The organism is Flavobacterium sp. (genome assembly GCF_035456085.1).
Classification (GTDB): domain Bacteria; phylum Bacteroidota; class Bacteroidia; order Flavobacteriales; family Flavobacteriaceae; genus Flavobacterium.
In genome coordinates this window covers 1-41,459 of record NZ_DATIDY010000008.1, presented here as the reverse complement: position 1 = coordinate 41,459, position 41,459 = coordinate 1, and the positions used below count along the sequence as shown (strand labels likewise).

Below are 41,459 nucleotides of genomic sequence, written 5' to 3'. Positions count from 1 at the left end.
AGCGTGCAATCTAGTAAAATTAAATGCAATATCGCTTTTCATCCAGATTCAGTTGACGAACATCTAAAACTTCAAAAAGTTATCAAATTTAAAATTCTTGAAAAAAACAGCTATAGTATAAATTATAAAATTGAATTAGTTGGTGATGTAATTGAAGAAAAAATTAACTGGAGATTAAGTACTGATGACGATTGGAAAGATTTGAATTAAAAAATCACTAAAATACCATCACTAGCCCCGATTGCTTCGCCAGTTCGCTTCGCTCGTGTGAAACAAAAATCCTTATAAGCCGGTGTTCGGCTTATAAGATTGTAGTGAAAAGCGGGACTGTACTTCCTGAAAAAGACGAAATCCTGTGCTCCTGAATAATAGACTGAGAATCATGTCTGTTTTGTTTTGCAGTTTCGGAAAAAAGAATTAATTTTGCACACCTTTTGACGGATAAGAGTTTCCTTTAGGTATCAAATAATTAAAGTAAAACAACTTCTGTATTTTTCTTTCGCATGGAGGAACTCAAGAAAAAACAGAATACAAATTTTTTATCAGCATGTCTGAACAATTAAAATCACAAGAAGAGTTTTTAGCAAATTTCAACTGGCATAACTTTGAAGAAGGTATCGATGCAGTAGATGAGAAAAACTTGTTGGAATTCGAAGAACTAGTATCAAAAACTTTTATCGCTACTGACCAAGAAGAAGTAGTAGAAGGAGTAGTTGTGAGAATTACAGATAGAGACGTTATCGTTGATATCAACGCAAAATCGGAAGGTGTTATTTCATTAAACGAATTCCGTTATAACCCAAACTTAAAAGTAGGTGACAAAGTTGAAGTATTAATTGACATCCGTGAGGACAAAACAGGTCAACTAGTATTATCACACAGAAAAGCACGTACTATCAAATCATGGGATAGAGTTATTGCTGCAAACGAAACAGGTGAAATCGTTAATGGTTTTGTAAAATGCAGAACTAAAGGTGGTATGATCGTTGACGTTTTCGGAATCGAGGCTTTCTTGCCAGGATCTCAAATTGATGTTAAGCCAATTAGAGATTACGATGTTTACGTAAACAAAATGATGGAATTCAAAGTTGTGAAAATCAACCACGAATTCAAAAACGTTGTTGTATCTCACAAAGCTCTTATCGAGGCTGACATTGAAGTACAGAAAAAAGAAATCATCGGTCAATTACAAAAAGGACAAGTATTAGAAGGTGTTGTTAAAAACATTACTTCTTATGGTGTGTTCATTGACTTAGGTGGTGTTGATGGATTAATTCACATTACTGACCTTTCTTGGAGTAGAATCAACCACCCAAGTGAAGTTCTTGAATTAGACCAAAAATTAAATGTTGTAATCCTTGATTTCGATGATGAGAAAACAAGAATTCAATTAGGATTGAAACAATTAAACGCTCACCCATGGGATGCTCTTAATGCTGATTTAGCAATTGGAGACAAAGTACAAGGTAAAGTAGTTGTAATCGCTGATTACGGTGCATTTATCGAAGTTGCTGAAGGTGTTGAAGGTTTAATCCACGTTTCTGAAATGTCATGGTCAACTCACTTACGTTCTGCTCAGGATTTCGTAAAAGTTGGAGATGTTGTTGAGGCTGTTATCTTAACTTTAGATAGAGATGACCGTAAAATGTCATTAGGTATCAAACAATTGACTCAAGATCCATGGACTGATATCACTTCTAAATACCCAGTAGGTTCTAAACACACAGGTATCGTTAGAAACTTTACAAACTTTGGTATTTTCGTAGAATTAGAAGAAGGAATTGATGGATTAATCTACATTTCTGACCTTTCTTGGACTAAGAAAATTAAACACCCATCTGAATTTGTAAATGTTGGTGAAAAACTTGAAGTAGTTGTATTAGAATTAGATGTTGAAGGACGTAAATTATCTTTAGGTCACAAACAAACTACTTCTAATCCTTGGGATCAATATGAAGATTCATTCGCAGTTGGAACTATCCACTCAGGTGAAATCTCTGAAATCGTTGACAAAGGAGCTACTGTAGAATTCGGTGAAGATATCGTTGCTTTCATTCCAACTCGTCACCTTGAAAAAGAAGACGGTAAAAAATTGAAAAAAGGAGATACTGCTGATTTCAAAGTAATTGAATTCAACAAAGAATTCAAAAGAGTAGTTGCTTCTCACACTGCAATCTTCCGTGAAGAAGAAGAGAAAAACGTGAAAGCTGCTGCTGAAACTACTGCGTCTGCATCTACTACTAACGCACCAGCTGCTACTTTAGGAGATAATAATGATGTATTAGCTGCTTTAAAAGCTAAAATGGAAAAATCAGAGAAAAAATAATTCTTAGATTTTTTAAATATAGGAAGCCCCGCAAATTGCGGGGCTTTTTTATGCCATCTTGTATATATTTAATAAGAAAAATTGTTTATTAAATTCAAAGACTTAGATTTACTGCTTAAATATTTACTTATGAAAAAATCTACTTTTTTTTTGGTCTTTGTTTTTATAATTGTTTAAGAGCGAAGGTTATTAATTTTCCGGATGCTAATTTTTTTAATATAGAAAGCCCGACGTATTGGGGTTTTATATGCAAAAAATTTTGTGAATTCAGACAATTGTCTGTTTTAACAATTTATTTGTAATAAAAATACATATTTGTTGGAAAATGATTACTTTTGAATAATTTCAAACATAGTTTATGGTTCAAAAATTACATTTTCCTACTTATTTTGTATTGGCGATTCTTTTTTTCTGCTCGATTGATAGTAATGCTCAGTGTGCAGGTAATGACAATACAGTTCCTGATGTCTGTAATATTTCGGCGACATCTAGCCAATCAATTAATTTAGCTTCATTTTTAGGTCCTCATACTGCAGGAGGTACATGGAATGATGATAACTCTTCGGGTGGTTTAGATACTGCAAGCGGTATTTTGAATGCACAAAAAATCAGACAAAGCGGTACATATCATTATACCTATTCCTTAAATAATATAAATGGATGCACCGATAGTGCAACAATAACAATTACTATAGGAGGATATACTGGTATTCCACAGGCCGCTAATGCATGTAGTGATGATACACAATTCAGTTTATTTCAAGCATTTAATGGAGCATTTGTTCTTCCTCAAAAAGGTGGTCTTTGGCACGATGATACTCCCTCTGGAGGAGTAGATATATATAACGGAATTCTTAATGCTACAATTCCGCCGACTGGTATTAATTATTCTTACACTTATACTGTTGATGCAATAGGAACTTGTCCACAAGTTTCTTCAACAATTCGAGTACTTATAGTGCCTTACCCTAAATCTGGAAGTCCCACAGATTTAAATGTTTGTTCAAACAATTTAATTGGGTATACTAATTTTAATTTAAATAATTTATTATCTAATGAAGACCCAGGAGGCAAATGGACAGAATTGAGTGGCACTTCAGAAATTACATCACCTTTGGATAATGCTGTAAATGTTCAAAACATATATAATACTAAAGGAGCAGGAAGTTATAGTTTCAGGTATACAGTTATTCCTGAATATGAAATCTGCTTACCGGAAGCTACTACTATAGTTACGATTAAAATTGAGGAGTTGCTTGACTTAACTGGAGCAACTCTTGCAATAAGCCCTAATACTATTTGTGAAGATGTAATGCCTATAACCACTTATACTGCCACATTTACAAAAGGTTCTCAAAACATACCTGATGGCAGTTATGAAATTACCTATACAATTAATGGTGCTGGATTACCAAAGCAAGCTATTGTAAATTGCACTAATGGGAAATTAACGGGATTTACTATCCCTCCAAGCAATTTTCAAACTGCAGGTAATTATACTATTTCGATTGTAAATTTTAGAATAGCATCAAGCTCTGGTGCTTGTTCTAATATTATGAGTACAACAGCCAACGCTGTTTTGTCCATTGATCCAATTCCTAAAATCAATAATGCGACACTTAGTGTAGAAGATCCAATTTGCCAATCCAATGATGCAATGGTTTCTTTTTCAGGGATATCAAATCTGACTGATGGAGATTATGATATTCTTTATAATATAAGAGGGAGTAATAGAGCAACTTCAGTGCCAGCTGTTCTAAGTATTGCTGGGGGGCAAGGTAATTTTTCAATTCCAAAGACTTTAATTCCAAATGTAGGGCCAACCACAATTGCGATAACAAGAATTACTAATTCTAATTCTGGTTGTACCAATGCATCAACACTTAGCGCATCTTTTACAATAAATCCGTTACTTGATGTGTCCAATTTGAAAGTTGACATAAAACAAGTATGTCAAGGTCAGCCAGCAACGGTTAAATTAACTGGATTAGGTACTTTAAGCTCTATTGAAATAACTTACAATATTTCGGGACTTAATAATAGGCCATCTCAAACAATTCCATTGGCAGTAGTTTCAGGTGCAGTAAGTTTTGATATTCTCGCGACTGATATTCCTAATTTGGGACTGACGATATTTACTATTACGAATGTCACCAATCTTTTGACAGGCTGTTCTATTGCAACTAATAAAATAGCCAACTTTACAGTAAACCCAATACCAAATATTCCTGTTGCTATAGATCAATCTTTTTGTACAGCTGATAATGCAGCAGTTGCTAATTTATTGCCACAAGGAAATCAGTATCAATGGTTTGATTCAGCTATCAGTACAGTGCCATTAGTTAGCACAACTCCTTTACAATCGGCTTCTTATTATGTAAAAGAAGTAAATCATAATACAGGCTGTGGATCAGGGCTAAAAATGGTAAATGTTACCATTAATCCAACGCCTCAAATAAATAGTGCGAGTTTAGCAATTACTTCAGGTTGTCAATCTAATACTGTCACTGTTTCATTGGATAATTCAAACCTTACCGATGGAAATTATAATATTCTTTATAATTTGAGTGGTGCTAATACTGGTATAGCAATCGTAGCAGTAGTTGCTGTTAACAATGGAGTGGGGTTATTTTCAATTCCAGGAAATCTAATTTTAAATGCAGGTTCAACTACAGTCACAATTACTAATATTACAAATCCAGTGACCAACTGTTCGAATACGGTAAATCTAAGTACAGCTTTTATAACAAAGCCTTTGCCAGATATTTCTAATTTAGCAATTACAATTAATAATGTTTGTCAAGGTCAGGATGCAACTGTTCAATTATCAGGATTAGGAACTTTGACAACAATTAACATCAATTTTGGATTAACTGGAGCAAATGCTGTTCCTTCTAAAACCATTTCATTAATTGCTAATAGTGGAAAAGCTAGTTTTACCATTCCTGCAAGTGACATGCCAAATTCCGGACTAACGACTTTTACTATGATAGATATAACAAATACTGTTAATGGTTGTCCGTTGCCTATGAATAAAAATGTTGATTTTACAATAAATTCTCCTCCAAATGCTACAGCAATGACACTTAGTATCAATGACAGTTGCCCAAAGCAACCTTTAAATGTTACTGTTTCTGGGCTAGGAACTTTAACAAATATATCGCTAAGTTACGCTGTATCTGGAGCAAACACGGTTACATCACAAACTGTTTCATTGGTTGTAATAGGGGGAAGTACAAGTTTTGTAATACCAGGTTCTGAGCTTGCTATTACAGGTTCAAATACAATATTTATAACAAATTTGACTAACTCAATAACGAGTTGTTCTACAGTTGTAAATTCTGTTTCTAAAAACTTTTCAATACTACCAATTCCAAATAATCCAATTGCAAATAATCAGGAGTTTTGTGTAGAAAACTTAGCAACTGTAGCTAATCTGATTCCAAATGGATCACAATATAAATGGTATGATTCAGCTAATAGTACAACGGCATTACCAGCAAATACAATCTTAGTTACAGGAAATTATTACCTTAGAGAAACGAATCTTACTACAGGTTGTGAATCAAATGCAACAACTGTTTCGATAGTAATTAATAGTGTTCCAACACCATCATTAAAATCAAACGGACAAGATTTTTGTGGAGCAGATAAACCAACAATACAAAATTTATCAAGCAACACGAATTATACTGGAAATTTAACTTGGTATAATTCACCTACTAATGGAACAGCACTTGTCAATACCGATTTCCTTACTGAAGGAACATCTTATTACGGAATTGATTATAATCCTATAACAAAATGTATTTCGCCTCCATTAGAAGCAACCGTAACCTTAACAACTTGTAATGTAACCCCTGATGGATTATTTATTCCTGATGCTTTTTCTCCAAATGGTGATGGGGTGAATGATACTTTTAAAATTAATGATATCGAGTTTTTATTTCCAAACTTTAGTTTAGAAATATTTAATAGATATGGGAATATTTTGTTCAAAGGAAATATTAACAAACCTGATTGGGATGGGAAAAATTCCAATTCTAATTTCATCAATGGTGATGCACCTTCAGGAGTGTATTTTTATATTATCAATTACAATAAAGACAATTTCAAACCAAGACAAGGACAGCTTTATTTAAATCGATAATCATTTTTTACTTCTAAATTAATTCTAATGAAAAAATCAATACTTTTTGTGTTTTTTTTCCTTTCCATACTAAAGGCAACCGCTCAGCAAGAGCCACATTTTACACAGTACATGAGCAATATGAGTGTAATAAACCCAGCTTATGCAACAGGTACACCAACAATTTTAAACTTAGGAAGTTTGTATCGCTACCAATGGGCTGGAATTAAAGGTGCACCAAAAACAATGACATTATTCGCGCATACACCTATTAATGACAAGATAGAAACAGGAATTTCGTTGGTTTCCGATGATATTGGTGATGGTGCCAAAAAAGAAACAAACGTTTTTGCTGACTTTGCATATATTCTTCAATTGAATGAAACACAAAAACTTTCATTTGGTCTGAAAGCTGGATTTTCAAATATAAGTACAAATTTCAATGGCTTTCAATTAAATAGTGGCGATGTGTCTACAGATTTAGCATTTTCCGAAAATGTCAATGAAACTGTTCCAAATATTGGAGTAGGAGCATATTATTTTACCGATAATTATTATGTTGGAATGTCAGTTCCAAACTTACTTAAATCAGAACATTCTGGTGCATCCGGAAGTGGAATAAATGCTTTTGGTAAACGAACTGTTCACGGTTATTTAACTGGAGGTTATGTGTTTGATGTTAATCAATCATTCAAAATTAAACCTGCTGCTATGGCAATATTTGTTGAAGGGGCTCCAGTTTCAGTGGATTTAACTGCAAATGTATTGTACAATGAAAAGTTCGAATTAGGAGCTGCTTACCGATTTGGTGATGCTATTAGTGTACTTATGAATATAAACGTAACCACAGGTTTAAGAATTGGCTATTCATATGATTATACTATTTCTAATCTAAGCCAATTTAATTCGGGTTCACACGAAATTGTACTATTGTATAATTTGAATTTATTGGGCAAAGGATATGATAAATCACCTAGATTCTTCTAAAAAAGTAAAAATGAAAAGAATATATATACTCCTACTTGTATTTACAATTCAGTTTGCACAAGCTCAACAACAACCACAGGATTTGCAAAGAGCAAATCGTTTGTTTGCTAAGACATATTATAGTGAAGCTATTCCTTTGTATGAAAAAATTAGTTTAAAAAATCAAAACATAGATATAATTAAAAATTTGGGAGATTGTTATTATTATACCAATCAATATGATAAAGCCCAGGCACAATATTCTCTTTTAATCCAAAATAAAAACGCAGCACTTGATGAAGATTTTTATTTTAGATATGCACAAACACTGAAAGCTAAAGAAAAATATACTGAAGCCAATACGGTTTTACGAAATTATTATCAGGCTTCCAATAATAGTGTAGCAATAGAAAAATTAGACAAAGACATTAAAATTTTGAACAATGTTACTGCTGTAGGTGAAAGATTTGATATCAAAAACTTGACTTTGAATACACCAAATTCTGAGTTTGGAGGTGTTGTTCTTAATGATGCTCTGATATTTGCAGCTGTTAAAAAGAAACCAAATCTGTTTGATAAAACTTATAAATGGAACAATGAAAGCTACCTAAATTTAGTTAGTATTCCATTAAAAAATGTAAATGCAAAAGATTCTGTTATTTCCTATTTTTCAAAAGATTTGAAATCCCCAATGCATGAGTCGAATGCTATTTTTACAAAAGATGGCAAAACAATGTATTTTACACGAAATAATTCTACAAATGGAAGGAGAGGTAAAAATGCAGACAAGATTTCAAATATTCAGATTTTTAAAGCTGAATTGGTAGACAATAAATGGACAAATATTGTTTCATTACCTTTTAACAGTCCCGATTATTCTGTAGAACATCCTGCATTAAGTCCAGATGAAAAAACATTATATTTTGCTTCTGATATGCCTGGAACTTTGGGTTCATTGGACATTTTCAGTGTTACTATTGATGGCTCAACTTATGGAGTTCCTACCAATTTGGGCGAAAATATTAATACTCAAAAAAGAGAACAATTCCCGTTTATTTCTGAAGATAACAAATTATATTTTTCTTCTAATGGAAGAGAAGGTTTCGGCGCTTTGGACATTTTTGTTTCCAATATTCAAAATAACGCCTTTTCAAAAGCTTCAAATGTTGGACTTCCTGTAAATTCAGGCTATGATGATTTTGCATTTTATATAAACTCTAACAGCAAAGAAGGTTTTTTCTCTTCAGACAGACCCGGAGGAAAAGGAAAAGATGATATTTATTCATTCAAAGAAACCAAAGATTTAATCATTGAAGATTGCAAACAATATATCGCAGGTGTTATTTCTGATGTTGATTCACATCTTGCTTTAGAAAATGCGATCGTTATTTTAAAAGATAGCGGTAATCAAGAACTCGAAAAAGTAACAACTACAGCTGAAGGAAAATTCAGTTTTACAATTGAATGTGAATCCAAATATTCCTTATTCGTAACTAAAGAAAATTATACTGAGAATTCAAAATCATTAACTATTTCTGGAGAAAGAAATAAAATCAATGATGGTTCAATGGAAATCAGATCTCAAGATATAATTAAAAAAGAAGAACAATTAGCTGCTGAAAAACTAAAAGCTGCCGAATTAGTTGCTCTTGAACAAAAAAGAAAAGCTGATGCTATTGCTTTGAAAGAACAAAAAATTGCCGAAGCTAATGCTCTTAAGCAAAAGAAAAAAGACGATGCAATTGCTCTTGAAGCCAAAAAATTGGCAGAAATTGCAGCCATACAGCAAATGAAAAAAGATAAATTGGAAGCTGATAAAAAGCAAAAAGAATTTGCCGCTGCTAAGAAAAAAGAAAGAACTGCTGCTATTATTGCTGCCGAAAAAGATGTAATAAGAGACAAAGACCGATTAATCATTAAAACGGATCCTATTTACTTTGATTACAACATGTGGTATATTCGAAAAGAATCCAAAAAAATACTAAATCGTGTGGTCGAGTTAATGAATAAGTATCCGGAAATGGTAGTTGAGATCGGCTCTCATACTGATAATCGTGGTAATTTAAAATTTAATTTGAATCTTTCTCAAAATAGAGCTGATGCTACACGGGATTATATTTTAGAACAAGGAATTTCTAAAAATAGAATCATTGCTAAAGGATATGGAGAATCAGTTCCAATAATAAAATGTATCCCAGAAGATTCTTGTGATGAAGAACAACACGAATTAAATAGAAGAAGTGAATTTGTGATTAAAGATTTATAAAAAATAATTAAACGCCATATTACATATTACAGGGTTTTGACTTTAAAAGTCAAAACCCTTTTTTTTTACTATTAAAATCGTGTAACAATTTCGGAAATTTATGTAATGTATTTAATTACAGAATTATACAACTTTGTAAACATTCAATAAAGAATGAACACATAAAAACTAACACGATGGACACAGAAAGAGATGAATATCAAAACCTAAAAAGTGATGTTGAGGAAGCACAAAATAATTCTCAAGATCAACCTAAAAATACTCCTGAATTGGATTCTGAAATTGAACACACAGATAGTAATTATACTGATGATCAAAACAATTCAAATACTGGCTATACTGAAAAATTATTAGAAAAAGAATTTCAGCATGAGCAAAACAAAAATGAAGAGGAAAATGACATAGAGGACGATCCAATTGTTAAAAACGGAAATGTCGTTATTGATGAACTTACCCAAAAAGATAATAACGAGTATGAAAATCAATCCGATCAGAATGATGAATTCTAAAAATAATAGTTATAAAATAATTTACTTAATGTCAAAATAACTTATATCATGGAAGCAAGAACACAATCATCAAATTTTTTAAATATAAAAAATAATGTTTCAACGCTGGAACGATTATTAATGGTTACAAGTGGAGCCTATTTTTTATATAAAGGATTAACCCAAAAAGATAAAAGCATTACTCAAAGTGGGCTTGGTGGAGCAATGCTCGTAAGAGGAATTACCGGCTATTGTCCTGTTTATGATGCGGTAGATCACCTCAAAAATGATAAAGCACAGAATGTAAATATTCGAATTAACAGCGTTATCAATAAACCAATTGGTGAGGTTTATGCATTTTGGAGAAATCTGGAAAATCTACCAAAATTCATGAATCATTTACAATCTGTTAAAACTATTAATCAAACAACATCAGAATGGACTGCTAAAGGACTATCAGGAATTGGAAGATTATCATGGAAAGCAGAAATTATTAAAGATGAAAAAGAAAAATTGCTAAGCTGGCGTTCTTTACCAGATGCACAAATTGAAAACGCCGGTAAAGTTATCTTTAGTCAAAAAGGAAAAGCAACAGAACTGGATATAACAATATCTTACCGCGCACCTCTAGGAATAGCTGGTGAAAGCGCTGCAAAACTTCTTAATCCTTTCTTCCAAAAAATGGTTAAAGATGACATTCTAAATCTAAAAGAATATCTTGAATCTGGTCATCAATAATATGATTGTATAAATCAAAGCCTGCTAAAATTAAAACTTAGCAGGCTTTTTTGATTAAAAATAGCATTGATTTTTTTTTAGCTGTTAAATCTTTTTCAGATTATATAATGGATCATTTTCGTCAAGATCTTGTTGAAAATCCTCATCACTATTTAGATTAGTTGGCTCACGATCATTTATATCATAATCATTTTCATTGTATTTTTCGATTAGATCATCATCAAAATCGTCTTCTGTATCATCATCATAATCCAAATCATCATCATGATATTGATCACTGTCACTATTCAAAAAATCATCGTCTTCCCCTTTATTGACAATAGTTTCATCATTGCCTTTTGCAGGATCATGTTCTGGATCGTTGCTGTTTTCGGCTTTTTCATTTAGATATTCATTAACATAACTTGAATCATCATCCTGGCTGTTATAGAATGGATTATTGTCGTTTTGTTCGATACCAGACATTTCGGTTAGCTGAAGATTTTGATCTTCGTGATCAAAATTTTCGTTAGTTATTGTTCCCATAATGATTGAATTTTTATTAAACAATTAAAATCTTTTTACCTAACAAAACTTAAATCTATTGGTTATATAAATAGTTAAAGCATTGAAGTAATTTTCAAAGTTATAACCACTTATAACAATTTGATTATAGGATTTAAATATTAGCTTACAAAATTATCAGCCGATTTTATCATATTCAAACTTTCTTGATTAAATAATTATTATTTCTCCTGCTTAATTTCATTGATTTCTTTCTTTAATTCTAAAAACATCCCTTTAATAGTTTCTGAATCTAATGTCATTGGTGTACTATCGTCTCTTCCAATGTGGCAAACATATTCCCATATTTCTATTATATCTGAAAGCTTTACTTCGTATGGACTATAAATCATATTATCCGAAACTACCGTCAGCGAATCATCAGTCTTATTACCTAATCTTTTATACGTAATTCCTTCATTTGAAGTAATTAATATATATGTTTTATTCATTTTTATCTCTCCTAGATTTTCTACATATTTTCCAACTATAAAAGATTGATTAGTATGTGGTGGCATAGAGTCTCCATTAATAGGGAAAGCTCTCATTTTACCCGAGCCCAAAAATGGCAAAGCTATTTGCTGCAAGTTTTCAATATATTCAGCATCGGAATAACCACTCAGATAGCCAGCCTGAGCCTTGTGTGGAATAATTTCAATCAGATTATTTCCTTTTTGATCAACAGTTATAGGCAAAATAATTCGGTTGTCTTCCAACCGTATTAAATTGTCTATTGATGTTTTCCTTAAATCAACAGTCAGAAGCAAATCAATACTAATATGATAATAGCGTGAAATAACTACTAGCGTTTCTGCTGGCGGTGTGTTTTTGCCATACTCATATTTTTTGTAACGGTCTACAGGTAAAGCCATACCATCAGCGACTTCTTGCTGAGATAAATTCTGTTTACTTCGAAGCCATTTTAGATTGTCAGAAATATACAACATACGTTAAAGGGATTTTAAATCACTACAAATATAAACCATAAAGTGATTATACGTCCTAAATTTGTAAAATATTTAATCACTAAATCAAATATAATTAGGCTATTAGCAGAATAGTAACAATGTTCACGTTATACACCAATGAAAAAGCAGGAATACGCCATAGTAGATATAGAAACCACAGGTGGAAATGCCAGAGGAAGCCGAATAACTGAAATAGCTATTATAATTCATGACGGAACCAAAGTAATTGACCGGTGGGAAACACTTGTTAATCCACAAAAGGAAATACCTATACCCATTTTTGCACTTACAGGTATTGATAATGACATGGTGCGACATGCTCCCATATTTGATGATGTTGCCGAAAAAATTTTGGAGATGCTTACAGACCGTATTTTTGTTGCACATAATGTCAATTTTGATTATTCATTTGTTCGACATCAATTGGAAGAATCTGGCTTTAAATGGACGGCGAGAAAACTTTGCACTGTTCGTGCTACAAGAAAGATTAAACCCGGATTAAGTTCTTACAGCCTGGGAAATCTCTGCAATTCTTTAGATATAAATATAGAAAACAGACATCGTGCAGGTGGCGATGCTGATGCTACAACTATATTATTCTCCAAATTGTTAGAATGGGATAGGGAAGGAGAGTTGAATAAAATGATTAAAAAAACTTCACAAGATCAGCGCTTGCCTCCTAATTTACCACCTCAGGATTTTGAACAATTACCTGAAAAAATAGGGGTCTATTATTTTTATAATCAAGTAAAAAAAGTAATCTATGTTGGTAAAGCAGTCAATATTAAAAAACGTGTGGCTTCTCATTTTAGCGGTCATAATGTAAATGCGCAAAGACAGAATTTCTTAAAAGACATTTATGGAATTTCTTTTGAAGTTTGCGCTACAGAACTAATGGCTCTTTTATTAGAATGCGATCAAATTAAAAGACTTTGGCCCATGTATAATCGGGCACTAAAACGCTTCGAAGCTAAATTTGGATTGTATGAATATGAAGCGCGAAACGGTTATAAATATTTGGCAATTGGAAAACTATCTAAGTTTCAAAAATGTATTCAGGAATTCAATAGTCAATATGATGGTATAATAGTGCTACAAAATCTTGCTCAGCAGTTTAAAATTGATCAAAGGTTTTGTCAATATGGAATGTCAGTTGTTGGAGAGTTTTTTCAAAAGAATGATGTTACAAATTTACCTGAAGCTGATTATCACAACCAGCAAATAGAAAATGCTATTGACTTTCTATTAAGCAACCGACCAAGTTTTGCTATTATAGATAAAGGAATATCTATCGAAGAAAGCAGTTGTATTTGGGTTGAAAACGGTCATTTTTATGGAATGGGCTACATTCCATCAGATGTTGGATTTGCTGACCTCTCGGAAATTAAAGATTATGTAACCCCTTTTCGAAGTAATCAATACATGATGCATCTCATTTATGCTTATGCAGAAAAATATCCTGGAAAAGTAAAACGATTTGTAAATAAAAATAAAACTCAAGATTATGATTCTCTTCAATGACACCGAAATGTTTTCATCAGGAACAGCTGGCAGAAAAGTGTTTGAAGTGCCAGATGCTGATCTTCTATTAATTGATAGTTTTTTTAATAAAGAAGAGTCCGATCGTTATTATAATATTTTGTTGAACAATACAGTCTGGCGCGAATACGATATGCCTATGTACGATAAAATTGTTACAGCTCCGCGAATGGTTGCATGGTATGATGATAGCGACTTTATTTTGGGTAAATCAAATTGGCCTAAAGAATTAAGAACGATTAAAAGCAAAGTCGAAAATGAAACCAAAATATATTTTAATGCTGTTTTGCTAAATCTGTACAGAAATGGAAATGATGGCGTGGCTTGGCATAGCGATAAAACAAAAAGCCTTAATAAAGATATGAATATTGCATCGGTCACATTTGGCGAAACCAGAATGTTCCGATTGCGTCATAAATTTTTAAAACAACTACCGCATTTGGAAATTCCTTTACATCACGGCTCTTTTTTATTAATGGCAGGAAAAACAAATAGTTTTTGGGAACATCAGGTTCCTAAAACATCCAAAGAAGTACTTCCGAGAATTAATTTAACTTTTAGGCAAGTTAAAATGTAGTATAAAAAAAACAGCAGTAAACCAGTGCTTACTACTGTTTTAAATTGGTAATCTGAATTATTCTAAGAAAAAAGCATTAGAATTTATATCCTAAAGATGCCGAAAAAACTGAATTTTTTACATTATAATCATCATCGACATCATAAATGTTTGACAAACCAATATTATATCTTAAACCAGCAGATAAATTTTCAGTAAAATCATATCCGGCACCGAAATTAAGCCCAAAATTCACAGAATTTGTTATGTCTTTAATGTCCTCAGATTCTGATGCAGAAAATGATGCACCACTAAAACTTTCAGTAACATCATAATTTTGTTTTGCTGATAATAAGAAACCGATTTGAGGACCTACCTCTAAACTAAAAGATTTGGCAACATAAAACTTAGCCATTAAAGGAATATTTAAATATCCTAATTTTGTTGTTGTTTCATCAGTATGTGTAATACCCGAAAAACTTTCAGTATATGACTCTTTACCACCTTGAGCAGAATACATTAATTCTGGCTGAAATGAAAAGTTATCAGAAATTTTAAATTCTGCAAAACCTCCAATTTGAAAACCAATCAAAGAAGAAGCATCATTGACATCTCCAGAAATTGATGAAATGTTTAAAGCAGCTTTCGCTCCAAATTTTACTTCTTGTGCATTTGTAAATCCAAACGCGAATACAGCAAGAGCTGACAAAATAATTTTTTTCATTGTAATTATATATTGTTAAAAGGCAGCAAATATATTGTAAAATTCATACAAACAACATGGTCAAAACATTTCTTAAAGTTTTTTTTAAACAAAAAAACAATAATCACTTAGTAGTTAAATAATTACAATAAGTAAAAAAAGCAAACTCTTATCACAAAAAAAATCCTAAGTAATGGTTTGGAATTCCATCAACTTAGGATTTTTTTGTTTTAATATTAGCTTACCACATTTGGCTTACCTCATTTTTAATATATCCCAAAGCAGCATTGCTAGGGGTTTGTCTTTCCAATAAATCATTCAGCAAAGCTTCTCTCAATTGATCAGCGTTACCTACAGTTTCACTAATCGCAGCTTTACGAATCATCTGAATTGTAGCGTTTTTAGCTGTTGTTATGATTGTCCAACATTCATCGGTCATGTAAATTTGTTGGGCCAAATTATGTTCAAATTCCTGATCTATTTGAGCAATAACAAAATTTGCATAATCATTTTTATTTGTAGAAATCGGTGATATTCTAGTCAATAAATTAGAAAGACTAATACGCTCCAAAAACAAAGTCATTCTTTCGTAAGCCTGTAAACGCAAAGGCATAGCGTTTTTCTGAGCTTCTTTGCTTAATAAATATCGGCGTCTTCCTTCTTCGTTTTTTGTATGTAAATTAAAAAAGTAATAAGCAACCATTCCTGTAATAATTGCTGGCAAAGTATAACTTAATAATTCTAGCATTTTTGATAAATCCATTTTTGTTTAATTTTTTAAGAACGCAAAAATAATCTTTTTAAAACTAAAACAAAGGCAAAATTATCCCAATAATAAAAAGCTGAACACTATTTTTGTCGTTCAGAATAAAATTTAAATATAACCCACAAATGGAAACCTACATCATCATTTTATTATGTTTAGCGGCTTTCTTCGCAGGATTTATAGATGCGATCGTAGGCGGTGGCGGTCTCATTCAAACCCCAATGGGATTGATATTATTACCCAATCTTCCTGTATCGACCGTAATAGGATCACTAAAAATCCCTGCCTTTAGCGGAACTTCATTTGCAGGCTATCAATACATGAAAAAAGTAGATATTAATTGGAAAATCTTAAGTGTCATGATGCTTGTTGCTTGTCCTTCAGCTTTTTTGGGATCTACGCTATTAACACATGTAAGCAACGATTTTATGAAACCATTGTTATTAGTTGTATTGTCATCATTGGCAATTTACACTTATGCTAAAAAAAATTTCGGTCAACATCAGGAAAGAAATATAGCACCCAAAACTCAAATTCTCAACGCAATAGGAATCAGTTTTATAGTCGGCCTTTATGATGGATTCATAGGTCCAGGCACTGGAAGCTTTCTTGTTGTTGCCTTCATAGCCATAATGGGATTTGACTTTTTACACGCTTCTGCCAATGCCAAAATGGTAAACCTTGCTACCAATTTTGGTTCTATTTGCTTATTTATGTTCAAAGGAAAAATCATTTGGGCAATCGCTTTACCCATGGCAGCCAGTAACGCAGCAGGCGGCTGGATTGGAGCAAAACTTGCAATAAACAAAGGGAATAACTTCATTCGAATCTTCTTTTTAATCGTTGTAATCGGCACCTTAATACGTTTCGCCTATGATGTTCTTTTAAGATAATCAGCGTCATTTGGGCGTAACCCCCACTAGAAAAAGGGCTGAATTTTGCAACTGCTTATACGCCCTTTTCCTAGTGGCGGTCGGGCTATCCATGCTACTTCGGTAGCTTATTCCTATCCCTTACGCAGTACATAGAACATTTTCAGCTTTTAAAACTTTATTAAATAATAACATTTTCAGATTTATTTTTTTTTTAAATAACTTTACAATATCCACTATCTTAAAGTGTTACATTAATTTAAATTATAAATAACTTTAATTGTAAATAATAAATTATGAATTATAAAACAAAATCAATTCGACCATTTATAGGATCCAAAGATTTCAATTTATCAAGAAACTTTTATCGTGATTTAGGTTTTGAAGAAATCATTTTGGGTCACAATATGTCAGTATTTCAAAAGGAAGGACTTTCCTTTTATTTACAAGACTATTATCTAAAGGATTGGATTGATAATTCAATGATTTTCTTGGAAGTCGATGATGTTAATAGTTTTTGGAAAGAACTTTCAGAGTTACAACTTCCCACAAAATACAAAGAAGTTAAAATTCTTCCTATCAAAACATTAGATTGGGGCAAAGAGTGTTTTATTATTGATCCATCAGGTATTTTATGGCATGTAGGGGAATTTAATAAATAAAAGTATTATTCGTTGATAAGATTCTTATTTCATTGATAATCAGCTATATTTAAAATTATACAAAACTTTGTCTTATCTTTGAGTATCAAGATTTTATAACAACTTTAATATATTTTATTATGAAAAAATTAAATATCATATCAATAATGTTGATTGTTTGTATTGCAAATACAATAACAGTATTTGCTCAGTCTGATTCTAAAAAAGATAAAATTGTTGCTGATAGTAAAACTGCCAAAGATGAATTCATTAAAGCAGATCACCTAATGAGTGGGATTTTTGATAAAGCTTACGGCTATGTTATTTTTCCAAATGTTGGTAAAGGCGGGATTGGAGTAGGGGGAGCAGCTGGTAACGGAGCTGTCTATGAAAATAATACGTTGATAGGTTTGGCAAAATTATCACAATTGAGTATTGGATTTCAGGCCGGTGGACAAGCATATCGTGAAATTATATTCTTTGAGTCCAAAAAAGCAATGGATCATTTTAAGGCTAGTAAATTTGAATTTTCTGCTCAAGTCTCGGCAGTTGCGGTAACGGCAGGCGCTTCTGGAAACGCAAAATATACTGACGGAGTTATGGTATTCACTATGCAAAAAGGCGGACTTATGTACGAAGCCTCAGTTGGTGGTCAGAAATTTAAATTTAACAAATTATAACATAGATATTAAGTTACTTTTATTGTATTCAAGTCTTTTTGAAGAACGAAATAATCTAGAATATTTGCATTTAAGTTGCTATCTGTGATTACTTCGTTCTTCTAAAGGATTTTTTTATTTTGCAACGCATTCTATAGTTGAAAATTTATATTTAACAGTTTTAAAATTGAGAGGTTTGCCTTTTGTGAAATAAGACTTTCCTAAATAAGTAATTATTTCGCCACTGCCTAAAACAAGTGAGTCATTACGTTTCAAAAAAGCCATTGGATTTTTAAAAACTCTGTCTTTATTTGTTCCTTGAATAAAAGAATAATCAGCAAATAAGGTATCTCCGCGAAATTCTCCCTCAATTGTTCCAACTTTTTCTGGTTTGTTTTCGATTTTCATTACCATGTCTCCGGCTATTTTTCCGTTTTTCAAAGTATTGATTTTCAAATCTATTGTGTCGTTTTCATACAATGCTTTGTAACAAGCTGTACTTACAGGCTGTTGAGCTTCAGCTTTGACGGTTTCAATTTCTTTTTGTTCTTTTTTACAACTTCCCAAAACAATGAAAGCCAATAGCAAACAAAAAATACTTAATTTTTTCATAGATAGATATTTTAAATTAATAATTACAGTAATCATTGCTAATTTACAAATAAACCACTTTATTAAATAGTTTGTTTTTAACAAAAAATAATTTGATATAAGCAATTCTTTAGGGCAATTTTGATAATTAATATTTTATTTTAAGATTTTTCAATTTCATTTTAACAACCAAAATACTGACAACCAAATATTTTGCGTAACTTTATGTAAAAACACAAAAAGATGCGTAACCTAAAAATAATGCTAGTTTTGATTATTCTTTTTAGCACTATTTCATGCAAAAAAGAATCGGATTCAAAATCGATTGTTACCGAAAAAGATACAACCTGGTATAAATTTAATTCAGAGAATGAATTCCTTGGATTAGGAAAACCAGAATTTGGAGATTTAGATAGTATGGTTGCTCGCCGAAGAATTCGCGCTTTGGTTCCTTACACTCATCTTTATTACACCATTAATCTAAATAAAAGGAGCGGTGTAGCATTTGAAGCTTTAACTCTTTTTGAAAATGACATCAACAAACAATTACATTTGAAGCCCCACCAGGTTAGGATTATTTTTATACCAGTAAATCGGAGTCAGATTATACCGCTTTTGCAAAAAGGCTATGCAGATTTGGGTTATGCCGGTTTAACAATAACGGAGGAACGAAAAAAATTGGTTGATTTTTCTATTCCTTCAATTACTGGACTTAAGGAAATTATTATCGGAGGTTCCAAGTCTCCAAAACTAAATTCTCTTGCAGACCTTTCGGGCAAAGAAATTTATCTTCGGGAAGGCAGTAGCTATGAATCTGCAGTTTTAAAATTAAATGATTCATTCAAAAAAATAAACCGAAAACCAATTATTATTAAACCTTTAGATCCATATTTAGAATCTGAGGATATTCTTGAAATGATCAATTCTGATGTCATTCCGTTTACTGCAATGGTGGAAGATGTTGCCAAATTGTGGGCCAACGTAATGCCAAATTTAATTTTATATGAAAAAATTCCAATAGCCAGAAACATATCTTATGGTGTGGTACTGAGAAAAAACTCTCCAAAATTGAAAGCTGCATTAAATATTTTTTTAGAAAAAAATGCAAAAGGCACATTGTTCGGAAATATGCTTTATAATAAATATGTGAAAAATGCAGATCTTCTACCAGATATTTACACAAAAAAAACGTTTTCCCAAGTAAATGTCCTTAAAGCACCATTTCTTAAGTATGCTGATCGCTATCAACTGGATTGGCTGCTTCTAATTGCTCAAGGATATCAGGAATCTGGATTGAATCAAAAACTGGTGAGTCATAAAGGAGCTGTTGGAGTAATGCAAGTTTTACCTAAAACCGCAGCTGGCAAACCATTTTATATCAGAAATATTTATAAAATAGATAACAATGTTCATGCTGGAGTTCAATATATGAGATACTTAATTGATAGGTATTTTACAGATCCTAAGATAGACAAATTAAATCGTCATTTATTTGCTTTAGCAGCCTACAATGCTGGTCCTAGACGTGTACAGGAATTGCGGGATAAAGCCAAAGCCACTGGACTAAATCCAAATATTTGGTTTGATAATGTTGAACTGATTGCTGCCAACGAAATTGGTCAGGAAACTATACAATATGTAAGTAATATTTATAAATTTTACGCTTCCTATAGAGCATTGAGTTACTATGCAGAACAACGTGGCAAAAAAATAAGATCTTAATTTGATAGTGTCATAATTTCTTCAATCTGATTATGATTATGAAACATATATTCATTCTAAAATTCTTATTTTTGCGTCAAACAGAATTTTTCAATGCAAAAATATATAGAACAACTTAACGAAGCTCAACGCGAACCAGTATTGCAAAAAGATGGTCCAATGATTATCATTGCAGGTGCAGGCTCTGGGAAAACTCGTGTGCTTACCATCAGGATTGCTTATCTGATGCATCAGGGAGTAGATGCTTTCAATATTTTGTCGCTTACATTTACCAACAAAGCGGCAAGAGAAATGAAAAAACGTATCTCGGATATTGTCGGGCCAAGTGAGGCTAAGAATCTATGGATGGGAACTTTTCACTCTGTATTTGCTCGAATTTTACGTTCTGAAGCGCACCATTTAGGGTATCCTTCTAACTTTACGATTTATGATTCTCAAGATTCATTACGCGCTATTTCTGGAATTATCAAAGAAATGCAATTGGATCGTGATATATATAAGCCAAAACAAGTTTTGGGCAGGATTTCGAACTTTAAAAATAGTTTAATTACTGTAAAAGCCTATTTCAATGATCCAGATTTACAGGAAGCAGATGCGATGAGTAAAAAGCCTAGGATGGGTGAAATTTATCAGAATTATGTTGATCGTTGCTTTAAATCGGGTGCAATGGATTTTGACGATTTGTTATTAAAAACCAACGAATTACTTACTCGTTTCCCTGAAGTTTTAGCAAAATATCAAAATCGTTTTAGATATTTATTGGTAGATGAGTACCAAGATACGAATCATTCACAATATTTAATTGTCCGAGCTTTATCAGATAAATTTCAAAATATTTGCGTGGTAGGGGATGACGCTCAGAGTATTTATGCGTTTCGTGGGGCAAATATCAACAATATCTTGAATTTTCAAAAAGATTATGAAGGTGTAAAAACTTTTAGATTAGAGCAAAATTACCGCTCAACCAAAAATATTGTTGAAGCTGCTAATACCATTATTGATAAAAATAAAGTAAAACTCGATAAAGTAGTTTGGACAGCCAATGATTTTGGTCCTAAAATAAAAGTGCATCGCAGTATTACTGATAATGAAGAAGGACGCTTTGTTGCCGGCACGATTTGGGAACAAAAAATGAATAACCATCTGAACAATAGTGCTTTTGCAATTCTATATCGTACCAATGCACAGTCCAAAGCGATGGAGGATGCATTACGAAAAAGAGATATTCCGTATCGAATTTATGGTGGTTTATCTTTTTACCAAAGAAAAGAGGTCAAAGATGCGCTCTGTTATCTGCGATTAGTCCTCAATCCAAAAGATGAAGAAGCTCTAATCCGTGTAATCAATTATCCGGCACGAGGAATTGGAAATACTACGATCGAAAAACTAACAATAGCGGCCAATCATTACAAGCGTTCGATTTTTGAAGTCATGCAAAATATTGAACGAATCGATTTGAAACTCAATTCTGGAACAAAGCAAAAACTATTGGATTTTGTTACTATGATTCAGAGTTTTCAAGTTATTAATGAGAATCATGATGCTTTTTATGTTGTTGAACATGTAGCCAAAAAAACAGGCTTGATTCAGGAATTAAAAAAAGATGCTACTCCAGAAGGAATGGCTCGTATCGAAAATATTGAACAATTATTAAATGGGGTTAAGGATTTCATCGAAGGTCAAAAAGAAGTTGATGGCGCAACAGGATCTTTATCCGAATTTATGGAAGATGTCGCTCTGGCAACCGACTTAGACAATGACACCAGCGATGAAGATCGTGTAGCTTTGATGACAATACACTTGGCCAAGGGACTTGAATTCCCACATGTTTTTATTGTTGGAATGGAAGAAGATTTATTCCCGAGTGCTATGAGTATGAGCACAAGAAGTGAATTGGAAGAAGAACGCCGTTTGTTTTATGTAGCTTTGACTCGTGCTGAACATCAGGCATATTTAACGTATGCGCAATCACGTTACCGTTGGGGCAAATTGACCGATAGCGAACCTTCTCGTTTTATTGAAGAAATCGATGGACAATTCTTGGAATATTTAACGCCTGCAGAAAGTAATTATCGTTATAAATCATCCATTGATGCAGATATTTTTGGAGATGTTGATAAATCCAAATTGAGATTGGCAAAACCAGTAGGAGCAACACCCCCAAAACATGTTACTGATAATCAACCCAAACCAGAAGTGAATATTAGAAAATTGAAACCAATGGCAGGAAGCAATGCTCCTTCCGGAAGTGCAAATCTTTTTGATAATAAATTGGCAGCTGGAAATGTAGTGATGCATGAACGTTTTGGCAAAGGACAAGTCATCAATTTGGAAGGTGTTGGAGCTGATAAAAAAGCCGAAATCAAATTTGAAGTTGGAGGAATTAAAAAATTATTATTACGATTTGCAAAATTAGATATCATAGGCTAAAAATGTTTAAGCTTAAATGGTTGGAATCTCAGCAACTTTAAATTCAAAAAAATGGCTCAATTCATCAAAATATACGAAACTAATCCAAATGAGGCGGCAATAGACAAAGTGGTAAAAGTGCTACGTGACGGAGGTCTGGTTATATATCCAACTGACACCGTTTACGGATTAGGTTGTGATATTACCAATTCACGTGCGCTTGAACGAATTGCCAAAATTAAAGGCGTAAAACTTGAAAAAGCTAACTTTTCATTTGTTTGTCATGATTTGAGCAATTTATCTGATTATGTAAAACAAATTGATACTTCAACTTTTAAAATTTTAAAAAGAGCCTTACCTGGACCTTACACATTTATTCTTCCAGGAAATAATAATTTACCAAAAGAATTTAAAAAGAAAACAACTGTCGGAATCCGTATTCCTGATAATTCTATTGCTCTTGAAATAGTACGTCAATTAGGAAATCCAATAGTTTCTACTTCGATTCATGATGATGACGAAGTTATTGAATACACAACAGATCCTGAGCTTATTTTTGAAAAATGGCAAAATTTGGTAGATGTTGTTATTGATGGAGGTTACGGAGCTAATATTGGTTCCACTATAATTGATTTGTCTGGAGATGAACCAATTGTAGTGAGAGAAGGAAAGGGAAATGTTGATATTATTTAAAAAAACAGTAATCTTTTTAATTAATTTTAAAATTTCACTTGAAATAAATTGGAAACTTAGTATTAAAACCTTTATTTAGTAAAATAATATTTGAAAATTTGCGTTCTAATATATAAGATATGTAATCTTTAATTTATATTTAATTGGTTGTTAAAAAAGAATTGAGATTGCATTAAAAACAGGACTTATGTCCTGTTTTTTTTGTTTATAGCTGTAAATAAAAAAGTTACTTCAAGTGTGATTCCTAATTTAATTTATTCCCAACTTTTTTTTCAATTTTAAAAATAAAAGTCCAATAGTATATGCGTCTTCAGCAGGGGAATTGCGATAACTTTTGGGGAGTTTGAAAATTTCGGAAAGTTCTTCTAGTGAAAATTGTTTGTCATTGATATCGACAAGTTTTCGATACATAACATCTATATCTAAAGCTTCATTTTTCAATCGGCCGCAACCTAATTTTGCCAAAGCGATATTAATCATATCTACATCAAAATCAACATGATGACCAATCAAAACAGCATTTCCGATATAATCAATAAATGCCTGAATTGCATCAGGTTCACTCAGTTTTTTCATTTTACTCTCCAAAATAAATTCATTTGATAGACCATTATCATGAAAATATTTATATTGAAGCAAAATAGATTCAAAATTATCTCCGATTTGAATTGCGTTATTAGTTATGGCAAAAGAACCGATTGATAAAATAACATCTTTTTCAGGATTTAAACCAGTAGTTTCGGTTGTAAATACGACAAATCGTTTTGATTTTTTATCAAACTTAGCTAGATAATTTTTCCAAAATTCAGGATATTCTTTGTTTATATTTTTTAGCCAATCAAGCATTATTTATGAAAATTGTGTTAGTTTAAAATTACTTTTTATTAATTCTTCTAAATCTCTCATTGGGGCTAGGGCATTCTTTAGTTTTTCTCTATCTAATTTATTCAGTTCACTGATATTGATATATTGACCAGAATTTTCATTTTTCAAGCCTTCGTTCACTCTAAATTTTGATAAAATCAAAAATGCTTCAGCGCAATTAAGATAAATATCCGCATTTTTCGAATCAATAATAGCTAATTGCTTGAATCTTAAATAGGTATTATTTAGTCCTTTAATTTTAAAATGCAACGCAAATAATCTTGCCCCATCAATTAGTGGCATTAACGCTCTTGTTTTGATATCAAATTTATCTTTATGAGGTTCGTCTTCTTCTAAGGCAAATTTCTTAAAGAATGTAAGAGGCGAATTTTTTCTTAAAGCATCATTACCTAAGAAATCAAAAAACAAAGAGTTGTGTTCTAAGTCTTTCTCTATTACATTTTCTATTGCTTCAAATATTTTTTTCTCACCAAAAACAAGTTCCAAATCAAAGAAAATACTACTTAGATCATTACTATTTTCACCTGGAGTATTCATCCAACTATTGTATTGTTTTGTCCAGTCTGTCAACGATTTACACCATAACATATTACTTGCCATATGACCATTGGGACACAATTCATAACCAACTTTTTCGAGTGTTGCAGTTGTTTTTTTGCCTAATCTCAAAAAATAATCCCTTACATCTCTGTATTTATCAGGAGCAACATCTTCAAAAATTAACATGCTATCTTGATCTGTTAGTAGTAATTGTTCTTTTCTTCCTTGGCTTCCAATGCTTAACCATACAAATCGAGCAGGAGGTGAGCCTAAATCTAAAATTGACAATTCGACTGCGCGTTTTAAAAGAGCAGAATTTATCTCACTTGCAATATTATTAATATTAGAAAGCGGTATGTTTTTATTAATTGAATTTTGAATTAATTCTGTCAAACGTTCTCTAAGATTTTTTAAGTCTTTGGCACTTGATGAACGTTTAATTTCTTTGATTAAAACACCAGGATTATTTGCTTGTGCAATAATTAAATCGTGCTCAGAAATGACTCCTTTTACTGGAGATTTATCTGTCCCATCTGAAGTCACACATAAATGAGTTACATTATTTTTTAACATCATCAATTGCGCTTCTGCTAATGAAATATTTTCAACAACTGTAACTACTGGTGAAGACATAATCGCTTTCATAGTAACAGTCAATGGGAATTGCCCAGTAGCAATTTTGGAGCACATATCGGTATGTGTAACAATCCCAATTGGCAAATGATTATCACAAATAACAACACTTGACGAAACATTTTCGGTCATTAAATACGCAACATCCTTTGCAGTTTGATTAATAGTTGCAATAAGGGGCGATCTATTGTAAGTTAATGATTGAAAATATTGCATTTCAGACTTTTGGCCGATATAAAAGACATTGTCACTAGCTAATTTTCCTCTTAAGTTTTCTTTTTCTTTTGGATTCCAAGTGTTTGTAGCAAAACTTTCCAATAAAAAGTTTAAAACATCTGGATTATTAGCTACAAAAGGTCTAAAAGTTGCGATGGGAATTGCGTAAATTATACTCTCGTCACGTGATTTTGCGGTCATCATATAGTTATTTTTGGCAAAGAAAGGTCTCAAACCAAAAACATCACCAGCATGACATTTATTCAAAAGCGTTTCCTCAGCATCTGCAATAACAGACAGATGAATTGTTCCAGAAGCTACAACATAAAAGGAATCATGCAATTTATCGTCTATCTGAAATAAAGTTTCGTTTTTATCTAAGTTTAAAACTCGAATATTTGTAGCAATTACTGCTAATTCTTGAAAGGTTAAATTGTCAAAGGGCGGGTATTCTTTTAAAAAATCAGCTATATTTTCAGCAATTGTATTCATAGTTAGTTTGTAAAGTAAAATGCACGTAAAAATAATAAAAAATAGAAGGAATATTGGCGGGTTAAATTTTAAATTTGATTTATTATCAGATAGTTAAATTTTTCATAAATAATAGCAGTGCCGCATAGTATTAACTGTAAATCTTTAATTTTAGTATTAAATAAATAATTAAACTATGAAAATTTTAAAAATCACATTTTTAGTATTGTTTTCAGTATTTGCAGTATCATTTGCAAATGCACAAGAAAAACCGAAGAGTCCTGCTGAAAGCGTAACAGGAAAAATTAATGGGGCTACAATCCAAATAAATTATGGTAGTCCATCTGTAAGAGATAGAAAAATCTGGGGAGAATTAGTTCCTTTTGACCAAGTTTGGCGTGCAGGTGCGAATGAAGCAACAACTTTTGAAACAGACAAAGATCTTACAATTGAAGGTTCCAAATTACCAGCTGGTAAATATTCATTTTTTATTATTCCAAATAAAACTGAATCAGTTATAATTTTTAATAAAGAAGCTAAACAATGGGGAGCTTATAAATACCAGGAAAAAGAAGATCAATTACGTGTAAAAGTTAAGCCACAAACTGGAAAGGCTAAAGTTGAAAAATTAGTTTACACAATCAATGCAAATAATGTAACCTTGAGCTGGGATGATTGGAATATCAGCTTCAAAGTGAAATAATCCACAATATTTTTGTGAGTTTAAATCATTGTCAAATGGCAATGATTTTTTTTTGATATAAATTCAGAATAAATTACTTGTATCAAAATCAAAATGAAAGTGCAAGTTAAAATAAAGTTTAAATCATTTTAAGGATAGAAGTAAATTCAATAAATTCTATTTTACATAATATAAATTATAGTTCAAAAACTATATCTTTAATTTTAGCGTGAAAGCATTATCGTAACCTTTGTGTTTATCATCATTTTTCCATTATCACATTCTACTGGATTTATTTGTCTTTAAAAAAAAATATAGAACCAAATTTTAAAAGTTACTTTTGCAAATAAATAATTAACGATTCTTAATATGACAAAGGCAAAATATTTTCAATTAATTATAATTTTAGGATTCATGACGGCTCTTGGGCCATTTTCAATTGATATGTATTTGCCAGGATTCTCAGGAATTGCAAAAGATTTGCACACATCAGTGACAAATGTTTCTATGTCATTGTCTAGTTATTTTATTGGAATTTCATTTGGACAATTATTATACGGACCGTTATTAGATCGTTATGGACGAAAAAAACCTTTGTTTTTAGGACTTTTAATTTATATTTTGGCTTCTTTAGGATGTGTTTTCGTTCGTGATATTGATACATTTATTGGATTGCGATTCGTACAAGCTGTTGGAAGTTGTGCCGCTACAGTAGCTTCGGTCGCAATGGTCCGTGATTTATTTCCAGTAAAGGAAATACCAAATGTGTTATCAAAATTAATGTTAGTTTTAGGGCTTTCGCCAATGCTCGCACCAACTATTGGCGGTTATATTACTACCAATTTTGGCTGGCACACGGTGTTTTTTATCCTAATGATGTTGGGTATTTTTGTCCTGGTTAGTTCGCAATTGGGTTTACCAACAACTCGACTACCCGATGAAACAATTTCTTTGAAACCCAAACCAATACTAAATAATTTTATTTCAATCATAAAAGTACCGCAGTTTAATACATATACATTGACTGGAGCTATATCATTTTCTGGGTTGTTTACTTATGTAGCAGCTTCTCCGATTTTGTTTATGAGTATTTTAAAAGTTGATGCGCAGACATATGGATGGATTTTTGCTTTTATGTCAGTGAGTTTTATTGGTTCGAGTCAATTGAATTCTCTTTTCCTAAAAAGATTTTCTAGTGAACAGATGATTTTTGCTTCGCTAATTACTCAAATAATTATCAGTTGTATCTTTTTGGTTCTGGCATTTAATGGTCTTCTGGGATTATATAGTACCATCGTTATGTTGTTTTTGTTTTTGGGATGTTTAGGGATTTCAAATCCCAATACCGCTGCATTAACTCTTGCGCCTTTTCCTAACAATGCAGGAAGTGCTTCGGCGTTAATGGGCGCTAGTCAGTTGGGACTTGGGGGTTTGGCTTCTTTTGCAGTTGGTATTTTTGTAAAAGATTCAATTGTTCCAATGGTGGCTATTATGACTTGCACAACGATTATTGCCTTTTTCATTTTGATTATAGGCAAGAAAAAAATCAAAAAAACCATTGTAAATTCAGATGGTGAAATTACAATGGCACATTAAGAGTTAATTTGTTGTTTAAAATTAAAATTTTTTCAATAATACAGATTCGCCGTTTATCATTACTTCGAACTGTCCTAATTTCTCATTAAAAGTAGTCCTGATGTAATTGCCTTTGAAAACTGTGACATCTCCATAAATTTTCGCATTATCATCTGTTACAAAATCAAATAAAACCTTTTTATTATCCGAATCTATACCAAGTTTGTAGCTTTTAAATTTTGTATCCTGTATTGAAAATTCTTGTTTAGTGTCAATTATTTTATCATTAATATAAAAATTGACAACCTTTTCGCTTAAGCTAATATCTGGATAATATTGATTAACTTTTTTTAGTAGATCATATTGTGCCACATTTGCATTTTCACTTTTCGATGTAATATTTTGTGCAAATGAGACTAAGGTGAACATACAACAAAACATTAAAATATACTTTTTCATAATTTTTTTTTTAATTTTAAACAAATCAGTTAAATAGATTTAGAAATTTACGACTAAAAAAAATATAAACAACTATAAAACAAGTAATTATGTAATAAATTCTGATAATTTTATAAAATATTTACCTAGCTTTTCTTATCTGGTCTAATAATCATCCTTAATGATTGATCTTTGGAAAAATAAGCAATCATCCACTGATAAAAAGTATTAAGCCGGTTACGATACGTAATTAATGACATGAGGTGTACAAATAACCAAAGCAGCCACGCAAAAAAGCCTTTGAAATGCATTTTAGGTTTTGGTAAATCAACTACCGCTTTGTTTTTTCCTATGATTGCCATTGAGCCTTTATCTTTATATTTAAAAGGTTTTAATGGTTTATTTTGAAGTAATAATTTGAAATTTTCTGCTAAATTTATCCCTTGCTGAATTGCTACTTGTGCCAATTGTGGATGACCTTCAGGAAAATCAGCGTCGGCAAATTGGATAGATGTATCACCAATTGCATAGATATTTTCGGTACCTTTTACTTTTTGAAAACCATCTGTGATCATTCGCTTACCTCGTCCATAACTTTCGGCAGGAATCCCTTCAAAATCGCGGGCTGAAACTCCAGCTGCCCAAATCAGGTTCTTTGTCTGAATAGTGTTTCCATCAGCAAAAAAAACAGTATCATCTTTGTAATCGATCACACGAGTGTTTAATTTAACAACAACTCCGAGCTTTGTCACAGCATCAAGAGTTTCTTTTTGAGATTCAACACTCATTGGTGATAATAACGCATCTCCTCCATCAACTAAATAAATATTACTTGCTGATGTTTCAAGTTCTGGATATTCTTTTAGCAAGATATTTTTACGCATTTCTGCGAACATTCCAGATACTTCTACGCCAGTTGGTCCGCCACCTGCAATCACAATGGTTAATAATTTTCTGCGTTTACGGATGTCTTTGCAGATAGCAGCTTTTTCAAGATTTTTTAATAAAGTATTACGCATTTCAATGGCATCATTGAGCGTTTTCATCGGAATAGCATTTTTTTTGACATTTTCCATGCCAAAGAAATTAGTTTCTGCGCCTGTTGCAAATACTAAATGATCGTAATGCAAGTCGCCATTATTAAGAATAACTTTGTTTTCGGATGGAATTACTTTTTGTACTTCGCCCAAACGGAATTGTAGATTTTTTTTACCGGCAAAAAACTTTCTGAAAGGATAACTGATACTGGCTGGTTCCAAAAAAGCCGTAGCCACTTGGTAAATAAGTGGCGGAAAAAAATTGTAATTGTTCTTGTCAACAAGTACTACTTCTATCCCTTTTTTGTCAGTTAGTTCTTTGGCAAGATTTATACCAGCAAATCCTCCGCCTATTATTACTATTTGCATATCGTACGTTTTATAAAGTGTTTATTTATAAAAATACAATATAAATAAGAAGAAAAAATTTAGTTTTTGAATTTTTTAACAGGCTTTTCCGTAGTTTGTGTTTTGTTTTGAAGTATATGATTTGCTAACAATTTTTCTATTAATTCGTCTTTAGTAAGATGATGAAAAATGGTTTTGATCTTTGTTTTCAATTCAGGATCTACATCATGATTTGGTTTTGTTTTGAAGATTTGCTTTGCCCACAAAAGCGTATTATTTTCTTCAATACTTGCTACTGATGGTTTTTTGTATTTAGTGAATTGGATTCCTAATTCTCTTTCGAAGTCGGCAATTTCAGCAACTTCTTCAGGTTGTAATACTGTTAGAGAAAGTCCTTTTGCTCCTGCCCTCGCCGTTCTACCGCTACGGTGAACATAGACTTCATACACATTCGGCAAATGATAATTCACTACATAAGAAATTTCTTTTACATCAATTCCTCTTGCTGCCAGGTCGGTGGCAACTAAAATATTAATATGTCCTTCACGGAATTGATCCATAATTCGGTCACGAATTCCTTGAGATAAACTTCCGTGCAACGCTCCAGAAGAAAATTTATTGATTGCAAGATTTTTGGCTAATTTATTAACTGCAGCTTTGGTTTTACAGAAAATAATACCGCGTTCCCCTTCTTTAGAATTTAGAAAATGCATTAAAACATCCAGTTTTTCTATCGGTTCAACTACAATGTAATTATGGTCAATTTCTTGATTACCGACAGTTTCCATACTGGCACTCACCTGAACAACGTTTTTATTCAAATAATTCTGAATCAATTGTTTGATAGTTCCTGGCATAGTTGCCGAAAACAAAAATGTTTTATAGTTTTTTGGCAATTCAGTGATGATTTCATCTAAACTTTCCTTTAGAATAGAAACCATTTCATCAGCTTCATCTAGTACTAAGAATTTAGTATCTTTTAGGATAATGGCTTTGCGTTGCAACAAATCGATTAAGCGGCCCGGAGTTGCAACAACAATATGAGTTGGAGTTTTTAATCTTTCAATTTGTGGTTTGATTGGAATTCCACCGCAAACCGCTGCTATCGAAATTTCGGAACTGTATTTTGCGAAATTTTCAAGATTAGTAAAAATTTGTTGACCTAATTCTCTAGTTGGAACCAAAATCACAGCCTGGACAGCCGTTGACTTTGAATCTATTAATTGTAATAAAGGCAATCCAAAAGCAGCCGTTTTTCCCGTTCCGGTTTTAGCAAGTCCCACTATATCTGTGGTATTTGATAAAAGCAGCGGAATCGTTCTTTGCTGAATTTCTGTTGGATTTACAATTCCCATTTCGGTAATCGCTTTTAGTATATCTGCTGAAATTCCTAAATCTGAAAATTGTTTTGACATGCTTTTAAAATTTAAATGTAAAAAAGCAGAGACGTAATATAGTACGTCTCTACGCGAATATTATTTGTTTTTTAGTCGGCCTCGTTCATGATTTTTTCACGATATTTCTTTCCGATTAATAAAAGCATTTTTTGTTTATAATCATCCAATAACCATTCTCTGTAGTTTTTACTACATTGGCTAAGGCATTTTGAAAAACGTTTTACCCTATCTTCAATATCGGCATCCAATTCTTTAGATAATGCTTTAGCTTCTTGTAATTCTTCGGTATTATCGACACACATTGCGGCATGCTGATCGATAGATTTATCCAAAACAACTTTAGACCTTAAGTTCTGAGCTATAGCAAGTTTGTGTTCTTCATCTACATCAAAAGTTACATCTGCAGTTTTACTAAATTTAGCACGTAACTCTGGAGGCATCGTGTATTTGAAATGCAATTCGATTTCGCTATCATCTCTTAAATTCTCCAAATAAAACTCAGGAGATTTAAAAATATGTTGCCAATTTACTGGATCACTCCAAAGACCAAAACGAGCTGCATTATTCCCTAAATCAATCACAGTAAATTCATCTTTTCCAGGTAACTTTCTCGAACCACGACCAATCATTTGGAAATATAATGTCAACGATTTGGTGGCTCTGTTCAAGATAATTGTTTCAACTGTCGGTTCATCAAAACCCGTTGTAAGGATTCCGACTGAAGTTAAAATAGCGTCTGGTGTGTGTTTGAACCAATGAAGAATTTCTTTTCGCTCCTCGTTACTGCTGGTGTTATCCAAGTGACGAATCCCGTATCCAGCCTCTCTAAACGTTTCATAAACATATAAAGAAGTGTTGATACCATTGTTGAAAATCAAAGTTTTTTTGCCTAAAGATTTCTCGGTGTAAGCATGCAATAATTTCTCTTGCATTGCCATATTGGTATACAAATCATCAGATGACTTTACAGTATAATCTCCGTTGATACCAACTTTTAATGATGTTAATCCCACATCATAACTATAAGTAATTGCTTTTGCCAGGAAACCATTATCTATTAATGAGCTAATAGTGTCTCCCACAATTAGTTCATCATAGCTTTGGTGCATCGGTAATTTTATATTTGAACTCAATGGTGTTGCAGTAACTCCAAGGATGAATGCGTTTTTGAAAGATTTTAATAATTTTCTAAATGAATTGTAATGTGCCTCATCTATAATTACTAAACCAATATTGTCTAAGTGTAGTTTTTCGTCATTGATACGGTTTTTCAAAGTTTCGACCATAGCCACAAAACAGGAATAATCGTTTTGATCAGGAAGTTCTTTGACTTTGCTGTTGATAATTTTGTTTTTTACATCAAATCCTTTTAGCATTTTTGATGTTTGCTTACACAATTCGATACGGTGTGTGAGCACCACAACTTTTTTGTTATGTTGAGATAAATAACGGCGTACAATTTCAGAAAAAATTACAGTTTTTCCTCCACCAGTTGGCAATTGATATAATAAATGATGTTGAGGAGGTGCATTGTCTATACGCTCAAAAATGGCGTCAATGTCTCCTTTTTGGTAAGCGTAAAGTTCTTTCCGGGTCTCGTTTTCAATTTCTAAACTTTCTTGATGCATTGTCTATTTTTCGATTTTTGCAAAAATACGCCTAAAAAACAGTTATCGAGCCATTTTTTTTAAAAATTATCCAACGAATTAAATAAAAAAATGGTTTATACATTTTAGCCTATTTGATCTTCTAAAATTTCGATACTTGCTTCGAAATCAGAACGGTTCTTCCATTTTTGTCTTGAAGCTTCTGCAGCAATAGCCAACAATCGAGTCTTGAATTCGCTGATAATTCCATTAGAAATAATAAATTTTACAGCTTGTTCAAAGGAATTAAACATGCTTTTGTAAAATAATTCTTGTTTTATAAAGTTTCCAGAAGCAAATGTTTGAGCAATTTCTATGTTATAAAGCATCACATCAGCAATGACAAATGGGTCAACACCTAATAGAATAAAGTGTTTAATGTATTTTTGCGCAACGGATCGTCTCATTTTTGGTTTTTTCCTCTTCCCTTTTGTTTGCAATGGAAAATACTCGTGAGAAATCTTAAATTTACATTCCTGCAATAATTTGTCTTCCTTAGGATTGAATACAAAATCATAGTAGACTTTCACAGGACTAAACTTTTCATACAACTCAATAATTTGCTCTTCTAATTGCTCTTTAGTGAGTTCATTCAGATATTTTTTTAAATCGCGCTTGCTCATTATTAAAGTTTAAGAATACAAAAGTAATTTCTTTAGCATTCAATACTGTAATTAACATTGTTATTACTTAATTTTGTTGATTAAATTTAGTTTTTGTAAGGAATTATCTCTTTACTTCGACTTCAACCATTTTAATTTTTAATTTTCCCTATGCTCAAATTATTTAAGATTGTCGCGATTTTGGAAGGAATCTCATATTTAGTTTTATTTTCGAATATGCTTTTCATTAAACCAAACCATTTAGAACTTTACAAAACGCTTTTATATCCAATTGGAATGAGCCACGGAGTACTATTTATCGGGTATGTTTTATTGGCTTTTTTACTAAAAAAATCCCAAAAATGGGACTTGAAAACCTTTGGACTTATATTAATTGCTTCGTTAGTACCGTTTGGAACTTTTTATATCGAGAAAAAATATTTGTAACAAATGAATAAAATCATTCAATCCATTTTTGATTTCCTCTACCCTGTACTTAGGCATTGGGGAATGAGCAGGAACATGTCTACCTATGTAAGCTTGTTTTTTAATACTATTTTGCTTTGCATTTTGGCGTATGGATTGTATGTTGTTTTCCGATATTTATTGGTAAAAATAATGATTATTGTTGCCAGAAGAACGCACACCAAATTTGACGATTTATTAGTAAGCAATAAAACAGCCAAATATGTTGCTTATTTGGTTCCGTTATTTTTTGTTTATAAATCAGTTCCTGTCATTCTTGATAAATTTGAATATTGGGAGAGTATTTTTGGCAAAATTGTTGGTGTTTATATCATTTTACTGATTTTATGGATTGTCCGAAGTGTTTTTAATACGCTTCGCGATTATTTAAAATTAATTCCACGATACAGTGACAAACCAATTGATAGCTTCATTCAAGTTATCATGATCGTGCTTTGGATGTTCGGAATTATATTTATTATTTCCAAATTATTTGAGATTGATCAAAAAGAATTATTAACTATTCTTGGAGCAGTTTCAGCAGTAATTATTCTTGTTTTCAGAGATACCATTTTAGGATTTGTGGCAAGCGTTCAGGTCGCTATAAACGACATGGTTCGAATTGGAGACTGGATTACAATGGACCGTTACGGTGCCGATGGAGATGTTATCGAAATCAATTTGGCTACGGTAAAAGTTCGAAATTTTGACAACACCACGACTACTATTCCGACCTATAGTTTGAGTTCAGATTCTTTTCAAAACTGGCGCGGAATGCTAAATTCCAATGGAAGAAGGATTAAAAGACATATCATAATTAAAGCCAGTAGTATTCGTTTCTTGGAAGAAGAAGAATTAATCAATTTCAAAAAAATAGAACTTTTGAGTACTTATATTGATACCCGAAAAAACGAAATTGACCATTACAATATCAGTCATAATATTGATAAAAGCTTAGCCATAAATGGAAGAAACCTAACGAATATGGGATTGTTCCGAAAATATATTAGTCAATATCTTCATCAAAATCCAAGTTTAAACAAAGATATGACAATGCTCTGCAGACAATTACAGCCAACTCCATATGGCATACCGCTCGAAGTTTACGCTTTCTCCAAAGACAAACGTTTTGAAAATTACGAATACATTATGTCTGATATATTCGATCATATTATCGCGTCAGTTTCTTATTTTGATCTGGAAATTTTTGTAATGCCTACCGAAAATAATATTAAATCATAATATCTGTCGGTTAATCATCCTTATTTGGGCAAGACCCCATTTTGGGAAAGGGGCAAAATTTCTTTGCGCTTATTCGCCCCTTTCCCAAAATGCGGTCGGGCTATCCATGCTACTTCGGTAGCTTATTTCTATCCCTCTTGCGACTTATAGGTTTCAAAAAAGATCATTTGTTTAAAAAGTACTTCAACAAAATGCTATTATAAACGGTCTTTTACATATTCAATTTCAGTCTTTCCGTGAGCTTTTGGTTTGCCTTTTTCGTCAACGTTTACCATGACTGTTTCATCAATTGTAATAATTGTTTCGCGGGTCATCATATTTCGAGCTTCACATTTTAGAGTTAGTGAAGTATTTCCAAATTTGACTACATCAATTCCTATTTCTACAATATCGCCTTGTCTCGCCGAGCTTCTAAAATTGATTTCCGACATGTGTTTGGTTACAATTCGGGGATTTTCTAATTGTATAATCGTATATAAAGCTAGCTCTTCGTCAATCCAAGCCAATAATTTTCCTCCAAACAAAGTTCCGTTAGGATTTAAATCTTCTGGTTTTACCCATTTTCTAGTATGAAATCTCATAATTTATTTATTTAATTAATGCTAAAATAAGATTTTGCTAACAGTAAATTTTATATTTTTAATAGAAAAAAAAGATGGACCAGAGAGATAAATTAATCAAAGAAATTCGCGGAGAATCATTGGGTGATACAAATGTACAATCTTCTTCAGATGAATTGTTTCAAAACCAAGTACTTAGACCTATTTTACAATTGCAAAATGATTTGTTTATCGCCTCTTTTTTAAATTATATCAATAAATACAAAAGAGATTTTTATACCAAATCGGTTGAAAATAAGCTAGCTATCATCGAAAATGCAATTCAGAAAGACATTAAATTCCGAAACGCTTTAAAAGGAATGATCATCGGTTTATTTACCAATGATGAATATGCACTTTATATCCAAAATTCGTCCAGCTTAAATAAAAGAATGATGAATTTATTAATCGAAAGATTGAAAAGTCAAGTTCAATTGTTTGAAAAAGAATAAATCTTTTAAAACAAAACAAAAGACAGCCTTTCAATCTATTTTGAAAGGCTGTCTTTTTGTTATTTATTCAGTTTTATTATTGTGTGATCTGTTTACTCAAAACATAAAAGTTTTTATCAACTTCTACTTTTTCAATTGCAAAAGGACTGTCTAGTTCTGTCCAATCTGATTTTGGATTTAAAGTAACTTCAGAACCATTTATCAATACTTTTATAGGCATATCAAAACCAGGAATAGTATTTGTCCATCGATATTTTAAAGTACTTTCTGTAAATGAATATTCTAATGTAGGAACCTGTGTAGTTCTCAAATACTGATTAAAAAATGGTTTTAAATCAATGCCAACTTGTTGACTCAAATAATCTTCAATCTGTTTGGTAGTCACCGTTTGATGATAAAAAGTGCTATTTAAACCTCTCAAAATAGTTCTCCATTTTTGGTCATTATCAACAATCTGGCGCAAGGTGTGTAATACATTTGCACCTTTAAAATACATATCTCCAGATCCTTCATTATTTACATCATATTGACCGATAATAGGTTTGTCATTTCGAATGTTTCTGCGAATTCCACGAACATATTCGGCACCAGCATCTTTTCCATAATAATATTCTATAAAAAGTGCTTCAGAATAATCGGTGAAACTTTCATGAATCCACATATCAGCAATGTCTTTGTAAGTAATATTATTTGCAAACCATTCGTGCCCCGACTCATGAATAATAATGTAATCAAATTTCAAACCCCAACCGGTTCCACTCCAATCAAGCCCTAAATATCCATTTTTATAGCCATTTCCATAAGTTACACAGCTTTGGTGCTCCATTCCCAGATAAGGAGCTTCTACCAACTTATAACTATCTTCATAAAAAGGATAAGGTCCAAACCAATGTTCGAACGCTTTCAGCATTTTTGGGACATCTTTAAATTGCACTTTGGCTGCTGCCAAATTATCTCTTAAAACATAGTAATTACAATCCAAGTTTCCTTTTTCTCCTTTGTATTTTTCGGAGAAATTTACATAATCACCAATATTGATATTCACTCCGTAATTATTAATCGGGTTGGAAACATACCAATTAAAAGTTTTTGAACCGTCTTTCTCCGTTTTGACACTTTGCAATCTTCCATTAGAAACATCAGTTAAATTTCGAGGAACATTTACGCTAATTAACATATTTTCGACTTCATCATACATATGATCTTTGCATGGCCACCAAACACTAGCGCCCAGACCTTGACATGAAGAAGCTATAAAATCTTTTCCGTTTTTATCTTTTTTCCAAGTAATTCCTCCATCCCAAGGTGGATTAACGGCTTCTTTTGGTTTTCCTCCAAAAGAAATCACAATCTCTTTTGTGTCCCCAACTTTTTGAGTAGTCGATAATTCAATGAAAAAAGCATTTCCTTCTCTCACAAATTTCTGTTCTTTACCATCTTGTGTTACTTTCAAAATCTGCATTGGTTCCTGCAAATCAATCTGCATTTTATTTGATTCTGCTAAAACAGTATAACGAACAGTGTTTGACCCACTAATAGTTTTTTCTGTCGGATTCACTTTTATATCCAAATGATAATATTTTAAATCCCACCAAGCTCTTTCTTTGGTGATAGATCCGCGCAAAGTGTCCTGATGTGTAAAAACGGTTTCGGACTTATTGAGAAGCCCTTGTGCATTGGCTGCAAAACCAAATAAAAAGACGATAAAAACGCCGCAAAAGTAGTTTTTCATTATATAGAGATTTGGAATAATTTGTATGTTTTTACAAGCTAAATATAGAACAAAAGTAAACATTCAATTGAAATTTAAATAATTTAATAATTCCCAATCAAATAATAAAATACAAAATTCATTATACTTCTCTATTTTAGCTTTTTAAAATTATTTGTGCTTTATGAAATCAAATCTGATTCTATGTTTTTTGTTTTTTTCATTTTGGCTAACAAGCTATTCTCAAGTCATACCAATTCATAAAATAAGTGAAAAAGTTAGTATTGATGGCGATTTGTCAGAATGGGAAATGTCATTTTTAGGACCATTTGTGATTCATAATTCAGGTGCAAAAGCAACTCAGCAAACCTTTGTTTCGTTTTCATGGGATGAGAAAAATCTTTACATAGCCTACCGTTCAGAAGATTCTAAAATTATAGGTTCTAATCAAGGACAAGATTCCCACATATATAAAACAGATGATTTAGTAGAAGTTTTTATAGATCCAGACGGAGATGGTCAGAATTATGTAGAAATTGGCGTAAATGCTTTTTCGACTAATTATGATTTATTGATTGAATGTATTTCTGCAAATTGTGGTGGATGGAAAACTTCAACAGCCTTCACAGTTATTGGAATGGAGACTGTCAGCAAAATAAATTCTGAAGGTTTTTCTACTGAAATAAAGATTCCATTTTCAAGTCTTGAAAGCATCAAAAATGGAAATTTTATCATACCTAAAATTGGTACAAAATGGAAAGGAAATGCTTTTCGGATTGATTATGGTATGAAAACAACTGAATATCTTTCTTTACAGCCTTATAGAAGTTCTAAATTTGGGTTTCATCAACCAAAAGAATTTGCTGATTTTGAATTTGTTGATTAAAAAATGATCGTTTTAATGAAACCTGAAGCCCTAGCCCTGACAGTAGCGGCATCCTTTTGTGCCGGGGTTCGGCACAAAAGATACAGCGTATGGCAGGATTAGCTCCTGATAAAAATATTATTTCTGACGTGCTTTTAAAACATTGACAACGTCATTTAATTGATACCCTTTGGCTTGCAATAAAATCAGGTAATGAAAAAGTAAATCAGCGCTTTCGTCTAAAAACAAATGATCGTTGTTGTCTTTGGCTTCAATAACTACTTCTACAGCCTCTTCTCCTACTTTTTGAGCAATTTTATTGATTCCTTTTTCGAATAATGACGCCACATAACTTTTCTCAGAATCGGCGTTGTCTCTACGAGATTTGATGGTTTTTTCTAAATTTGAAATAAAACCATATTCTTGATTATTAGGCTCTTGCCAACAAGTATCTGCACCAGTGTGACAAGTAGGACCTTCTGGTTTTGCCTGGATTAAAAGTGTATCTCCGTCACAGTCGTTTTTGATGCTTACTAAGTTTAAAAAGTTACCACTCTCCTCGCCTTTTGTCCAAAGTCTTTGTTTAGAGCGGCTGTAAAAGGTTACTTTTTGCGTTTCAATTGTTTTTTGAAGCGATTCTTCATTCATATATCCCAGCATTAGGACATTTTTTGTTTCCGAATCTTGAATAATGGCTGGAATTAATCCATGTGAGCTTTTGATATCGATGTTCATATTTTTAAGTATTAAGTAGGGAGTATTAAGTATGAAGTTGAATTGCAACTGGACTTAAATACGTACTTCTATATTGTTTTTTTTAAGTTCTTTTTTTAATGTTTTGATTTCAATTTCTTTGAAATGAAATACGCTTGCCGCCAATGCTGCGTCAGCTTTTCCTTCTACAAAAGTATCTACAAAATGTTGCATATTTCCAGCTCCACCCGAAGCAATAATTGGAATATTTACTAATTCGGATAATTTTGCCAAAGCTTCATTTGCAAATCCATTTTTGGTTCCATCATGATTCATTGAGGTAAAAAGGATTTCTCCCGCTCCTCTTTGTTCCACTTCTTGCGCCCAATCGAATAATTTAATTTCGGTTGGTACTTTTCCGCCTACCAAATGCACGATCCATTCTCCATCAATTTGTTTGGCATCAATCGCCACAACTACGCATTGTGAACCAAATTTGTTAGCCAAATCGTTGATCAACTGCGGGTTTTTAACCGCCGAAGAATTGATAGAAACTTTGTCAGCTCCGTTTTGCAATAAAACTTCAACATCTTCAACTGCCGAAATTCCACCTCCTACAGTAAATGGAATATTGATAGTTGCCGCTACTTTGCGAACCAAATCAACTAAGGTTCTTCTTCTTTCTTCGGTTGCCGAAATATCTAGAAAAACCAATTCATCCGCACCTTCATCTGAATAGATTTTGGCTAATTCCACAGGATCTCCAGCGTCACGCAAATCTACGAAATTAACGCCTTTTACGGTTCTTCCGTTTTTAATATCGAGGCAAGGGATTATTCTTTTTGTTAGCATTTTTTTAATGTGTCAATTTGAGAATTAGTCAATTAGATAATTACTTTGCAAAATCAGTAATTATCTAATTAATTAATTTTCTCATTATCTAATTATAAAATTCTCTAGTTGTTTCAACGAAATTCTTCCTTCGTAAATGGCTTTTCCGATAATGGTGCCTTCGCAACCTAATTCGGCTAATTTTGGTAATTCATCAAAGGTTGAAATTCCTCCTGAGGCAATTAATTTCAATCCTTTTGCCTGTTCTAAAATTTTGGCATACAAATCAAAACTTGGTCCTTCCAGCATTCCGTCTTTGGCAATATCCGTGCAAATTACGTACTGAATTCCTTTGTTTTGATAATCTTGGACAAATGGCACTAAATCTTCATCCGAATCTTCTAACCAACCCGATACGGCTACTTTTTCGTTATTGGCATCAGCTCCCAAAATAATTTTATCTGAACCATATTCAGCAATCCATTTTTCGAAAATAGATCTGTTTTTGACAGCAATACTTCCTCCTGTAATTTGGTTTGCACCTGATTCAAAAGCA

The 41,459-nt window shown here is 32.2% G+C and carries 38 protein-coding genes; 21 read left to right on the top strand and 17 right to left on the bottom strand.

The genetic code is table 11. The annotated features are described in order from the left end of the window. The 7 genes from VLC96_RS00640 to VLC96_RS00610 form a co-directional block, all read left to right on the top strand. Window positions 1-210 (top strand): hypothetical protein (locus VLC96_RS00640; protein ID WP_325260045.1); only part of this gene is annotated, 210 nt, incomplete at its 5' end. Between the two features lie 337 nt (window positions 211-547). Continuing rightward, on the top strand, window positions 548-2,326 hold the full coding sequence (gene rpsA / locus VLC96_RS00635) for a 30S ribosomal protein S1 (protein ID WP_325260043.1): 1,779 nt from the start codon (window positions 548-550) through the stop codon (window positions 2,324-2,326). A 358-nt stretch (window positions 2,327-2,684) separates the two neighbouring features. After that, the gene (locus tag VLC96_RS00630; protein ID WP_325260041.1) at window positions 2,685-6,476 is read left to right on the top strand and encodes a T9SS type B sorting domain-containing protein; all 3,792 of its coding nucleotides are present in this window, start codon (window positions 2,685-2,687) and stop codon (window positions 6,474-6,476) included. A gap of 27 nt (window positions 6,477-6,503) precedes the next feature. Continuing rightward, entirely contained in the window at window positions 6,504-7,442 is a 939-nt protein-coding gene (locus VLC96_RS00625; protein ID WP_325260039.1) for a PorP/SprF family type IX secretion system membrane protein, read from the top strand. A gap of 10 nt (window positions 7,443-7,452) precedes the next feature. Further along, a complete protein-coding gene (locus tag VLC96_RS00620) occupies window positions 7,453-9,687 on the top strand; it encodes an OmpA family protein (RefSeq protein ID WP_325260038.1) in 2,235 nt (744 codons plus the stop codon). 176 nt (window positions 9,688-9,863) lie between these two features. Beyond that, window positions 9,864-10,196 (top strand): hypothetical protein, encoded by a 333-nt coding sequence (locus VLC96_RS00615; protein ID WP_325260036.1) that lies wholly within the window; start codon window positions 9,864-9,866, stop codon window positions 10,194-10,196. A 48-nt stretch (window positions 10,197-10,244) separates the two neighbouring features. After that, on the top strand, window positions 10,245-10,913 hold the full coding sequence (locus VLC96_RS00610; protein ID WP_325260034.1) for an SRPBCC family protein: 669 nt from the start codon (window positions 10,245-10,247) through the stop codon (window positions 10,911-10,913). A gap of 84 nt (window positions 10,914-10,997) precedes the next feature. On the opposite strand, the gene VLC96_RS00605 is transcribed toward VLC96_RS00610, so the two are convergent. Together VLC96_RS00605 and VLC96_RS00600 are read right to left on the bottom strand one after the other, a co-directional pair. After that, window positions 10,998-11,438 (bottom strand): hypothetical protein, encoded by a 441-nt coding sequence (locus VLC96_RS00605; protein WP_325260032.1) that lies wholly within the window; start codon window positions 11,436-11,438, stop codon window positions 10,998-11,000. Window positions 11,439-11,638: 200 nt separating this feature from the next. Then, window positions 11,639-12,403: an XRE family transcriptional regulator gene (locus VLC96_RS00600; protein ID WP_325260031.1), complete on the bottom strand. Its 765-nt coding sequence runs from the start codon at window positions 12,401-12,403 to the stop codon at window positions 11,639-11,641. 138 nt (window positions 12,404-12,541) lie between these two features. On the opposite strand from VLC96_RS00600, the gene VLC96_RS00595 reads away from it, so the two are divergent. Beyond that, window positions 12,542-13,945: an exonuclease domain-containing protein gene (locus tag VLC96_RS00595; RefSeq protein WP_325260029.1), complete on the top strand. Its 1,404-nt coding sequence runs from the start codon at window positions 12,542-12,544 to the stop codon at window positions 13,943-13,945. Then, window positions 13,929-14,540: an alpha-ketoglutarate-dependent dioxygenase AlkB family protein gene (locus tag VLC96_RS00590; RefSeq protein WP_325260027.1), complete on the top strand. Its 612-nt coding sequence runs from the start codon at window positions 13,929-13,931 to the stop codon at window positions 14,538-14,540. Before VLC96_RS00595 ends, VLC96_RS00590 begins: the two co-directional genes overlap by 17 nt. Window positions 14,541-14,616: 76 nt before the next feature. Here the strand turns inward: VLC96_RS00590 and VLC96_RS00585 are convergent, their stop codons facing one another. Together VLC96_RS00585 and VLC96_RS00580 are read right to left on the bottom strand one after the other, a co-directional pair. Next, complete coding sequence (locus VLC96_RS00585; RefSeq protein ID WP_325260025.1) at window positions 14,617-15,243, bottom strand: porin family protein; 627 nt, start codon at window positions 15,241-15,243, stop codon at window positions 14,617-14,619. A 220-nt stretch (window positions 15,244-15,463) separates the two neighbouring features. Further along, the gene (locus tag VLC96_RS00580) at window positions 15,464-15,985 is read right to left on the bottom strand and encodes a DUF7935 family protein (RefSeq protein WP_325260022.1); all 522 of its coding nucleotides are present in this window, start codon (window positions 15,983-15,985) and stop codon (window positions 15,464-15,466) included. Window positions 15,986-16,113: 128 nt separating this feature from the next. Here VLC96_RS00580 and VLC96_RS00575 point away from each other — a divergent pair, with 128 nt between their 5' ends. The 3 genes from VLC96_RS00575 to VLC96_RS00565 all read left to right on the top strand — a co-directional run bounded on the left by VLC96_RS00575 (window position 16,114) and on the right by VLC96_RS00565 (window position 18,181). Beyond that, window positions 16,114-16,881 carry a sulfite exporter TauE/SafE family protein gene (locus tag VLC96_RS00575; RefSeq protein WP_325260020.1) on the top strand — a complete coding sequence of 256 codons (768 nt, stop codon included), beginning with the start codon at window positions 16,114-16,116 and terminating at the stop codon, window positions 16,879-16,881. A 275-nt stretch (window positions 16,882-17,156) separates the two neighbouring features. After that, window positions 17,157-17,522: a VOC family protein gene (locus VLC96_RS00570; protein ID WP_325260018.1), complete on the top strand. Its 366-nt coding sequence runs from the start codon at window positions 17,157-17,159 to the stop codon at window positions 17,520-17,522. A gap of 119 nt (window positions 17,523-17,641) precedes the next feature. Beyond that, the gene (locus tag VLC96_RS00565; protein WP_325260016.1) at window positions 17,642-18,181 is read left to right on the top strand and encodes a lipid-binding SYLF domain-containing protein; all 540 of its coding nucleotides are present in this window, start codon (window positions 17,642-17,644) and stop codon (window positions 18,179-18,181) included. A gap of 114 nt (window positions 18,182-18,295) precedes the next feature. On the opposite strand, the gene VLC96_RS00560 is transcribed toward VLC96_RS00565, so the two are convergent. Continuing rightward, complete coding sequence (locus VLC96_RS00560) at window positions 18,296-18,772, bottom strand: hypothetical protein (protein WP_325260014.1); 477 nt, start codon at window positions 18,770-18,772, stop codon at window positions 18,296-18,298. Window positions 18,773-18,994: 222 nt separating this feature from the next. On the opposite strand from VLC96_RS00560, the gene VLC96_RS00555 reads away from it, so the two are divergent. From VLC96_RS00555 to VLC96_RS00545, 3 genes are all read left to right on the top strand, one after another. Then, window positions 18,995-20,473 carry an MltF family protein gene (locus VLC96_RS00555; protein WP_325260012.1) on the top strand — a complete coding sequence of 493 codons (1,479 nt, stop codon included), beginning with the start codon at window positions 18,995-18,997 and terminating at the stop codon, window positions 20,471-20,473. 93 nt (window positions 20,474-20,566) lie between these two features. Beyond that, on the top strand, window positions 20,567-22,903 hold the full coding sequence (locus VLC96_RS00550) for an ATP-dependent helicase (RefSeq protein WP_325260010.1): 2,337 nt from the start codon (window positions 20,567-20,569) through the stop codon (window positions 22,901-22,903). A gap of 51 nt (window positions 22,904-22,954) precedes the next feature. Then, a complete protein-coding gene (locus tag VLC96_RS00545; protein ID WP_325260008.1) occupies window positions 22,955-23,575 on the top strand; it encodes an L-threonylcarbamoyladenylate synthase in 621 nt (206 codons plus the stop codon). Between the two features lie 249 nt (window positions 23,576-23,824). Here the strand turns inward: VLC96_RS00545 and VLC96_RS00540 are convergent, their stop codons facing one another. Next, complete coding sequence (locus tag VLC96_RS00540; RefSeq protein WP_325260006.1) at window positions 23,825-24,421, bottom strand: 3'-5' exonuclease; 597 nt, start codon at window positions 24,419-24,421, stop codon at window positions 23,825-23,827. Window positions 24,422-24,424: 3 nt separating this feature from the next. After that, a complete protein-coding gene (locus tag VLC96_RS00535) occupies window positions 24,425-26,341 on the bottom strand; it encodes a DUF294 nucleotidyltransferase-like domain-containing protein (protein ID WP_325260003.1) in 1,917 nt (638 codons plus the stop codon). Window positions 26,342-26,516: 175 nt separating this feature from the next. Between VLC96_RS00535 and VLC96_RS00530 the strand changes: the two genes are divergently transcribed. Further along, window positions 26,517-27,023: a DUF2911 domain-containing protein gene (locus VLC96_RS00530; RefSeq protein ID WP_325260001.1), complete on the top strand. Its 507-nt coding sequence runs from the start codon at window positions 26,517-26,519 to the stop codon at window positions 27,021-27,023. Window positions 27,024-27,371: 348 nt separating this feature from the next. Then, window positions 27,372-28,598 (top strand): multidrug effflux MFS transporter, encoded by a 1,227-nt coding sequence (locus VLC96_RS00525; RefSeq protein WP_325259999.1) that lies wholly within the window; start codon window positions 27,372-27,374, stop codon window positions 28,596-28,598. Between the two features lie 21 nt (window positions 28,599-28,619). Here VLC96_RS00525 and VLC96_RS00520 read toward each other — a convergent pair whose 3' ends face one another. From VLC96_RS00520 to VLC96_RS00500, 5 genes are all read right to left on the bottom strand, one after another. Beyond that, complete coding sequence (locus VLC96_RS00520; protein WP_325259997.1) at window positions 28,620-29,036, bottom strand: hypothetical protein; 417 nt, start codon at window positions 29,034-29,036, stop codon at window positions 28,620-28,622. A 125-nt stretch (window positions 29,037-29,161) separates the two neighbouring features. Then, on the bottom strand, window positions 29,162-30,421 hold the full coding sequence (locus VLC96_RS00515; protein WP_325259995.1) for an NAD(P)/FAD-dependent oxidoreductase: 1,260 nt from the start codon (window positions 30,419-30,421) through the stop codon (window positions 29,162-29,164). A gap of 59 nt (window positions 30,422-30,480) precedes the next feature. Beyond that, entirely contained in the window at window positions 30,481-31,815 is a 1,335-nt protein-coding gene (locus VLC96_RS00510; protein WP_325259993.1) for a DEAD/DEAH box helicase, read from the bottom strand. 71 nt (window positions 31,816-31,886) lie between these two features. After that, complete coding sequence (locus tag VLC96_RS00505) at window positions 31,887-33,425, bottom strand: DEAD/DEAH box helicase (RefSeq protein WP_325259991.1); 1,539 nt, start codon at window positions 33,423-33,425, stop codon at window positions 31,887-31,889. A 104-nt stretch (window positions 33,426-33,529) separates the two neighbouring features. Further along, a complete protein-coding gene (locus tag VLC96_RS00500) occupies window positions 33,530-34,066 on the bottom strand; it encodes a DUF6155 family protein (protein ID WP_325259989.1) in 537 nt (178 codons plus the stop codon). A 150-nt stretch (window positions 34,067-34,216) separates the two neighbouring features. On the opposite strand from VLC96_RS00500, the gene VLC96_RS00495 reads away from it, so the two are divergent. Both VLC96_RS00495 and VLC96_RS00490 read left to right on the top strand, forming a co-directional pair. Further along, a complete protein-coding gene (locus VLC96_RS00495; protein WP_325259987.1) occupies window positions 34,217-34,492 on the top strand; it encodes a DUF3817 domain-containing protein in 276 nt (91 codons plus the stop codon). A gap of 3 nt (window positions 34,493-34,495) precedes the next feature. Continuing rightward, window positions 34,496-35,752: a mechanosensitive ion channel family protein gene (locus tag VLC96_RS00490; RefSeq protein ID WP_325259986.1), complete on the top strand. Its 1,257-nt coding sequence runs from the start codon at window positions 34,496-34,498 to the stop codon at window positions 35,750-35,752. A gap of 197 nt (window positions 35,753-35,949) precedes the next feature. On the opposite strand, the gene VLC96_RS00485 is transcribed toward VLC96_RS00490, so the two are convergent. After that, complete coding sequence (locus VLC96_RS00485) at window positions 35,950-36,333, bottom strand: acyl-CoA thioesterase (protein WP_325259984.1); 384 nt, start codon at window positions 36,331-36,333, stop codon at window positions 35,950-35,952. 74 nt (window positions 36,334-36,407) lie between these two features. On the opposite strand from VLC96_RS00485, the gene VLC96_RS00480 reads away from it, so the two are divergent. After that, window positions 36,408-36,803, top strand: coding sequence for a glyoxalase (locus tag VLC96_RS00480; RefSeq protein ID WP_325259982.1), 396 nt, complete (start codon window positions 36,408-36,410; stop codon window positions 36,801-36,803). Window positions 36,804-36,879: 76 nt separating this feature from the next. Here the strand turns inward: VLC96_RS00480 and VLC96_RS00475 are convergent, their stop codons facing one another. Next, the gene (locus tag VLC96_RS00475) at window positions 36,880-38,535 is read right to left on the bottom strand and encodes a M1 family metallopeptidase (RefSeq protein WP_325259981.1); all 1,656 of its coding nucleotides are present in this window, start codon (window positions 38,533-38,535) and stop codon (window positions 36,880-36,882) included. A gap of 163 nt (window positions 38,536-38,698) precedes the next feature. Here VLC96_RS00475 and VLC96_RS00470 point away from each other — a divergent pair, with 163 nt between their 5' ends. Beyond that, on the top strand, window positions 38,699-39,400 hold the full coding sequence (locus VLC96_RS00470; protein WP_325259979.1) for a carbohydrate-binding family 9-like protein: 702 nt from the start codon (window positions 38,699-38,701) through the stop codon (window positions 39,398-39,400). Window positions 39,401-39,517: 117 nt separating this feature from the next. Here VLC96_RS00470 and hisIE read toward each other — a convergent pair whose 3' ends face one another. From hisIE to VLC96_RS00455, 3 genes are all read right to left on the bottom strand, one after another. Beyond that, window positions 39,518-40,114: a bifunctional phosphoribosyl-AMP cyclohydrolase/phosphoribosyl-ATP diphosphatase HisIE gene (gene hisIE, locus VLC96_RS00465; protein ID WP_325259977.1), complete on the bottom strand. Its 597-nt coding sequence runs from the start codon at window positions 40,112-40,114 to the stop codon at window positions 39,518-39,520. A gap of 54 nt (window positions 40,115-40,168) precedes the next feature. Further along, window positions 40,169-40,924: an imidazole glycerol phosphate synthase subunit HisF gene (hisF, locus tag VLC96_RS00460; protein ID WP_325259975.1), complete on the bottom strand. Its 756-nt coding sequence runs from the start codon at window positions 40,922-40,924 to the stop codon at window positions 40,169-40,171. Window positions 40,925-41,008: 84 nt separating this feature from the next. Then, the coding region (locus VLC96_RS00455) for a 1-(5-phosphoribosyl)-5-[(5-phosphoribosylamino)methylideneamino]imidazole-4-carboxamide isomerase (RefSeq protein WP_325259973.1) at window positions 41,009-41,459 on the bottom strand (451 nt) is incomplete at its 5' end.

What these genes read in the sequence shown, in the direction of transcription:
- rpsA (WP_325260043.1), top strand. Translation starts at nt 548, where the DNA reads ATGTCTGAACAATTAAAATCACAAGAAGAGTTTTTAGCAAATTTCAAC.
- VLC96_RS00630 (WP_325260041.1), top strand. Translation starts at nt 2,685, where the DNA reads ATGGTTCAAAAATTACATTTTCCTACTTATTTTGTATTGGCGATTCTT.
- VLC96_RS00625 (WP_325260039.1), top strand. Translation starts at nt 6,504, where the DNA reads ATGAAAAAATCAATACTTTTTGTGTTTTTTTTCCTTTCCATACTAAAG.
- VLC96_RS00620 (WP_325260038.1), top strand. Translation starts at nt 7,453, where the DNA reads ATGAAAAGAATATATATACTCCTACTTGTATTTACAATTCAGTTTGCA.
- VLC96_RS00615 (WP_325260036.1), top strand. Translation starts at nt 9,864, where the DNA reads ATGGACACAGAAAGAGATGAATATCAAAACCTAAAAAGTGATGTTGAG.
- VLC96_RS00610 (WP_325260034.1), top strand. Translation starts at nt 10,245, where the DNA reads ATGGAAGCAAGAACACAATCATCAAATTTTTTAAATATAAAAAATAAT.
- VLC96_RS00605 (WP_325260032.1), bottom strand. Translation starts at nt 11,438, where the DNA reads ATGGGAACAATAACTAACGAAAATTTTGATCACGAAGATCAAAATCTT.
- VLC96_RS00600 (WP_325260031.1), bottom strand. Translation starts at nt 12,403, where the DNA reads ATGTTGTATATTTCTGACAATCTAAAATGGCTTCGAAGTAAACAGAAT.
- VLC96_RS00595 (WP_325260029.1), top strand. Translation starts at nt 12,542, where the DNA reads ATGAAAAAGCAGGAATACGCCATAGTAGATATAGAAACCACAGGTGGA.
- VLC96_RS00590 (WP_325260027.1), top strand. Translation starts at nt 13,929, where the DNA reads ATGATTCTCTTCAATGACACCGAAATGTTTTCATCAGGAACAGCTGGC.
- VLC96_RS00585 (WP_325260025.1), bottom strand. Translation starts at nt 15,243, where the DNA reads ATGAAAAAAATTATTTTGTCAGCTCTTGCTGTATTCGCGTTTGGATTT.
- VLC96_RS00580 (WP_325260022.1), bottom strand. Translation starts at nt 15,985, where the DNA reads ATGGATTTATCAAAAATGCTAGAATTATTAAGTTATACTTTGCCAGCA.
- VLC96_RS00575 (WP_325260020.1), top strand. Translation starts at nt 16,114, where the DNA reads ATGGAAACCTACATCATCATTTTATTATGTTTAGCGGCTTTCTTCGCA.
- VLC96_RS00570 (WP_325260018.1), top strand. Translation starts at nt 17,157, where the DNA reads ATGAATTATAAAACAAAATCAATTCGACCATTTATAGGATCCAAAGAT.
- VLC96_RS00565 (WP_325260016.1), top strand. Translation starts at nt 17,642, where the DNA reads ATGAAAAAATTAAATATCATATCAATAATGTTGATTGTTTGTATTGCA.
- VLC96_RS00560 (WP_325260014.1), bottom strand. Translation starts at nt 18,772, where the DNA reads ATGAAAAAATTAAGTATTTTTTGTTTGCTATTGGCTTTCATTGTTTTG.
- VLC96_RS00555 (WP_325260012.1), top strand. Translation starts at nt 18,995, where the DNA reads ATGCGTAACCTAAAAATAATGCTAGTTTTGATTATTCTTTTTAGCACT.
- VLC96_RS00550 (WP_325260010.1), top strand. Translation starts at nt 20,567, where the DNA reads ATGCAAAAATATATAGAACAACTTAACGAAGCTCAACGCGAACCAGTA.
- VLC96_RS00545 (WP_325260008.1), top strand. Translation starts at nt 22,955, where the DNA reads ATGGCTCAATTCATCAAAATATACGAAACTAATCCAAATGAGGCGGCA.
- VLC96_RS00540 (WP_325260006.1), bottom strand. Translation starts at nt 24,421, where the DNA reads ATGCTTGATTGGCTAAAAAATATAAACAAAGAATATCCTGAATTTTGG.
- VLC96_RS00535 (WP_325260003.1), bottom strand. Translation starts at nt 26,341, where the DNA reads ATGAATACAATTGCTGAAAATATAGCTGATTTTTTAAAAGAATACCCG.
- VLC96_RS00530 (WP_325260001.1), top strand. Translation starts at nt 26,517, where the DNA reads ATGAAAATTTTAAAAATCACATTTTTAGTATTGTTTTCAGTATTTGCA.
- VLC96_RS00525 (WP_325259999.1), top strand. Translation starts at nt 27,372, where the DNA reads ATGACAAAGGCAAAATATTTTCAATTAATTATAATTTTAGGATTCATG.
- VLC96_RS00520 (WP_325259997.1), bottom strand. Translation starts at nt 29,036, where the DNA reads ATGAAAAAGTATATTTTAATGTTTTGTTGTATGTTCACCTTAGTCTCA.
- VLC96_RS00515 (WP_325259995.1), bottom strand. Translation starts at nt 30,421, where the DNA reads ATGCAAATAGTAATAATAGGCGGAGGATTTGCTGGTATAAATCTTGCC.
- VLC96_RS00510 (WP_325259993.1), bottom strand. Translation starts at nt 31,815, where the DNA reads ATGTCAAAACAATTTTCAGATTTAGGAATTTCAGCAGATATACTAAAA.
- VLC96_RS00505 (WP_325259991.1), bottom strand. Translation starts at nt 33,425, where the DNA reads ATGCATCAAGAAAGTTTAGAAATTGAAAACGAGACCCGGAAAGAACTT.
- VLC96_RS00500 (WP_325259989.1), bottom strand. Translation starts at nt 34,066, where the DNA reads ATGAGCAAGCGCGATTTAAAAAAATATCTGAATGAACTCACTAAAGAG.
- VLC96_RS00495 (WP_325259987.1), top strand. Translation starts at nt 34,217, where the DNA reads ATGCTCAAATTATTTAAGATTGTCGCGATTTTGGAAGGAATCTCATAT.
- VLC96_RS00490 (WP_325259986.1), top strand. Translation starts at nt 34,496, where the DNA reads ATGAATAAAATCATTCAATCCATTTTTGATTTCCTCTACCCTGTACTT.
- VLC96_RS00485 (WP_325259984.1), bottom strand. Translation starts at nt 36,333, where the DNA reads ATGAGATTTCATACTAGAAAATGGGTAAAACCAGAAGATTTAAATCCT.
- VLC96_RS00480 (WP_325259982.1), top strand. Translation starts at nt 36,408, where the DNA reads ATGGACCAGAGAGATAAATTAATCAAAGAAATTCGCGGAGAATCATTG.
- VLC96_RS00475 (WP_325259981.1), bottom strand. Translation starts at nt 38,535, where the DNA reads ATGAAAAACTACTTTTGCGGCGTTTTTATCGTCTTTTTATTTGGTTTT.
- VLC96_RS00470 (WP_325259979.1), top strand. Translation starts at nt 38,699, where the DNA reads ATGAAATCAAATCTGATTCTATGTTTTTTGTTTTTTTCATTTTGGCTA.
- hisIE (WP_325259977.1), bottom strand. Translation starts at nt 40,114, where the DNA reads ATGAACATCGATATCAAAAGCTCACATGGATTAATTCCAGCCATTATT.
- hisF (WP_325259975.1), bottom strand. Translation starts at nt 40,924, where the DNA reads ATGCTAACAAAAAGAATAATCCCTTGCCTCGATATTAAAAACGGAAGA.